This window comes from Paenibacillus sp. FSL R5-0378 (assembly GCF_038009285.1).
Taxonomy (GTDB): Bacteria; Bacillota; Bacilli; order Paenibacillales; family Paenibacillaceae; genus Paenibacillus_AQ; species Paenibacillus_AQ favisporus.
In genome coordinates this window covers 3,586,353-3,644,023 of the sequence record NZ_JBBPAY010000001.1, presented here as the reverse complement: position 1 = coordinate 3,644,023, position 57,671 = coordinate 3,586,353, and the positions used below count along the sequence as shown (strand labels likewise).

The window sequence follows — 57,671 nt, the reverse complement described above, 5'->3', positions numbered from 1 at the left end:
TCAGATTCTAGCCGACGGCAGCATCAAAAAGTACAACCCCGATGAGCTCGATGACATCCAGCCAGGTGTGCTTCTTTTCAACCTGTTTGAACAAACGGGAGACGAACGTTACAAACAAGCGCTGCACACGCTTGTACCATTGCTGAAGTCATGGAGAACCAACCCGTCGGGCGGATTCTGGCACAAGGGGCACTGCCCGAATCAAATGTGGCTGGACGGTTTATACATGGCCGGACCGATCGCCGTTCAGTTCGGCAGGACGTTCGGCGACAGCGAATATTTTGACATGATGGCTTATCAGGCGATCCTGATGTCGAAGCATACCAAGGACCCGGGCACCGGACTCATGTACCACGGTTGGGATGAAACCAAAGAAGCGTCCTGGGCCGATCCGGAAACGGGGCTCGCTCCGGAGTTCTGGGGACGCGCTATTGGCTGGTATCCTGTCGCCCTGCTGGAAATGTTCGAACACCTGCCAGAGGATCATAAAGACAAAGCCGCGCTAACCGTCATCCTGCAGGATCTGCTCGCGGCTTTGCCGAAATACCAGGATCCAGACTCAGGCTTATGGTACCAGGTTGTCGACAAGGGCGACCGCCCGGACAACTGGCTGGAAAGTTCCTGTACCGCCCTGTACGTACACGCCATTGCCAAAGCGGTGCGGTTCGGTTATTTGGACGAAAGTTATCTAGCGTACGCCTGGAAAGGATACCAGGGCGTCATCGACACGCTGAAATTTGACGAGAACGGACGTGTGATCATCGGCCAAATATGCATAGGCACAGGCATTGGGGACTACGCCCACTACATTGCCCGTCCTACGAGTGAGAACGACCTCCACGGCGCCGGCGCTTTTATTCTGATGTGCACGGAAATGAACTTGGCGAAGAAAGCAGGCTGAGGGCTGAACCGGAGCAAGCCGATCCCGCGCCCAAATCGTTTGAGTCCGTTTCCTAGGTACGGTCCTCAGCTCAGCTATGATTTTCCGGACTTCGAGTTTAAGAAAAAAAACCGTCTCCACACCGGATGTACCGGAACGGAGACGGTTTTCTTCATTTTACACCATCACACGCTTGAGCTTGTGAACGTAACGCGAGCGTACGATCAGGAAGTATACCATCTGGACGATAACAAAAGCGATCGAAGCGAGCAGAACGGACGAATTCACTTCCCCGACCCCGAAGTCCTTACGGACGGCATTCAGCACAACGAGCGTCTGTATGACCGACACCACGATCGGAACGAAGAACAGCGCGGCGATCTGCAGCGTTGCGGCGCGGCTCATTTCCTGGATTTTCAGGCCGATTTTGGACATCGACTGGTACATCCGCTGATCCTGTGTCAGCTCATGGTGCAGCTTGAAATACAGGAAGCTAGCGGAGGAAATGGACAGAACCGCCGTAATGAAAATTCCGGCAAAGCTCATCATCGCGAAGGACTGCCTCAACGAGTAGTAATCCCCGCCCCGGGCGCTGATGATGTTTTCGGATTGGCCGCTCAATTCCCTGTCGATCCCCTCCTGCTTCAGCTTCATGCCAATGCTGATTTCCGGATCTCCTTCCGCAGGAACGGTACCTGTCGACCATTCGGGAATCATATACACGACGCTGCCCTGGATCCGGTTAGATTTCGGCTCAGAGGACAGAAGCTTCTTGTGCACATGATATTCATCATCCGAAATAACCAGCATATCCGATACGGTAGGCGACACGTTCACGTCAGGCTTAATCGTATCGGTGATGTCCAGCTCGGCTTTCGTATCCCGCAGCGTAATCTTCCTGAGATCGTACCAATCCGGACGCTCCCTTGATACCTCCGTGGCAGGGATGACATGCACTGCCTGATGGTAATCCAGCTTGCCAACCTTCGGTGCACCGGCGGCTTCCGCAAGTTGATTGTACATGGACCGCGGCATAACCGAGACTGAAGAGGTTCTATCCTCCACCACGCTAAAATATTGCTCCGTACGAATCGTCTGATAGGTAATGCCTTGACGGCTCAGCGATTGGTCGATCAGGGCCAAGTCCCCCTTCACGCTTGTGTCGTCATACACCGAAAGCCGGATGGCATACGGATTCGCCCTGTAATTATCTTTATTCGTCTCGTTGATGGACATCACGAACGCGACGCTCATGCAGGAAATTGCTGTGACGACCGTCACCATGAACAGCACTCTCGCATTATCTTTCATTTTATAGGCCATTTCCGAAATCCAGATCAGGTTCGTCCCCTTCCACACCCACCTGCGGCTGCGCTTCAAGAGACGCATGACAAGCACGGTAATTTGCGTGAAAAAGAAATACGTCCCCGCAATCCCGGTCACGGCGGCGAGAACGAGATTCACCCGGAGTGACATATAGCCTGCGGCCAGAAGGGCGATCCCGAATAAGGAAATCAGGATGGACGCCTTCGGTTCGGTTTTCGGCCGATTCGACCCCTGCAGCAGATGCAGGACGTGATTGCGGCGGATCAGGATCAGCGTAAACGCCGAAATCGCGATGAACAGCAGGGAGAACGCGGCCACCGTCAGCAGCACCGCTTTAACAGGAAGGTACAGGCCCAGCTTCTCCATGCCCACTACCTTTGCGCTCAGCAGCAGAAACAGCTTGGACAGAATGAGGCCGCTGCCGATCCCGGTCACGATGGACGATGCGCCGATGATCATATTTTCGATGAAGACCAGGCGGCTGATCTGGCCCTGCTCCGCCCCCAGAATCGTCAGGATGCCGAATTCCTTGTTTCTTGCCTTCAGAAAAGCCCCGATCGAGTAGAGCACAAACAGAAATGAAAAAATGTAAATGATGTACTCCATAATCAGCATGACCAGCATCGTCGTGTGTCCAAGCTCGGTCTTGTTGATGTCCGGATGGAAAATAAACAAGGCATACGTAAAAAACACCATCACCATAAAGCTGCTGCTGAGGTAGTAAGCGAAATAAGCCCTGGCGTTGCGCTTGACGTTGTTAAACGCGAATTGAGGAAAGCTCATGTGCGTTACCTCCCAGGAAAGACAGCATCTCGATGATCTTTTGGAAAAAGGCCTGCCGGCTCTCTCCCCGGTGAATTTCTCCCGACAGCTCGCCGTCTTTGATGAAAACCACCCGGTGGCAGTAGCTTGCGGCCTGGGGGTCATGCGTTACCAGCATCATCGTCACGCGGTCGGCGACGTTCAGCTTCTCCATCGTCTCCATCACGTTGCGGGAGGATGCGGAATCCAGCGCCCCGGTCGGCTCATCGGCGAGCAGCAGGGACGGCGAAGGGATGATCGCCCGCGCGATGGCCGCACGCTGCCGCTGTCCGCCGGAAATCTCATAGGTGCGTTTGTTTAAAATATCGGTAATGCCCAGCTTGTCTGCAATCCGCGTTAGCCGCGCTTCAATATCCGGCAGCTTCATCCGGTCCAGCGTCAGCGGAAGCACGATATTTTCGGCTACGGTAAGGGTATCCAGCAGGTTGAAGTCCTGAAAAACAAAGCCGAGCTGGCGCCGGCGGAATCCCGCCAGTTCCTTCTTTTTCAGCTTGTGGGGATTCTGCCCGTTGATCAGCACCTCCCCGGAGCTTGGCGCATCGATCGTGGAGACCATGTTCAGCAGCGTCGTTTTGCCGCTTCCCGAGGGCCCCATAATGCCGACAAATTCGCCTTGCTTGATCGTCAGCTGAATATTCGTTAAGGCGCGGGTGGTTACTTTGCCCGGATAGACTTTGCTCAAGCCGGTTACTTTCAATATATCCGTCACAGGAATGCTCCTTTCTTGTCTGTCTTCTGTGATACCTCTACTGTAAAGCATAACCCGCAGCCGAAACTATGGATTCGTCTTACGCCAATCTTAAACCTTCGTAAGGATATGTTCGGGGTCCCTCACCGCAAAAAAAGGACGCCATGACATTTCATCAAAGCGCCCTCTCTCCCTCTGCGATTGTTAGACAGATGGCCGCAACGGCCGCGCAACAAAAACGAACCTTACCGTCGTCCCCTGTTCGGGAGCTGAATTGATTTCTACGCGGTGACCGAGCCGGCTGCACACCTCGCGGACCAGGTACAGACCCATTCCCGTCGATTCGTGGTAGTTCCGGCCCGTACTTCCCGTGTAATAAGGCTCAAATACCCGCCCTAAATCCTCGGGCCGGATGCCCACGCCTTGATCCGTGATTTCCAGCACCGTTTCGGCTTCGCGGCGGCTGGCTGCAAACACTACTCGCTCACCGCGGCCGGACGAATACGTGACAGCATTCGTGATCACTTGACCCAGCATGAAATGAAGCCACTTGGCGTCCGAGTAGACGGCCAGCTCCTCATCGATCCGGATGTCCGGTACAAGACGATTGCGGATGAACCAGCGCCGGTTGTCGGCCACAGCCTCCTGGACGGCAGACCGGAGCGGAATGGCATCGACCCGAAAGTCATGCTCAAACCGGTCCAGCCGGGATGTATACAGTGCCATCTCCAATCCCTTGCGCAGCTTGTCCAGCTCCTCCTGAATGCTGCCCTCCACCTCGTCGTCCAAATCCATATCCTCCAGCGTCAGCTGGATGACCGAGATCGGCGTCTTCATTTGGTGCACCCACCGGTTGATAAAAGCGGTGTGAAGCGCAAGCCGCTGCCTCGTATCATAGAGCTCATTCTGATACAGCTGAAATTGATTCTCCAGCAGCTCATGCAGCGCATCGGCCAGCGGGGTCTCCCCGATTTCGTTCTGGGACTGGTCCAGCGTCCCGGCCGGCTCCGACAACCGCTGGTATAAGCGGCGGTGGCTCAAATACCTGTAGGTTAAATAAACGAATAATAGAACCGTTATCAGGACGGCGCTGTACAGGGAGATGGAGACGGAATGCGTATCCGACCCCAGCCAAAACAGCGTTCCGACCAGGATGATCTGCACGAGGTATACGATCAGAAGCGGGATGTGCTCTTTCAAAAACAGCCTCACGGCGTCTCCTCTCCCATGGTACGGAGCACATAGCCGGCTCCACGTACCGTTTCGATCCGCTCCTCCATGTCCAGCTCCTTCAGCTTCTTGCGCAGCCGGGTCATATAGACGTTCAGCGTGTTGTCATCAACAAAGTGATGATCTTCCCACAGCAGATCCAGCAGGCGGTTGCGGCTGACGACTCGGCCGGCCCGGTTCATCAGCGCTTCAATCAGCATCGATTCCTTCTGTGTCAGCTCTACACTGGCGCCGGCTGATGACAGAATAAACCGTTCCGGATACAGCGTCAGTCCGCCCGGCTCCTCTACTTTGCGCTCCTCCTGCCTGCCGGAATAAGAGCCGTAGGCACGGCGAAGGCTGCTGCGGATTTTGGCCATCACCACTTCATAAGCAAATGGCTTCGTTATATAATCGTCCGCCCCGTTCTCCAGCGCCATCACCTGGTCCATTTCACTGTCGCGCGCCGAAATGAACAGCACCGGGCATGTGGACACATGCCGGATCTGCCGGCACCAATAAAAGCCGTCAAACTTCGGAAGATTGACGTCCAGCAGAACGAGATGCGGCTGGAAAGATTCAAACCGTTCCACCACCCGGTCGAAATCCTCCAGCACCGCCGCCTCATACCCGTATTTCTCCACATGCGCCTTCAGCATGGAGGAGATTTTGGCGTCATCTTCGATAATGAATATACGAAACAAAACAATACCTCATTTCCTTTCCGCCGACGGCGGAAGATTCAGGGCGGGCTCGGATGCCGGCGCAGGCAGTTCCCCTGCCTGCGCGTCTTCACCGATGCGCAGCTGCTGCATGGCAAACTCGCGGTACATGGCATGCGATTCGAACAGCTCCTGATGCGTCCCGCTTCCTGTAATGCGGCCCTTCTCGATGAACAGAATCTGATCCGCATCAACGACGGTCGACAGCCGGTGGGCGATAACCAGCGTCGTCCGGCCCTTCATCAAGTTGTCGAGCGCCTTTTGGACGAACACCTCCGACTTGCTGTCGAGACTCGAAGTCGCCTCGTCCATCATCAAAATTTGCGGGTTCCGCAGCAGCGCCCGGGCGATCGAAATCCGCTGGCGCTGGCCGCCGGACAGCTTCACTCCGCGTTCGCCGACTTCCGTGTCATATCCTTCCGGCAGCTCATGAATAAAAATATCGGCATACGCCATATGCGCCGCCCGTTCCACTTCCTCGTCCGTCACTATCCGGTCCAGCCCGTAACAAATATTGTCGCGGATCGTGCCGGAAATGATCGGGCTCTCCTGTGGTACATATCCGATCCGGCTGCGCCAAGAATGCAGCGAGAAGGATTCGATATCTTCCCCGCCGATACGGATGGTGCCTCCGGTCGGCTTGTAGAAGCGCTCGATCAGGGAGAAGAGCGTCGTTTTCCCGCCCCCGCTCGGTCCGACCACGGCCGTCACCTTGCCGGGCTCCAGCGTGAAGTTAAGTCCGTGCAGCACGCCCTCGCCATCGCCGCTGTAGGCAAACGTCAAATTTTCCGCTTCGATGGCCTGAGCCGCATCGGTCAGCGTGCGGCCCTGCAGCACGTCCTCCTGCTCGTCCTCCAAAATGGAGACGATGCGTTCGGTTGCCCCCACGGATTTTTGCAGCTGCGTGAAAAAAGCCGTAATCTGGTTCACCGGCATGACAATCTGGAACAGGTACAGAATGAATGCCACGAGCTCCCCGGCGGTCAGCGCCCCGCTGGATACGCGCATGCCGCCGTATCCGATAATGACGACCAGCAGGCCCATCATGACCAGCGAAATGACCGGGCCGATGAACGCCTGCACTTTGCCCTCGCGGATGCCGAGCGACAGCAGGCTCTCAATGGAACTCCGCCCGACCCGCTCTTCGCGGTCTTCGGCGTTCGAGGCTTTGACCAGCCTGATCTCGGACAGCACCTGGTTCAGCACTGCTGTGAACGAGGCGGTTTCATCCTGCATTTTCCGTGAAATGTTCAGCATGGTCCGGCCGAGCGGCACCAGCACCGCCGAAGCCACCGGGATGGCGGCGAGCATGATCAGCGTCATCTGCCAGTCCATCAGCAGCAGGATGATGATCGAGCCGATCATAGAGATGATGCCGTTAAAAAAACCGGTCACATGCTCGGATACGAGCGATTTCAGCACCGCGGTATCATTGGTCATCCGGCTCACGGTATCTCCGGTCCGGTTATTGTCATAGTAGGGGATGGTGAGCGTCAGCAGCTTCTTCCACAGCCTGTCGCGGAGCTTGGCCACCACCTCCTGCCCCAGCCGGTTCAGCAGGTAGATCGAGACGCCGCCGGCAATCGCCTGCAGGACGAACGTCACGACCAGCAGTACGATCTGCTCCGGACGGATCGACTCCACAGAGAAGCTGTCCACCAGATTTTTCGTAAAATACGGGACGATCAGGCTGACCAGCGTGGAAATGACGCTCAGCACCGAAGCCACGGCGAGCAGCCATTTCGACGGCCTCGTCTGCATGACGAGGCGGATGAACGCCTTCCAGTCTCCTTTGGGGGCGGCCGCTTCTTTCGAAGCCCCGCCGATTGCAGATTGATGATCCGTCATCGTAACACCGCTTCCTTTACATGATAGGGTCCAGCTCCATTTTCTATAGTTATACCGCCCGGATCGTTCTTGTCAAATTCAGGCGCGTCCACCCGTGTATACGTTACTCCCCCTTTGCGGGTTTCGTTCCTCCCGCCCGCGCTTCATCAGCGAGCCAGCTTCGGGCGCAATCGATCATCTTCCGCGTCGCCGGAGAGACGTTCCTCGTAGCGTTCAGGGCGATCCCCAGCGACCGGCAGCTTCCGTCCTCGAGCTCCAGCGCCACCACCTCGTTCCGCCTGCCCCGCAGGATCATTTCCGGTAAAATGCTGATGCCCAGTCCGTTCTCCACCATGGCCACGATCGCATAATCGTCGGCCGCCCGGAACTTGACCGGCGGTTTAACCCTGCCTTTGCGCAGTACCCGCCGAACATCGTAATCGCTGCCTTCCTTCGGCATAATGAAGGGCTCGTTGGCAATGTCGACGTACCGTATGCAGGGCTCTTTTTCCAGGCGATGGCCCGGGGGAAGGATGCACAGCATCCGGTCCAGCTTTAACGGGATGACCTCAAACGAATCGAGGGTGGGCATCGACACAAACCCGAAGTCAATTTCGCCGCTGAGCAGCCATTCCTCGATCTCATGGTAGTCCCCTTCATACAAGTTCACTTCGATCCGGGGATGGCTGGCCAGAAAATCGCGGATAATCCCCGGGAGCCACTGCACCGAAATGCTGGTAAAGGTTCCGATCCGGATCGTGCCGGTTTCCAGCCCGTTAATGGCCGCCACTTCCTGCTTCAGCCGCTCCTGCACCTGCAGCATCTCTCGTACGAATGCAAGCACGCGTTCCCCGTTATCGGTCAGACGGACGCCGGAACGGTTTCGCGTAAGGATCGAGAAGCCAAACTCCGTTTCCAGACTGTGAACGGCATGGCTGACGCCGGACTGGGTCAAACCCAGCGCCTCAGAAGCTCTTGTCAGGCTGCCAAGCTCTACCACTTTATGAAACACTTCATACTTAAACAGGCTCACCTTCGCCACCCTTTTTTCATTAATTTCATTCATACTTCGCATTCAAAACATTCAATTTTCTTATTTAAAAATACCACGTATACTGGATCAGGCGAAAGCTGTTGTTCAAGTTTGATCGTGTAAAGGCAGGGTCTCCCATTCCATGAAACCTTTTAAAGCAAATGTCGTGATTATGATCGTCACCCTTTTTTGGGGCTCTTCCTATCTTTTTATGAAAATGGGACTGGATTCGGTTCAGCCCTTCAATCTGATCGCCCTCCGGTTCGGGCTGGCATTCATCGCCGCTGGCGGCCTCTTCGCAGGCCGGCTTCGCCGCAATACAGACGTCTCCGTATTGAAACATGCCGCGCTTTTAGGCTTCATCCTGTTCGGCGTGTTTGCCTCCATTATGCTTGGGCTTCAAGGAACGTCCACATCCAATGCGGGCTTTTTGATGAGCCTGACGGTCATCTTCGTGCCGGTTCTCTCGGCCGTATTCGGCAAAAGCATGCCAAGCAAGCGGCTCGTCCTGGGCGTCGTGCTGGCGATGACCGGGATCGGTCTGCTCACGCTGCGGCCCCAGTCCGGCATCGGCTTCGGAGACCTGTGGTGCATCCTCGGGGCCCTGCTGTTCGCCGTCCACATGATGCTGACGGGCCGTGCAGCCAAAACATCGCCGGACCCGCTCTGCATCGGCATTTGGCAGCTCGGCTTTGCCGGCGCGTTCGGGCTCGCCTTCACGGTGCTGTGGGAGACCCCGCGCCTGCCCGGCAGCATCTCCGGCTGGGTGGCGGTGCTGGCGCTCAGCCTCGTGTGCAGCGCGCTTGGCTTTATCCTGCAGACCATGGCCCAGCAGTATACAACCGCCACCCAAGCAGGCCTCATCTTTGCCTTGGAGCCGGTCGTGGCTGCCGTCTTCGGCCTGTTGTTCATGAACGAAACGCTGTCCATCCAAGGATATGCAGGCGCCAGTCTCGTTCTGCTCGGCGTAGCCCTGTCCGAGCTTAACGTCAGCAGGCTACTGGGCCGGAAGAAGCAGCCGCGCCGCGAGGCTGCCGGATGAAATGGCCGTACATACAGCAGCAAAAAAAAGGCGCCCCTCTCATCAGAGGCGGCGCCTTTTCATTTCGACTTGGACCCGGTCCAAGTCCAGTCCGGTCAGCTTATATGTCAGTTTTACGTACGCATTAGCGCAAGCGTAGGCGTTCCGCTCGAAACGTCAACGAAGAGCACGTAGTTGTTACCGTCCGTGCCCTTGAGCACAAGGCCGGGCTGGCTGGCCATGACTCCCGCATAGAGATGGACCTGCTGCAGGGTGGGACTACCCATCGGCACGGTCGGCTGGGCTTGCGCGACCACTCGGAATGCCGCGCTCACCGTACTGCCGGCGCCGATATTAACGGATACCGTCTGGCTGCCGTTGACCTGCTGGGACCCGGCAATGGTTTGGTTGCCATTGATCTGGGAGGACCCGGTTATCGTCTGGTTCCCCATCACGTTGAAATTTTGCGTGATCGTCTCATTGCCGTTGACTTGCAGGTCCTGACCGATGGTAGCGTTCCCCGTCACCTGTATGCTATCAAATGTTGGCATATCTCTCATTCCTTTCCCTGAAGATAGAATAGTATATGCCAAGCTTGTCATTGAAGCCCCGTGCTATTGACTCAACAATTCTTCCACCCGTGACACAGTTGTTCAAGACTCTTCTTTTCCTAGCATGCGATGATTGACTCTATTTCAAACCGTATTTGCCCAACAAACTGCGGGCATCCTTGTTGATCCGGTCCACATCCGGCCCTTTTGCCGGTTCGTCGGTAATTCCATAAGCAGCCTTCAGCTTAAGAACGGCGTATACCCGGTCATTGAGCACCTCTTCGGAAATCGTCCCGTTTTTTACCGCGTCCGTCAGTGCCTGGATGGCCTCCTTCTCCTTGGCGTAATCATGCCCGATCAGAATGATGTTTCCGCCCGCAAGGATGGCCCCGACCGATGCCTTGCCGATGCTGTAATTTTTATCGATCGCCCCCATCGTCATGTCGTCCGAGATGACGACGCCTTTGAACCCAAGCTCATTGCGGAGCAGGTCCGTAATGACGGCTTTGGAGAAGGACGCCGGGTGGTCCGGATCCAGCTTCGGCATCAGCAGATGCGCGATCATGACGACATCCGCCTGATCTTTCACCGCCGCCTGGAACGGCACGAGCTCGAGCTTCCGCAATCTTGCCAGGTCATGGTTCACGACAGGCAGACCGATGTGGGAATCCACCGACGTATCGCCATGCCCCGGGAAATGCTTCACGACCGGCACCACATGCTCCTCACGGATTCCCTCCATCGTAGCTTTACCGAGCCGGGCAACCCGTTCGGCGTCATTGCCGAAGGAACGGTCCCCGATCACGGGATTGTCCGGATTGCTGTTGACGTCCAGCACCGGCGCAAAATCCATGTTCAGCCCGAATCCGGCCAGCTCCCGGCCGAGGATCTGCCCGATGCCATGGGATAACTTCGTGCTGTTCTTCCTTCCGATAGCGAGGTTTGTCGGCATGTCGACGAATTTATCCGGCATCCGGGACACCCGTCCCCCTTCCTCGTCCACGCTCATCCACAGCGGCACGGGATTGTCCCGGTTGTCTTTTTTGAGGCCGTTGAACAGACTCAGTGCCTGCTTCGTGCTGTCGATATTATTTTTGTAGAAAATAAATCCGCCGACATAATACTTCTGCACGAGCTCGCGGGTTTCTGCACTTGTGGCGGTCCCGTCCATACCCACGAGTACGAGCTGGCCGATCTTCTCTTCGGTCGTCAGTTGGTTCAGCTGCTTAAGGACCGGATCGTCCGCTGTTGTATTTGTGCCACCCGGATGCGATCCGTCTGGACCCGTATCCTGGCCGCTGCCTCCGTCTACATTTGACGTGCCCTCTGGAGGATTGGACGTATCTCCGCCTTGATTTGCAGAAGAATTCGGCTCACCGTTCCCTCCGGCGGTACCCTCTTGCCCCGTTGCATCATGTTGACCATTTGCACCCGTTTGTCCAGATGCGTTATTTCCTCCGTGATTTAAGGAACAGCCGGTTGCGAGCATGATCGACATCACGCATGCCAAGCTGATTCGAAGCAGTCTATGCAAAGCCTTCACACCCTTCTTATTCTCGGTATGCTCTTCCTGTTTGTTCATCTTTGACCTCGGGCACAGAAATATACATGCTTAGGATTCATCTTATATGCCTGCTGTAATAATGCCCCACCAAATTTTTACGGCGGTGGCTGCGATCAGGACGGCAAGGGCGATTCTTAACGATTTGACGTTGAGGTGGCGGCTGACCATCGTCCCCACCGGTGCGCCAAGGATGCTCCCGAGCACGGTAAACAAGGTGGGCCACAGCGGGATATGCCCGCCGGCTATTTTCCCGGATACGCCGCCGATGGCCGAGATAAACACAATTGCCAGCGAGGAAGCCACCGTCACCCGAACCGGAATCCGCAGCATGGTCAGCATGATCGGAATCAGAATAAAGGAACCTCCGGCACCGACAATCCCGGAGACAACGCCCACCATCAAGGCGGAAACCGCGGAGATCCAAGGGTTATACTGCACCGATGCCAGCTGCACTTCCTCCTGAGTGCCACGGCCGGGGATCATCATCAAGACGGCTGCAATCACGGCCAGCACCCCGTAAATAATATTGATGCTTGCGCTGGGCAGATAAGCCGAGCCCAGGCTGCCTGCCAAGCTGCCGATCAGAATACTCGCCCCCATATTCATGATCAGCCCTTTGTGCATCAGCGGCTTTTCTTTTTTGCTCTGTCTGAGAAAAGCCAGCATGCCTGCCAGGGAAGAGAAAAATACCTGGATCATGCTGATCGAGGAAACCTGCCGCGGGCTGAATGTCTCAACGCCAAAAAGTCCCGGCACATAGAGCAGCAGCGGGTAATTGATAATGGCTCCGCCGATGCCCAGCAGACCTGAAAAAAAGGAACCTGCCAGTCCGATGAAAAACATAACGATATGTCCTGCTAAATCCATCTACTACACACCTCTGGATGACTGAATATTTCGCAGCAAAAAACTCAAAATTAACACTATACGAATGGAACATTAGCGTTTATAATAAACCCAAGTAAATCAATGGGAATAGGATGGTGAATAAGCTTGTTTGCGAAATTAAAGAGCTTGTTTGTAGACCGCTGCCCTTCGTGCTCTGAGCCTTTGCTTTCGAGCAAAGATCACCTGCGCGTCATCAAGAGCTGTCCGAATGACCATTATACGGAAGAGATTTACACCCATCTCCATGTGAGAATCGTTTACCATAAATGAGGATTGCCTACATTTCAGGCTCTAATAATGACGGCTGGATATCTCCCCTTGTGGGGCGACCCGGCCGTTTTTTTATTTTGCGGCGGCTTGTCCGCAGCGCGTTTATCATAACACACTTGACCTTGCCGAAGAAACCGATTGGAGAGACAACCCCCCGCCCCGCTGGTATAATAGAACAATATTCCATTCAAGATATTATCATTGAATTAAGGCGGTGTTTTTATTGAGCGTACTAGTGAATAAAGCTTGGGTGCTTGCCCGGATGTACGAGCCCGACGTGACGATCGTCGACTGCCGGTTCATGTTGGGACAGCCCGATGCCGGAAGGATTTCCTATGAGGAGAACCATATCCCGGGAGCGGTTTTCCTTGACCTGGAGAAGGATTTGTCTTCCTCCGTCAGTGAGCATGGCGGGCGGCATCCCCTGCCTGATACCGGCCAGCTTGCCGCAAAGCTGGGGAAAATCGGCATCAACCGGGAAACCCGTGTCATCGCTTATGACGATCAAGGCGGACTGTACGCTTCACGTCTGTGGTGGCTGATGAGCTACATGGGTCATGAGACGGTGTTCGTCATGAACGAAGGCTTCAGTGCATGGAAGGATGCAGGTTACCCCGTCAGCAAGGACCAGCCGGTTCGGGTCCCTACCACCTTCACGGCTGATGTGCATCCTGAAATGCTCGTCAACCTGGAAGACGTCCGCCAGGCGATGAAGGATCCATCGATCGTCATCCTGGATTCGCGTGAATCCTCCCGTTACCTGGGTCTGAACGAGACGATCGACCATACCGCCGGCCATATTCCCGGCGCCAAGAACAAGTTCTGGAAGGGCGTCCTGCAGGACAACGGGGAATGGAAATCCCTCGATGAGCTCAAAGAGTACTATAAGGACGTGCCGAAGGACCATGAAATTATCGTCTACTGCGGTTCAGGCGTGTCGGCCTGCCCGAATGTCCTTGCCTTGACCGAGCTTGGATACCCGGATGTCCGGCTGTACGCCGGCAGCTGGAGCGACTGGATTTCTTACAGCGAAAATCCGATTGCGACAGGGGAAGAGTAATCTCCGGGAGACGCATCTAGCGCTGAATTGTGGGCTGTGACAAGTTGCTGGCGAGCGACCTGTTGCAGCCCTCTTTGGCGTTCTCCGGCAGCAGGCGTGATCCATAGGCCGGGATAAAATTTAAAAAGACTTTTTGCTACCCCGTATCTTATTATGGATTTTTATCGTTATTAGATTGAAAATCAGCTTAAAGGAGAGTGCTCATCTATGGAAAAAATCATCGCTTATGTATCCGCCATTTTTATTCCGGTGACCGACATTACACGTTCAGAGGAATGGTACGTTCGAATGTTCGATCTGGAGACGATTGAAAAGACAGATGATCGGGTCGGGCTCGCCTTCCCTAACGGCCAAACCTTGGTTTTATTATGGAAAGTGGTGAACCCGCAGCCTGTCCAATTTGATACCGGTAAAGATATGATGCCTTACTTCAATTTCACATCGTACGATATTAACCATTCGTATAACCAGCTTAAGGCGAAAGGAGCGGAATTAAGCGAAATCCACGAAGAGGATGGGTACAGGTTTTTCAAAGCATTCGATCTGGACGGAAATCCCGTGGATATTGTGGAAGAAACGGGGCAAACGCCGTATTTTACTCACAAGAATAACATAAGGAAGCAGAAATAGTGACGCAGGGAGATCACTTAACAGACGCAGGATATGAGACATTTGCGAAGATGACGCTTCCGCTGCAAAACGATCTGAAACGATATTGTCTGGCTAAGGCCGGTTCGGCGTGGGAAGCGGACGATTTGCTCCAAGAGTCGCTTATTAAAGCTTATCGTTGGCATACTCGGTTCCCGAATAGAGAAATAACGAAGCCATTTTTGTTTCGAATTGCTGCCAACGCTTGGGTGGATATATGCCGCAGCCGCAAATGGGAGCCGCAGGTCGGACCACTCGATGAGCATTTAATCGGTTCCTATGATGAATGGAGTAAGTGGGATGTCCGTGAGGCGCTCGAACTGCTGTCCGATCGGCTCGAACCCAAACAGGTCGTTCTGATTTTGCTGATCGACGTATTTCACTTTACCGCGAAAGAAACGGGAAGGCTGTTCGGACAATCCGAGGGTTCGGTGAAGGCGGCTCTAAGGCGGGCGAGGACGAGGCTGAAAAAGACCGTTGAAAACCATCCCGAATATTGGGATGATTCCGTACTCGTAGCTCCGCATGGCGGACTCAGTATCGAGGTGTTCGAAGCGCTGGTCGAAGGTTTTCGCCGTGCGGACCCCTATGCGATATTCCGCTCGTACCAGACTTTGATTGAAGATGGCGCGGTGGTGGACCGGATCGAGCTGCGCGGCAATACGCTCTATTTTACGATCATCGATCCCGACAGCAACGTATTGACGATCACGGAGAAATTGAAATGGCAAGACGATAAGTACCATTCGAAATCCTAGAGGTGATTGCGTTGATCGAAATGCTGCAGCAACAATACGATTGGATCCGATCCGTTAGACAAAACATGTTTGCGTTCTTGGAAGAGCTGCCTCCTCAAATCTTGCATCAACCCGTTCCCGAATTTGGGCGAGGAACGATCATTCGAACCCATCTTCATGTCGTTGACTGCTATCGGTGGTGGTTGGGATCTTTCGCGTTTATGATGAGAAACGAGCATAGGGATATTTCCATAGAAGAAATTGAACGCGCCGATGTGAAGTATGTCCGTGAACGATTTACGGAAGCGGATGAACTCGTGCAGCGGTTCATAAGTGAATATCGTGATCGCTGGAATGAACCGATCAAGCAGGACGAGAGCTGGCGGGATTACCCGAAGGCTCCTACTCCTTTGCTGCTGTTAACTCATACGGAGACTCACGAATTTCATCACAAAGGCCAAATCGTATCCATGGCAAGACAACTGGGCTGCCCGCCTCCAGCCGATGACCGCTTAGGCGGACTTTTCACCTGATTCGACAAATCGGATACAAAGCTGCGACCGTTTTTCGGTATTTGCCGGGGAACGGTCGTTTAGTTTCTTCGTTTTGTTTTGTTCGCGATCCAGATCATCAACCATTTCAGGCGGTTGAAACTGTTTTGTATACACCATTCCTTGCTGAAATTTGGTAAAATGACAGGAAGAGGTGAAATGCAATGAAAAGCAGAAGATTTATGCAGCCCCTGACTTCCCCGATTCACTTCCATACCGCGATGATTGAGCAAACGCCTGTTGCCGTTTTTTTGGGTCAGGAGATGATCGGCAGCGGGAAGATCGTTCAAATCACCGATTACATCGTGAAAATCGGTAACGAATTTTATGTGCGCGATGCCTGCACGTTTAAATATGCGGTCTAATCCATGCGAAGAACATTAAGGGCTAACATCTAATAAAACGTTTCTCACGTAACGTTGTCCAAGCATTGCCAATAAACCGTGAGCAATCATAGAATAGCTTGTTGAAAGGATGTATTGAGTTGATCAAACTTAAAAATCTTTCCGTATCTCTTGTCCTGAGCGCTGCACTGTCAGCTGTGGCGATCTGGCCTATCTCTCCTTCGGTACAAGCAGCGCCGGCCAAAGAATGGCTGCAAATTTCGGACACAACCACCTATTACGGTGAAATCAACGGTGGCAAGCCTAACGGCAGGGGAACGATGAAATGGGGCGACAGCAAACAATATTCCGGGGAGTTCGTGAACGGCCAGCGCGAAGGCAAAGGGAAGTACATCAACGAGTACGCCGCCGACGGCGAAAGCCACAAAGTCGTATATAACGGGGAGTGGAAGCTGGACCGGATGAACGGCACCGGCACGCTGACCCACAAAGTCATCCAGGAAGACGGTGCGGTCCGCTCGAATGAAATCCAAACGGGTGCTTTCGGCGGCGGCGTGCAGACGAGCGGATATGATGTCATTCATGCCCTGGCCGATCCGGATTTCTACTTCGCGTACAAATCGCCGCAGGAACAGCTCGTCATCATGGGAAGCGCTGACCATCTCAAAGCGTCGTTGAAAAGCGGCAGCCTGTTCAGCGCGGAATACCGCAGCGGCACGATCCACAAGACCTACTCGATCTTCCCTGCGGATACAGCGGCAGAACAGCGTATAAACGTGGCTAGCCTCAAATATTTGCAAAGTATTCAGCCAAAGCTGAACCCTCATCTGGAGCAATTCGAGCGGTTGGCCGGGCAGGTTCCCCTGAAATAAGGATGATCAAATAAACGTCATTACGGTTCAATTTGCATGACCAGGCATGGATCGATAAGGAGAGGTATATGAAATATATTAAAGATTGTCCCGAACCCGGTATGGGCACCTGGTATTTCGAGATTGACCAGCAGGGTGTTGCTTACCGCCAGCTCGTCATCGAGGATGACGGCAAGTGCATCGCTTCGAACCGGAAAGACGGAGACTATCATTTTATGTTGGCCGAGCAGCCGATCGATACATCTGAAGCTGGCTTGATCTTGATCACCCAGGAAGAATTCGAGGAGGTTTGGTCCGCTTCCCTTAAGTCCACGGGCGAGCTGTGGCAGCGCCAGAAGTCGCTGCACCCCGTTGGACAAAGGGTCGAGGGCGCCATCGAAGCCTTTTTCCCGCAGGGAACGCTCATTACGCTTGCGAACACAGAAGCAGTAGGATTAGCTGACACCGGGGAGCTGGAGTTGTCCGGAAAGCCGGAATGGATGTACCCGCGGCACGTCGTTCAAGCCGTTGTGAAGGGATATGACGAAGTTAACCAGTGGATTGTGCTTGGTCAAGCAGCCGTACTGGAACGGAGAACCGATCGAAATCCAGAAAAATCATCAAACTAAGAGGAGAGCCCGCAGCTCTCCTTTTTATAAGTTATAAACACTGTAAAAACAGCTATAAATAAGGACCAAAGAAGTGCTCGAGTTTCTCCCGGGAATACCCGTCTTCCCCGCGCCAGCAGGCAACGGCATTGAAATCGGTGCCCCGTCCCCGTTCTTTGCGGTAAAAATCTTTGGTTTCCAGAATGCCTGCGTAACCCCAGATCTCCATGACCTGATCCCGTTCATGCGAATTGGAGGGGAACACGTCCTTCCACCTTTTCTCGAGCTGCCGGGCGGCATCCTTGTCACCACACGCCTCAATCCCTTGGATCATCCCCTTCAGCATACCCACGTCTTCTTCCCGCACCAGGAACGGATCCTCCTCACGGCTAAGGCATAACAGATCCAGCCAGCAGTAAACGAGCCAATTGTGGCGGACGCCTCCCCATTTGATCCGTTCGAAATTAAGCACGTTCAGGTCCTCGCCGGCATATTCCTCTTGGGACATCAGCATGCCGTCATCGCAGAAAAAACACTCACTGTACCGGGGGATATCGGCGGCACGCATACGGAATGTATGAGAGGGTAAATGGCGGGTCAGCGTCCAGCTTGATAAAGCGCTGCGCAGATGAACTTTCCGGGTGGAAAGGCTGTGCAAAAACGCAGCAGCCACCCGCTCTTTCGTCACGTTATGCTCATGCAGATGAATGATCCGCCGGATCAGCTCATCATGCGACACGGTGAGCGGATCGAACATCAGCCCCTTGCTTTTGGCGTACTCAAAATCTTCAGCCGATAACATAAAACTTCCGCGTCTCCAGCCTCCCGATTGCCAGTACGTATTCGTTAATATTTTTTTGGCTTTCGCATCCATGCGGGCGGATCCCCCTCCTGTTCAGTAACAAATTCAGCCCGAATTCCTTGCAGCCTGCTGGGCCTCCGTTACAGGCACTGGTGCCTTGCTGCTCGATGGCGCAAAATAATATACATATCCGGTTTGCCCGAAGCGCCAGCGAAATCTCTTCAAGCCTGGGTCCCACCCCAAGAATCAAATGAGCTTCGCGCCTACTTTCTCTTTCAGCCTTTCGGCAAGCAAGCGCCATTTCCGGCCTTCTTCCGATGCTGCCGCATCGGCTTCACCCATGCCAAGCCAGTAATCGGCATCCAGCAGCTCATACATATCCAGCATTGTGATCTCGGCGCACTCCGGATTTTCCAGGGCAGCGATCATCGGATCGGGCCCATCGTCCCAGTTGTAGCCATCCACCACGGCATGAAGCAGAACCGGCGAGGACAACCCGCGGATCCGGCAGGTGACCTCATCCAGCGACTCCTCATACAAAATACCGTCGATGATCCTCTGCTCCTCATCGTTCATCGTGAGGCGGACCGCCCCGTCGGTATCAGCGAGCAAATCGGCCATGGCCTTGTCCATTCTTGCCGCCTGCCAGGCCGTCCCCAGGATGCCGTGCGGGGAATTCAGCTGAGCGCCATTCGCAATCAGCAGCTTGACCGTCTCCGGCTGCTTGAACTTCACCGCTTTTTTGAGCGCCGTATCGCCCAGCTTGTCTTCCGCTTCCAGATCGACGTTTTTCTCGAGCAGCAGCTTCATGCCGTCTACAGGCATCCGGTTGGTGATAAAAAGCATCAACGGCGTTCTTCCGCGGGCGTCCCGCTCGTTCGGGTCCAGCTGATCCACCGCCGCCCGGACCATTTCCAGCTCCTTGCTCTTGCTGGCCTCCGTCCATTCCAAATGATCGTCCCCCTTTCTCAGGTATTGACTGGACTCACGGATACCATGCCAGCAACCGCTCCAGCTTTTCTTTCATCGGAGAAGTCTCTTTTCTCGCGGACTGCGCCAGCTTGGTGTGTGTTCCGAAAATCCGGTACAGCACCGTTTCCCGCTCATAATCCTCTTTGGACTCCAGCTCACTCAGCAGAGCGTCCGCCAGATCCGGTGTATCGATAACGAAGGATTTCACCGGCTTGGCTGAATCGCTTCCTCCAAGCAGAATCTCCACAAGCACCGACATCCGATCGGGGGTCAGCCCGTGGGCTTCGATAAAAGCTTCGGCGTACCCGTCCTGAGCGGATTGGTGCTCCGTATCAACCGTTTCCATATACCTGCGCAGCAGCGGAAAATATTCCGTGCTCATGATGCCTAATCCCAGAACGGCATAGGTTCCCGGCATGACCGACTTCTCCCCGGGTTCCACATCCTTATACCAAGCAAATTCCTCCATGGCTGTCTCGGCGTACCCGGCAATCAGCGGATGAAGGCCAGGATACCGGAGCGCGCCGGCAAAAAAACGGTGCAGCTGCGATTTAGCCAGCTTATTCAGCGGCAGATAGTGTTTGTCCTTTGATGGGCTCTTCAGGTTTAGTTTGTACTCTTTGGGAAACCCCTCCGAGAGCAGCCCCGTTATATACGTCAGCGCTTCCCCGTATGCGGCCTCTTCCTCCGCATACAGACGGATGTCGATCGTTTCCGTAACATCGTTGGCCGCTGCCTGGATCGCCGTGCCTTCAAACCGGTGCAGGAAGCGCCCGCTGCCGTTTTTTATATAGCCGGCCGCCTTTTCCGAGCCCAGCTGGACGGCTAATTCCAGATAGCGCGCCCGGAGCTCGGGCTCCCGGCGGCCGACCTTAAGCGCGGCATAGACGAAAAAGTTGAGCTCGTCCGCTTTCACAATCACCCCGTCCGCTGCATCTTTGCGCTTCCAGTCTTGGCCGAAGCTCCCGGTGCGCTCAAAATAACGGACCAAAAAATGCTCCTCCGCCCATTCTCGAAAGGCTGAAGTATATTGAGAGACCCACCCGAGCAGCCGGTCCGGGTTCGAACGGTGCTTTTCCTCCAGCCGCCCAATCAGCGGCTCTAATTGTGCCTCTCGCTGTTCAAACAGATCGGAATTGAGCAGATGACGGGCAAAGAAGAACTCATCCAACTCCTTGGGGCGTACCGGCAGATCCCGCAAAACTTTGGACTGGATAAAGGCATCGAGCTCCCGCCTCTGACCCGCGAGCTTGTCCTCATCGATCAAAACCTCGGTGAAGGTCCTTAATCCCTCTTCCCTCTCCATTTCGAGCACGATCTCGAAGCGGTAATCGAAAAACCTGGGGCCGTAAGTCCCGGCCCTCATCTCTTCCGCAAGCCGTGTCCGCAATGCGGGGAGCCACTCGCCGGTGATGAGGTCGTCGGTGATATCGCATATGTAAGGCCCAGCATTCAGCCGATACGAGGAGTCGGTCCAATCAAAGGGCCGGTCCAGGTCGATGCTGATTACGCCGTATCCGTCGCCGGCTTTGCGGGTACTCCAGGCCACGCCAAGATAATCCTTGATGCCCGCCTGGAGCCTGCTGACTTCCTTGATCTCACGGATACGCTTGCTTTCTTTCTCATAAATCCCGCTGATCAGGGACCATACCTCATCCAAAAACTGCTGTACGCTCGCGTTCAATCGTTTCCCCTCCCGAGTTTCTTAAGCCATGCCATAAGAAAAACGTCTATCGACGTACTTTCAAAGAAGACAAGACCGCGTCTAAAGGTAATTTTTCTTGCAATATTAGGAAGCAATCGCTCTGGAGTTTATATATTTTCTAATATTATAAACAAGCCCCGCGCGGGCGGGGTCCTGCTTAACCGATGACTTTGACTACATTGCCCTCGCTGTCCTTGATCTGCGTCTTCACGATCTGGATAGCGGCCCCCTTCACCGAAGGCAGCGGAACGACGCTTTCCTTCGGTGCCAGCGAACGGCTCAGCTCAGATGCGGCTTGATCGTCCAGGGCAATTCGCACCTCGCCTCCTTCGGCTTTCAGTTCCGGCTTCTGCCCGGGCTCAAAGACGACGCGGGTGTCCGGTCCGACGAGCGTGAGCGAACGGCCCTTTAAAATCCGGCCTAGCAGCAGCTTGGCAATAATTCCGGCCTGCTTGGCTCCCATTTTCACGACGGAAGGCGACTTGCTGAACCAACCGCTCTTCCCCGGTTCCCAGGCCAGCTGATCTACAAACAAAAATCCGGTGCTGGATCCTTCCGCTTCCGCTCCCTGCCGGATTTTCTCCGCGACGGGTGGAATGCGCAGCAGGGAGCCGCGGGTTAAATCCGTTATGTAATAGGGTATATGCTCCTCGGCAGCCCCGAGAACGCCGAGCGTATTCCAGGTCTGCATCGCTTCGAGCTCATCTCCCGTAATGCCGGTCATCTCCAAAAACTCGACCTGGCCATTCGGCGTCTGGATCGCGGGCAGCTCCGGATCTTCAGCAAAAGCCAAGGCCGTCAGCTGCGTGTCGGCTCCGAGGCAGATCGGCCCGTTGGCATCCAGATAATCGCCCGAACGGAACACGTTTCCGCTGCCAAACACGTACCTGCCCATATTTTGCAGCAGGTTCAATGCCCACGCCGGCGGCTCTTCCTCGTCGGCATCACGCTGCAGCCGGAATGTCAGCTCAAAGCCGAATCCGCTGACCTCCTGGTCCTCCGACTCTTTTTCATACAATTCCGAGAAGCCGTACGTGACAAAATGCCAATGTGGGATCGGCGATTCCGCTTTGTAGGCGCTGATTCCGTCGAGCGGGTCCTGGCCGCCGAGCGCATACGAAATGAGCGTCCCGTAATGCTTTGGCTCCTGACTGCCGTATAATCTTTCAAGCTCCTGGTCGATGGCGTCCCAACCCGGTGCGCCGATTTCTTCGTTCATCATCCTGTCCCCTTCCCATGTGTGCCGAAGCTTATTTCCTTATGTTATTTATTCGAATACTGCGTCATTGAAACGCTGGATTCCCTTACGATGAGACGCGGCTCAAACTCGACCCGCTCATAATCCGGCGGATTGTGCGACTGGATCCGCTTCAGCAGCAGCTCTGCCGCCAGCCGGCCGACTTCGCTGCCCATGATGGACACCGAGCTGATTTGCGGAGTGGTTACGGTCGCCCACAAGTTGTTGTCGATGCCGACCACCGCCACATCCTGCGGTACCCGGATACCAAGCTCCTTGAAGCGGTTGACGATCCCGATCGCCACCATGTCGTTGACGGCGTAAATCGCGTCCGGCATATGTTTCAGGCTGTAAAAATAATCGGCCGCTTGGCGTCCGGTCTCAAACGAAAAATCTTCCCCGAAATAAACCAGCGAAGCATCGACATGCCTAAGCGACTGTTCGTATGCCAGGTACCGTTCTTCAATTTTGTCCTTGGGCGCGCCTGCGTAAGCAATCCGTGCCCGTCCGATCTGGAGCAGATGCTCCATGACCAGCCTTCCTTCCTGGCGGGCGAGCCCCACGATATCCGCCTTTAGATCCGGGCTGAGCTTCTTGCCGTAATTGATGACGGATACCGGGATGCTGGCCTGGTTAATCAGGCTTTCCAGCTGCTTGGGATACGCCAGCGGCATCAGGACGAGGCCGTCCACATGAAGCTTCTTGATTTCCCGCAGCGTCTCCAGCTCCAGACGGGCGTTGCCAAGCGTATTAATCTGCACCACCCGGTATCCGTGCTGCTTGGCGGCTTGCTCTACCGACCAGGCGATATCCGGAATGATCGCGTTGCGGATGTCCGGCACGGCAAGCGCGATCTGGTGGGTTTGGCGGATTTTGAGGCTTTGGGCCGACGTGTTGGGGACAAAGCCCATTTCATCGATGACCTGCATGATCCTCGCCTTCGTCTTTTCGCTGATTCCCCCGCTGTTATTGAGCGCCCTGGAGACGGTGGCGATGCCGACGCCCGCCTGCTTGGCGACGTCCTCAATGGTCACCTTTTTCTTGTTGGACATGCGAATTAATCCCTCTCACTTCGGAATCGTTTCCTATCCGGAAGACATTTTTTTCTTTTTCAGTATATATTATAGCATACCCCGCCATACCGATGCCTCAGCTTAGCCGCCAGACGCTGCAATCAACGCATGACCTCGGCTTATTTCTATTCATAGACATGTAAATCTTCCATTCGCACCATAGTTAAAAACACCCGCTATAGCCCTAAAAAATGATTTGACACGCAGAATAGAATGTGACATCATATGGATCGGAAACGTTTCCTATTTTTTCGATATATCGCTCACCATATTATTTACTGCCTGATAGGGAGATGACGGATTCATGCAAGCATTGAGATGGCATGGCGTGAAAGATTTGCGCGTGGAAACGATTGAGGAGCCTTCGGCCCTCCAAGGTAAGGTCAAAATCAAGGTGGAATGGTGCGGCATCTGCGGAAGCGACCTGCATGAATACGCCGCCGGGCCGATATTCATTCCGGAGGGTGCGCCTCATCCATTAACCGGTGAGAAAGCCCCGGTCGTGATGGGACATGAATTTTCCGGCCAGGTCGTGGAAGTCGGCGAAGGCGTGACCCGCTTCAAAGCCGGCGACCGGGTCGTCGTGGAGCCTGTGTTCGCCTGCGGACATTGTACCGCTTGCAAACAGGGAAAATATAACCTTTGCGAAAAAATGGGCTTCCTGGGACTCGCCGGCGGCGGGGGCGGTTTCTCCGAATACGTGGCGGCCGATGAGCATATGGTTCATCATATTCCGGACAGCGTCTCCTACGAGCAGGGCGCTTTGGTCGAGCCGTCGGCAGTTGCGCTGTACGCCGTCCGTTCCAGCCGCTTCAAGGTGGGCGACCGCGCGGTCGTATTCGGGGCGGGGCCGATCGGCCTGCTTGTCATCGAAGCGCTGAAAGCGTCGGGTGCTGCGGAAATCTACGCCGTGGAACTATCGCCTGAGCGGCGGAGTAAGGCGCAGGAGCTGGGGGCTATCGTGCTCAACCCCGCAGACGTGGACGTCGTTCAGGAAATCCATCGCCTTACCGAAGGCGGAGCGGATGTTGCCTATGAAGTTACAGGTGTCCCGGCTGTCCTGAACCAAGCGATTCAATCGACGAAAATCAGCGGTCAAATTATGATTGTCAGCATTTTCGAACGGGAAGCCCCGATCCATCCGAACCAGATCGTCATGCAGGAACGCAATATCGCCGGCATCATCGGTTACCGGGACGTGTTCCCGGCTGTAATCAGCCTGATGCAGCAGGGCTATTTCGCGGCCGAGAAGCTCGTTACGAAGCGCATTGCTTTAAGCGAGATCGTCGAACAGGGCTTTGAGGCGCTGCTGAAAGAGAAAAGCCAAGTCAAAATTTTGGTATCGCCACAACCGTCCAAATAACCGACTGTGAATATTACTGCACCTTAGGTGCTTTTCATAACGAATAAGAAAAGATCCCTTCGCCGAACATACGGCAGGGGATCTTTGTTATGTTAGCCTTATTGACGGAGCGCAGCCTGCGTCTCTTGGCTCTTCTCCCGCCGCTGATGCAGCATCATCAGAAGAACGGCGCCGGCAAACGCAGCCGCCACAAGCCAGACGGGAATCCGCGGATCGAGCTTGTACGCCCAGCCGCCGATAATGCCTGCCGGAGACGTAAGCAGCAGGATCAGCACGGACAGCATGGAGAACACTTTTGCCCGTTTGTCGTCATCGATCGCGTTCTGCACGGCTGCCTCCAAATAGGGCGAGCTGATCATCAGCCCTACGGCGGCTAAAATCGTGCTGAGCCCGATCCAGACCAGGTTCGACGTCGGCCACAGCACCAGCATGACGTTTGAAGCGACCGACAGAATGAAACCGGCCATCATCGAGCGGTTCGCCGCGTGCTCCGGAATTTTCGGCATCAGGAGCCACAGCGTCAGCAGCATAATGACGGAGGACACCGCCGGGAACAGGGAAATCAGCCCGCTTCCCACATGAAGGTAATCCGCCATGTACAGCGACAGATACGTCGTTTTCATCGTGGCCTGGAAGTTGAACAAAATGTATACGCTAAAGATCAGCATGAGCGACTTGCTCGTTATAATGTCGCGAATCGCCCCGCCATAATCGATCAGGCTTTCCTTCAGCCCGAGATCGCGGGTCTCCCGCATCTTTCTCTGGCCGATTTCGGTTTCGCGCGTCGTTAGATGCCGCCCCACGAACTGAAACGTCATCATCAGGAACGCAAGCACGTACATGATGCGCGTGCCGGACACAAGGCCGTAATGATCCACCAGCAGTCCGCCGAGCGGAGCGAACAGGCCCCCGATCACGCTAATAATCTGCAGCAGCGTAAAGACGTAAGTCCGGTCGGCGGGCTTCGTATCCTCGACGATCAAGCAGTAAAACGCGGTATGCGGCACGCGCTGAAACCCGTTGACAAGCGCCGCCGTGAGGAAGAACCACACATTGTGCGAAACCGCCCACAGGATGGTGGCCAGACTCCAGCTGAACAGGTCAAAATACAGGATGGCCGATTTGCGGCCCATCCGGTCGGTCAAATACCCGCTGATAAACGATGAAAACACCTGAACGATCAGGCCGATCGTAGTAATCCAGCCGATGCTGGTCTCGGCAATGCCAAGCTCGTACATATACAGCGTCGCGTAGGTGCTGACCATGCTGTACGGAATGAGAAAAAAAGGCTCAAAGGCGAGACAACCCCTGCTGTTTCCTTTTAAGCGCGGGAATAAAGGTCGTGACATACCATCCTCCGGGTCCTGATGAAATGTAAATGAGTGTGATCGATGCGATTAAGGCAGCTTGCGCCGTGGTTTCTTCGTCTGCCGGGGCTGCCAGGCGATCAAGGCACCCGCCTCTCCACAGATTTGATTCACCTGTTCAAGTTTCGCGGGGGCGACTTCCCACATCCATCGTTCTTCGCCCACCCGGTAAAGTATACCATGATCATGGCAGCTCTGTATCCAGTTTTCCAGATTCGTATCCGCGATTCCGATGCTGAGATGCTCGCCGTTCAGTACATTGGCAGGGTACACCATTCTCAGCTTGCTGCCGGTATAGCGGGCTTGTCCGCCGTATAAGCCGGGGGTCTCTTTATTGAAGGCAAATGCTTTTTCATAAGGGAACGCGGTTTTTCCGTTGTCCCCGGCGGCGTAGCTCATCGCATCCGTCATTTTTCTCGTCTCGTATAAGATTGCATAAGGAAAGGAGAATTGTTCTGTCATATGGCGCAGCCATTCTTTAAGAACGGAATATGTGTCTTCCGAAGGGCTGTCACAAAAGACGGCGATATGCGGGAAACTGCCGTATCCGCTCGTCTGATAAGTAAAAGCGGCGTCCCATGGCAAAGTTCCGTGCTGCTGGCTGTACATCCAGAAGGCTGCAGCCTCTCCAGTGCCGATTTTCGCCCGTAATTGCTCCGGGGAAGATTCCACCAGATCGTGATCGCCTTCATGATCTCCGTGCTCCAAAAGCTCATAGTAACTCGTCCCTGTTACAGCCGTGTCGATCTTCTCAAAAAAAGCCTCCCCGGCGGCAAAAGCCTGCATCACCCCAATCCGTTCCGTATGATACAGCGCAACACCTGCACATCCAGGCATACCGTTCCCTCCATGATAGAATGTTCGCATTTTTTACTCATTCTAAATCTTATCTTCTATTATGTATTCAAATATGTATTCAAAGCTAAAGCTCAAAAAAATATAATTTCAAGACCCGTCAATTTCCTCCGATGTGGGTACTGCTGCTTGAGAATTACATGACCAACTCCACCTTCCATATCTATTTCATCTTTCTATGAACAACAAATATAGCTCCTAAACTGCAATCCGCTAAAGTAATCTAGATCTTGCTTAGACTCTGTACATAAAACTCCTAAGCTTACATTGTCTGCCCCCTGCTTCAGCAGCTTCACAGTTGGAGTCCGTTCGGCTCGACCGGTCTGCTGAGCCAGTGCTCATCCGTTTGGACATGATTGTTCCGCACGAATTTGGCCAGGCTTTGCCTGAACTGCTCGTAAGGGAAAGACGATGCCAGCCTCACCACATACCCTTCCTGTTCCCCGCCGCAGCAGGACTTTTTCGTGTAGCACCGTTTGGCTGCTTCTTCGTCCCAAATGCCCCTGTACAGCAGCGGCACCGTAGGTATTCCAAGCCGATCCGCCCAAACTACCGTCTCATCCCAGGAAAGGCACAGGTTCTGCTCATTCCACACCGAGAACAGCATAAAGTATCCAGGCAGCGCATCGTAAGCGAGCGAATGCTTGGCGTACACATTTTCCCCGCAGAGACGATACCCTTCCGGAATCAAGTACCTGATTCCGCCGTGCAGCGTTTTGACGTAATGCCGGGAAGGATGATCCTTGCTGTCCAGCGATCTCGCATGAATGAAATCCGGGTACATCGTGGTGTTCTCGCCGTCCATTTTCTCGGTAATCACCACTTCTTTTCCCACGAAATGGTCCGTGCTGCGCAAAATTTTGTCATCATCGGTGTATCCTCGTGACCATGGAAGATGCATCGTTTTCGGATATTTGATTTTCATGAAACCACCTCTTTATTTGCCGTTCGTGTCCGCTTCCGCGAAAAAATACAACCGGGCCAGCAGATCCCCGCCAAGCAAATGATAAATGTTTGACGCTCCTGCGTCTCCCCCGTGAAGAATTTCCATATGAAAGCTGACCATATGCACAACCTTCAACACAAATGCCTCATCATATCCGAGCTCCTTCAGTACATGACAGGCAATGGCCGCAGAGACATGCTCGTGGCCGAAATAGGAGTAATAGCCGCGGGTTTCCTTCCATACCTTACAGAACGGTTTGCCCGCATCGTGAAACAGCGCCGCATACTGCATCGCCAGCAGGTCATCCCCTTCGTACTGCGCATTGATATAGGCAAGCACGGCGTAGGTGTGCTCTGACAAGGTTTTGGAGTGATAGGGATTCTCCTGGTCGTACCCAAGCATGACGGAAAAATGCGGGCAGGCGCTTAAATAGGCAAAAAGCTCATCGTGACCCGGACGTTCTGCGAGCAGTTTTTCCAATTGGATTCTGTCCAGCTTCACATCCTCTGAGCTGTGCACGATATGCAGCGCTTGGAACCCTTCGGCCATGACCGGAAACTCGAAGTTTTTGGCAAATTTCGTCAGCACTGCGTCATCGATCCGGCGTTTGCGCGTCCCCGCCCGCTGCCTGGCCGTCTCATACGGCGTATCGCACACATGGCCTTCGACAGGCACATCCTTGAATTTCTTCAGAAACTTTACACGGCGGTCGCGGCTCACGTTGGTTGCGTCAAATACGACACTGCGGCCCTCCCCAAGCAGACGGTCTATTTCGGCAAAAGCCTCGTCAAACACCAGATACGTGTTCTTTTGCCTGGACTCGCTGCCGAACAGCCTCTCCCGGATGGAGTCGGTCGAAACCGCCACGGCCCGCTCACGCTTGCACAAATTTTTGGCATAGAAGCTTTTGCCGCTGCCTGGAATGCCGACCAGCATGTGAATCGTACTCATCGTGATCACCTCCCTTCCATAAATGGTTCATTTCCTTCACCATCCTCTTGATAGTCACCTTCCATTCATCGCTGACACCCATTGATCCCGTATGAAGCGTTCTTGTTGACTTTTACCCGATGATGGACCGTGGATCATAAATGCAACAAAAAAAGCCCTTCCCCGAAAACCAGCCGGGTTCCTGATGAAGGAGGCGCTCCCTTCAATTATATGGGATCCTGCCTTCAAAGCACACGGGACCTTGGTCGCATCCGCAAAACAGGTCTTTCTGCCTGTCACTGGGTTTTCGATCTCGCGGGGATGCCGGCTGAGATTTGATCGCTCAGGGCCAACAAGAGGCCGAAACGTATATCTTGCATTAAAAAAAACATGACACTTCCATTTATTTGATATATAGTAGGAACATAAGTTCTTATTCCGAGGTTCATCCATTATTCTATTTGAGGGGGACAACCATCCATGGGAAATCATATGGCGGGTTTGCAAGTACAGATCAGGCCCTGGTCGGAAGACCATTTGCATTTGGAGCTGCTCTATCGTTTGAATGTTCCAGAGATGCTGGAACATCTGGGCGGACCGGAAAGTGACGAGCAGGTTGAGAAGCGCCATAAGCGATATGTTGAGGTTCAGTCCCTCGGGAGCGGCTGCATGTATAGCATATGGCTGGCAGATCATCCGGTGCCAATAGGCAATGCGGGATTTTGGGATAGTGGTTGGCAGGGATCTACCATTTATGAGATCGGCTGGGGCGTCCTGCCTTCCTTTCAACAGCGGGGCATTGCATCGGCCGCGACAGCAGCCGTGATCGAGCAGGCGAAACAGCAGAAGAAGCACCGATTTATGCACGCTTTTCCGTCCGTGGATAACCCGGGTTCCAATGCGATTTGCCGGAAGCTCGGCTTCGCTTTCATGGGTGAATGTGATTTTGAATACCCGAAAGGCAGCTTTATGCACTGCAATGACTGGCGCTTGGATCTGGAATCGGGCGTCTGATACGGACAGCATGAAAGAGGCCATCGCCCTTCCTTTGAAGGATGGAGGCCGCCTTCTCGCTAATGTCCGTGGTTTTAGTTCTGCGCTGCTTCGATGCCTATCAGCAGTTGGGCCAGTTCATTCTGGAGCGGCTGGGATATACGTGTCATCGGCAGCCGAAGGTGATCGGAAGCAATCAAACCCTGATTAGCCAGCACCCATTTTATCGGAGCGGGATTCGGTTCCTGGAACAGTTTGCGGATAAGCGGGACGACACGGTCAAAAGATCGTTTGCCTTCCATGACCCTCCCCTTTTGCACCAGGTCATGGACCTCAATAAAGATATCTGTGTACAAGTTGGCCGAAGCCAGAATCCCCCCGCTCGCCCCTTGGCTGAGCTTGGCATGGTAGTACAGGTCGTCACCGCATAACACCGCCCCCGCATCTTGACGCGTCAACTCGGTAACCAGATCCAGGCCGTCGGAGCTGTCTTTCATACCGATCACACCTTCCATCTCCATAATGGTTTTGGCCGTATGCATCGTTAAGCGGACCCCGGTACGGGCGGGAATCTCATAAGCAATAACCGGTACCCCGACTTCGGTCACCCGGCGAAAATGCTCAATGATCCCTTCCTGCGACGGTTTACTGTAATAGGGAACCACAACGAGGACGGCATCCGCCCCCAAGGCGGCGGCCTGCTCCGTCCGCTGCACGGTCGTCAACGTGTCGTTGGTTCCCGTTCCGATGATCACCGGGATGCTTCGCTGCTTTTCTTTCAAAATCTGCTGCGTGGCCCGGGTGAGCTGTACGACTTCGTCCCAGCGTACCGTCGGGGCCTCTCCAGTCGTCCCGTTTATGATCAAGCCGTTGATATGATGCTCAGCCAGCTTTTCCACGTAACGGGTGTATGATGCCAAATCAAGCTCTCCGCTTGGCAAAAATGGCGTGACCACAGGAACCAAAACGCCATGCAGTTCATCTCTTCCGATCATTTTTGATGACCTCCTCTATAGGTTGTGCCTCTAATTTAGCATAGGAATTATTATCAGTGTTATCTATAATAGTTGATGAGCATCATCGATAATATTGATATCATGGAGATGAATAGCATGGACCTGACGTACTTTCATACCTTTCGCGAGGTCGCGCACCGCAAAAGCTTTACCCGGGCGGCCGAAGAGCTGGGATATGCGCAGTCGAGTGTAACGGCGCAAATACAGAAGCTGGAGAAAGCATACGATACGCAGCTGTTCGAACGTTTCGGCAAGGGGGTTCGGCTGACCTCCTCCGGGGAAGAGCTGCTTAAACTTACGGTACAAATGCTTGATTTGTTCGATGAATCGAAGGAGAAGCTTCGGACCGAGGGAGGCGGCACGATCTCCGTGGGAACGATGGATTCCCTCGCCGCTTACTTTCTCCCCCCGCTGATCCAGCAGCTGCGCAAGCAGTACGAAGGATTGTCCATCCGATTATGGACGGACCGGGAGGACCTTCTCGTCCAGAGGGTCAAAGAGGGAGATTTGGACATCAGCCTGATTCTCGATAACGAACCGGAGGATCCGGCGCTTCACTGGCAGACGGTCCGGGAGGAACCGCTCGTTCTCATCGCAGGGCCGGGACATCCCCTGGCAAATCGTGAGATGATCCGTCTTCAGGATCTGTACGATGCCGAGTGGATTCTGCCGGAAGAAACCTGTAATTACCGGGTCATGCTGGAGAAGCTTCTGAAGCAGCACGGAATCCCATGCCGGCTTGGCTTGGAGCTGGGAAACCCCGAAGCGATCAAGCGCTGCGTCATGGCGGGATCAGGAATCTCCCTCTTGCCCCGCATGGCAGCAGACGATGAAATCCGCAGAGGGCTGCTCGCCCCACTTCCCTTCAACCATCCTGATCTGCGGCTCAGCCTGCAGCTGATGACCCATCCGAAGAAGTGGATCTCCCGGGCACTCGGCGATTTTATCGAGTTGGTCAGGAAGTCGCCGTGAGCCCATTTTAGCTGTTCACTGTTCACTATTCCCCAGAATCAGCTGTAAACCCGTTCACATGCGAGTAGATCTCTGTGTTCCCGGCACCCAATAATCCATGACCACCTGAGCGCCGTAAATTCCTTTAGCACTCGGAGATACAACAAAAAAACGCACTCAGGCAGCGTCCAATCGCTTCCTCCGTGCGTTTTTCAACATATCCAATCGATTTATGCCCGAATCGTCTTTAAAGCCGCGGACCAGGCAACCACTTGATCCAGCATGCCGTTGACATTTTTATGATGCAGCTCGGCCGGCTTGAAAGTTCTAAAGCTTTCGAAATCGGTAAAGAGCGACAGCGTAGGGTGAATGCGGACGTCCGCCACGTTCAGCTCCCCAAGAATGCCGCGCAGGTGCTCGGCCGCCCGGGCGCCTCCAGTGGACCCGTAGCTCACGATGCCTGCCGCTTTATTCCCCCACTCATCTCGAACCAGGTCGATCGCATTTTTCAGTACACCGGAAATGCTATGATTATACTCCGCAGTGACGAACACGAATCCGTCCATGCGGCCGATGGCCGCGGCCCAGTTTTGGATGGCGTCCTCTCCGCCAGAATGTCCGAGGAACGGCAGCGGATAATCCGCCAAATCGATCAGGTGGTACTCCGCATCTCCACGCCCATCGGCCAGCTCCTTGAGCCATGCTCCGACCTGCGGGCTGACCCGCCCTTCCCTAGTGCTGCCAAGGATGATTCCAATATTCAAGTGTGATTGTTCCATTTCTAGATCTCTCCCCATATTCATAAATTTCCGCAGGTCCTGTAACCTGCCTGTAAACCCGGATCGGTACCTTTATCTTATAGCGGCTTGAAGACGAAAGATAATATCAATTCCGGCATGGCTATATATATTTCGGTCTATGGGTGGTTGATGCCAAAAAAAACAAACGCCTGAGCAGAGCACTGGCGGCTCTGCCTAAGCGTTTATCGGGCAGTGTAATCGGATCTATTTGCGGATCTCATAAAATTGGCATTCTTTGCGCGAATGGTACGTAACATCACTCACACCGGACTGGGTAATTACCGTGGAGTCGGTGAACCGGATGATCCGCGTATCTGAATCGATCAAATGGTCATCTTTAAACACGCGTATGGGAAGCTTCCTGCGCTCGGCCTCCTGCAGATCTGCTTCCGTCAGAAGCTCTCGAATCGTTGCCATGAATGACGGGTTCTCCTTTGGATATGAATTAGATACGATCACGGGTGCTCGCTCTTCCTTTATTGTAGCCGTTCATGGCATAAATGGAAATGGTTGAAGCGGGTAGGAACGATGAAAGCAGGAACCTGCAGGCTCAGACAACGTAACCGGACCAGCTCTTCACGCTTACGCACAGGTTTTTTCCGGAACCGCTGCGGAATCAGCTGGAGCCGGGGTCTTTTTCAAATATGGAATCAGCGACAGCAGGCCAAGCACGGCAAGAACCGCACCAACCCACAACGGTGATGCCAGGCCGTAGCCATGATCGATCGTGAGCCCGCCAATGGTGGAACCGACGACAATGCCGAAATTGACGACCGAGACGTGGAACGTATTGACGAGCGAGCCACCGTTCGAAGCTCTGGCCACACGGGTCACCATGGGAGGATTCATGGAGACCCCGACCAGGCCGATCACGATGACGGCGATAACCGCAACGACCTGGTGTTCGGCAAATAGGCCGAACATGATCAGCGCGCCCGTAAGCACGACTAGGCCGATGGTCATAATCGGCATCATGTACCGGTCGGCCAGTCTGCCGGTGATAGTGTTGCCGATGACCGTTGCCACCCCGTAAACCCCGAGCAGGAGCGGCACCATGGATGCGCTGAAACCCGCTACATCGGTAAGTATCGGTGAAAAGTAACTGAATGCCGCAAACGTCGCCCCAATGATCAGCATGCTGGTCGCGAAGGCTGCCCACAAATGCCGGTTCTTGAATTCCGCGAGTTCCCCGCGGAGGCTGATCGTTTGAGATTCCTCTTTAGGCGATTTCGGAATCAGCAGGAGCCCCATCGTTCCCGAGACCAGCACAAGGACAACGACAGCCCAGAAGCTCGCCCGCCAGCCGAGATACTGGTCGAACAGCATGGCGGCGGGCAGCCCGACGGCGGTTGCGACCATCAATCCGCCAAGGACGATCGAGGCGGCACGGCCGCTTGCTTCCGGACGAACCAAGGTGAGTGCAATCGCGATGGACACGCCGAAGCAGGCCGACGAGGCAACCCCGATAATAATCCGGGCAGCCATCATAAGTTCATAGTTCGGCGCGAGCGCTCCCAGCGTCTGCCCAATCAGAAACACGGTGGACAATGCCAGAAAGGCTTTTTTGCGCGGCACTTTTAACAATCCGACTGTCAACAGAGGCCCGCCGATAATCATCCCCGCAGCATAAGCGGATATCAGATATCCGATGGCGGCGACAGATACGCCAAACTCCTCTGATAGCGACGGCATGATCCCCGCCACCATAAATTCAGAAGTCGTCATGGAAAAAATCATCAGTCCCAGTACATAAATCGCAAGCGGCAATGTAAACAGCTCCTTTATTTATTATTTTGTAACACTCAGTACAAAATTAGACGCAGGGATCTCTCCAGGCATGTCACCTAGGAATCCCCCTCTATATTTTCTTTATATTTTTCTCTGCATCTCCTCTACAACTCTTAGGAATCTACTCGAAAGCTCCTCGGAATCTCATCTTTATCCTCACTGTATTTCCTCTGTGTGTTCTCTGTATCTCCAACTTGCTCCCGTCTTTACTTGTGCCTCACCTCCATTTTTCAATGGTTATAACTTTGCGGCTCATTTTACGTCCCACTTTTGTAACAACTAGTACAAAATTATTCAAAAAGCACAGCCGCGTCCATCGCGTGAACATCGTACAGCGCAAAGCGGCAGCTCGAATACGAACACAACAGCAAACAATGATTTAGATAGACTAGATGATAGATTAAATATATCTCTGACTCCCAGGGATTCTGCTAAAATATGGCCGCAAGCGTGCCGTCAATAATCTGCCGGGCCAACGCACGGTTCATGGTCCCCGGATAAATCACACGCAGGCCATAACAACAGCTGAGGAACAGAGCCGTCATCTCCGATGTATCCCGTTCACGAGAAATTTCGCCGACGGACTGCCCTTCGCGAATCGTTTCCTGAAGAGCCTGCTCCAGCAGCGCCACATGCTGTTTGAAGATCCGCTCAACAGTCGGGTCAGACTTTCCCCGCTCTACCGACGCGTTAATAAGCAAACATCCACGGTCCTTGGCTGTCGAGCCCTCCCGGATTTCCCATTCCAGCAGCTCCCGCAGCCGCTCCTTCACCGGAGCGTCTTTGCGCAGAATGTCCAATTGGGTCTCGATCCCCACCTGATGGTATCGGATCAGCGCCTGTTCGTACAGCTCATGCTTGCTCCCGAAGGCATTGTACAAGCTTCCTCTGCCGAGACCGGTTTCCTTGCATAAATCTTCTGTTGAGCAGGACCCGTATCCCTGTGACCAAAACACCTCCACAGCGGCATCGATGACGGCTGTGTCTTTGAACTCACGGGGTCTACCGCTTTTACTCATGTTTAGGCATCCCTTTCGTAGGTTTGATTGGATTGATTCTTAGCTTACTTAATTTTGTACTCATCTGTCAAATATTATTTTTCTAATAAAATCCATTTCGTCACAAAAACGACACCAAACATGCGTTGCAAGCAAAGCCGTTTTCCTATAGCATAAATTTCCGAACGAAGTTCTGCCACCACGGTGCTGCCGCGGTTCGAACATTATCTCCAAATGGAGCGGAGTATTTTGCCATGTCAAAAAGCAAGACCTATTATGCCCTGATGCTGCTGGTCATCACCGCCTTTATTTTATACGTCGCCTATGTACAGATCATTCAGGATCCACAAGCTTCGGCTTTCCTCGGTTTCAAAACCGACCTGAACCATCCCCTGAACCCTAAGCTGTGGCTGATCGTCATGAGGATTCATGCCATATTGGCCTGCTTGGCTATGATCTGCGGAGCCGTCAACTTCGCAGCACGGATCCGGGTCAGACACGTAAAATTCCACCGGTTCAACGGATATTTATATGTCATCTGTGTCATGCTGGTTGGCCTCACCTCAGGTTATATGGCACCGGTCGCCACGGGAGGAAGGTCGGTCAGCATTGCGTTTAACCTGTTAACGATGCTGTGGCCGGCATTCACGGTGATCGCTGTAATTCAGATCCGGAAAAAGCAAATGGCCAGCCACCGGAAATGGATGGTTCGCAGCTATGCTTTCTGTTTTACAAACCTGGTTGTCCACGTCCTCACGTGGACGATCCGCACGCTTGCCGGAAGTCCTTACCCGGTCAGCTACCGGATCAGCGTGTTTATTACGATTCCTTTGCTGCTTCTCATCGCAGAGCTTGTTATTCGCACTGCGTGGCCTGGGTCAGCTGGTTCCCGGCGTTCTGCCGGCAGCAATAAACCGTAAGCGAAAAAAACCGCTAGATGGCGGTTTTTCTCTTCTTATTCATGCAAATTCCCGTGGCAAACAACGGTAATTTCAGCTTGAAGCTATTCGTTTTCGATCGAATTCAGCGCTGCAAACGCGAGCGGTCCAAAGCCTTCAGAAGCTTCCCTCTGCGGCTGTGTGACTTGAAAAACAAATCCGCTGCCGTCAAGCTTCTTCACGATATATTCATGGGTTCCCGAGGAATCGAATGCCGTCAAAAAAATAAGCGCGTCCTTCATCGGACCGGTAAGGTCTGCCGCCCCAAGCTTCTTGATTTCGCCATACGGCTTAAGCTCTTTCTTCCCCTGCGACTCCAGCTGGTCCAAATTGAAATCTGCAGGCAGCTTCTCAATACGGACCGAGTACTCGTGATCAACATTCATATACAGCAGATGCTTGCCCGCATCAAATGAAAACTGTTCGGGAATATACAGCGAGTACCCTTCAGCCTGAACAAGCTTGGCGGGCCGCACTTCGTCGTTCCCTTCCAAGGTGACTTCCAGCTTGCCCTCGGCAGGGCGCTTACTGACACTGCCGCTGCTTGCGGATGATTTAGAGTCTCCTGAATCAGATTGACCGCCGGCCGAAGCACTGGAAGATGAATCCTTGCCGGATGTGCCGTCTTCGCCGCTTTCGCCTGCTCCTTGCACGCTGTCCGATTTTTTAATTTCGGTCAGTACGAGCTGCTTTAATGTATCCTCGCCTTCAATAGCCTTTTCTTCGTATTTGAATTGCACTGGGTCCTGCTCCTGTAAATCGGCTACCGCTTGATCCAGCCCGTCACCCAGCTGAAAAGCAGTAGGCTTGCCGTCAACCACAATTTCCACCGTATGCGGATCAGCCTGGCCGGTATACGTTCCGGTTCCTTCCTTCACGGACGGTACCTGTTCAGCATTCCCGGGCTGGGTTGACGGATTGTTCTGCTCATCCACGCGGTCTGGCGTACCCGGCGCCGTTTCCTGTTTGTCACTGCATGCGGTTACCGCAACAGCTATAGCCAGCGCCAGCAGAATCGAACTGATTTTAATCGTATTCTTCATGCTGCACCTCCATTACCATCTTAGACGGACGGAGGCAGCTTCAGGTTTCAATAAATTCGATAGTCTTGATAAAAATATCAAATGGGATGGGTCATACGAGACAATCCAAACCGCTTCATAAGCGCATCATTCGTTTTCTTTCGTTTACTTACTTCTTCCTCCAGTCCTGGAAAACCGGATCATGGACCAGATAATCAGCACGATAAGTACGGCAATGCATACGCCGATACTAAGCCGGTTCTGCGCATCGAATAAAAACATGGCCGCGATTACCGCCAAGCAGGCCACGACGGCAGAAGTAACATACGGGTACCCCCAAACCTTAAAGGATGGCTCCACCGGATACGACTTCCGCAGCTTGATTTGTGCCAGGGAGATGCAGATCCAGACCAGCAGGACGCAAAATCCCGGAACGGCCATTAACACGCGGAACAACTGATCCTGCGCAAACATGCCCAGCATGGATCCCAATATCAAGATCACGGCACACAATAACAGCGTATTTACCGGGATACCCCTCCGGTTCGTGCGGGCAAGAGCCGGCGATGCTTCGCCGGCTGCGGCCATGGAGTGGAGCATGCGTGAAGCTCCGTAAATTCCCGAGTTGGCTGCGGACAGCACTGCCGTAACCAGAATAAAATTCATGAGATCCGCCGCCCCGGACAAGCCGGTCGCGGTCAGTACCTGGACAAACGGACTCGACTCGGGGCCGAGCTGGTTCCAGGGAATCAGCCCGCATATCACGAGGATCGGCAGCGTGAAAAATAATATGATCCGCAAAATAAAATTGCGTACCACTTTGGGCAGCACCTTTTCACTGTTTTCCGTTTCCGTCAATGTCAAACCGATCAGTTCCGAGCCCCCGTAGGAAAACATGACCACAAGCAAAGCGGAAAAGATGGACGTCCATCCGTTGGGCAGAAATCCTCCGGCCGCCGAGTAGTTATGCAGATACGGCGTGTTGCTGCTTGGAATGATCCCGAAGATCAAGCATGTCCCTAAAACGATAAAAACGATAATCATGGCGATTTTGATCCCCGCCAGCCAAAATTCGAACTCGCCGAAGCTTCCCACGCTCATCAGATTAATCAGAATAATGAAGGCCGCGCTGGCTAGACTAAGCAACCATAACGGTACCCCGGGAAACCAATACTGCAAAAAGCTGCCGGCCGCTATAATCTCAATGACGCACACGGAAAGCCACAGGAAGCAGTACATCCACCCCATAATAAAGGACACTCTCTCGCCAAAGGCCTCACGAACGAAGTCCTTCATGTTTTTACCCGGGTAAACCGTAGCCATTTCTGCCATGGCTCCCATGACGACGAGCAGCAGCAGCCCGGCGAAGACGTAAGAGATAATGACGCCCGGTCCGGCGAGACCGATCGTTTCGGCACTGCCTTTGAAGATGCCGGTGCCGATGACTCCACCCATGGCCATCAAGCTGATATGCCTTGGTTTTAATTTTTTCTGCAATGAAACCCCATCTGGTTGTGACATCAAATATCCTCCTGCTAAATCTTGTTGTATTAGAACAAAAACCATAAGTTCAAGTATAACATTTTGCTTAAGCATCCTGATAGAAATTTAGCCGAATTTTCTGTATTTGCTTCACGATTCTTTATGATTTTTAAACAAAATTTAACCAGAAACCGATCATACTTATGCTATGATGTACATTCAGCCGATGGCAAGGCCGAAAGAAAACATAAAGAAATTAAGGCGGTGCAGTTTAGTCGTGTTTCATTCGTATGTATTTCCAATCTCTTATGCATTTCTGTCTTTTCCCTTTGCGGCACTATTTTTTACCATTCCCTTCATGGTCGTCCAGTACCGCAGACACGGTTATATCCATAAAATCAGGGCGTTTGTGCTGTACCTGTTCCTGTTGTACCTGCTCAACGCACTGTTTCTGGTCATCCTTCCGCTGCCATCTTCACGGCACAATCCCGCCATGGCCGGAGGGGCGCTTCAGCTGGTGCCGCTGAATTTCATTCACGACATCCTGAAAGAAACGTCCGTCGTGTCTTCACAGCCCTCGACGTACCTTCGGCTGCTTACGGAACGCGCCTTCCTTCAAGTGGTGTTCAACGTGTTTCTTACCGTTCCGTTCGGTATGATCCTCCGTTATTATTTCCGGACGGGATGGAAACTTTCCATTCTGCTGTCGTTTTTGCTGTCGCTGCTGTTTGAGACGACCCAGCTCACCGGAATATTCGGGATCTACGATCACCCGTACCGGGTATTCGACGTCGATGACCTGATCACTAACACGCTCGGCGGTTTGCTTGGATTCTTGGCAGCCGAATGGTTATCCGGCCTTCTTCCCCGCATTGAGCATTTGGATGCCAACATCGACCGGGCCGCCAAAAGGGTGACCTATACGCGGCGGGGAATCGCCTTTATGGCGGATGGGATCGTCTGGGCGATGCTGCTTGGCATTCTGCATATTCTGCATATATCGGCTTCCTTCTGGGTTGCGACAGGACTGTATTTCATGCTGGTACCTTGGCTGACGGGCGGACTGACTCCCGGCAAATGGCTTGTCCGCATCCGTCTGGCCGATGGAGGGGAGCGAATCTCCCTTAAATCGCTTGTGGTTCGATATGGAATCCTCTACTGGCTGTTTTTTGGAGTCAACCGGGTTCTGGCCGGCTCCCTTGACACCGTTCCGCCGATCCTTCGCATGATCCTGGGACTCATCGTGTTTGCCTTGAATACCGTCTTCTTTATCCATGTCGTCATCTGCGTATTCAAGAAGGAGCCGCAGCTGTTCTATGAAAAATGGAGCAAAACCCGGCATGTTATCCTTTGGCAGCCGGCCGCAGCAACCGAACCGGAGAAAAAGGAGTAGTTCCCCTTGGCAAAACATACTTCACTAGGACATATCACGCTTGTCCTTCAAGACTTGGGGAGCTTGGTTTCCGCTGTCCGGATGACGGAATCGATCTGCTTCTCCCATTGGTAAATTTGATTGAGGGAAGCGCTGATTTTACCAAGCTCCTTATACATCACGGTCAGCTCAGCCGTGGCTGTGATCGCGTTCCCGAGCTTGACTGCCGCTTTATACCGTTTGTCCGACGCGCTCCGGGTGCTGTTCGCTGCCGTAATCTTCTTATTCTCGGCAGTCACCTGCTTCTTTAATGTTTGGACTTGGGCCAACGTATCCTTCACCGCCTTGGCTTTGGCCGAGGCTTCCTTCTTGGCGGCAGCGAGCGCATCCTTACGGCTCTTGATTTCCGCACGAGCCGCACTGGCCGAGGCCTTGATCTGGTTGCGCTTCAGATCGTACTGAAGCGCGGCCTTCTGGTCCTTGCGTTTTCTCGCATCCGCCGCCTTCTTCCCAAGGTCTGTATATTCATTGAGCAGCGGCTGATATTTCTTCTGAGCCTGATCGGCTTCGGATTTCAGCTTATCGATCTTGGCCTTGTCGATCCCCTGCACCTTCGCATTGACAGACTTTAACCGGTCATCATTCTGTTTCCGGAGCACTTGAATCTGTTGCTTCTTCAGCTTGTTGGCCTCATCCAGAGCCTTATAGCTGTCATGAAGCACGCCTATACTCTGCAAAGCGGCGTCCCAGGCACTGTCCGATGCGGCGTCCGCCTTGGCCGGACCCAGCAAGAACAACGCGACCGAACAGCATAAAACCGTCAACAAGCTGTTTTTCCATAAAACTTTTACATACGACATCTTCATCTCTCCCCCAAATCATCAAAATTCATCATAAATGGACAAAAAAAGCACCCCGCAAGTAAGGCATGACGCCTTTCCTGCAGGGTGCTTCTCCCGCTTCCATTAACTATGTTGAACCCACTATATCGCTATTTCTCACAGTTGTCAATAAATTCCTGGAACATTTGTTCCTCTTTTTCTTGGCCGAATCCGGTTGTCGTGATTACTGACCGACCATTCCGCCGTCTACCGTGTACAGGGAACCTGTAACGAATGAAGCTTCATCGGAGAGGAGGAAGTTCATTACCGCCGCTACTTCCTGCGGCTCGCCGTAACGGCCCATCGGTGTGGCCGCTTCATTGGCGGCTTTGTACGCTTCCGCATTGCCGGAGTTCGCCTCAATCTGCCGCATCATCCGGGTGTTGATCGTTCCCGGCAGAACCGCATTAACCCGGATGCCCAGCGAAGCCAGCTCGTTGGCAGCAACGCGCGTCAAGCCGATCACGGCATGCTTGGACATAATGTATGGGGCCACTCCTGGCGCGCCCATCAGGCCTGCAAGCGAAGACGTATTCAATATTGCGCCGGAATTCTGCTTTTTCATAACTGGAATAACGTAATGCAGCCCCAGGAACACCCCACGGACGTTGACGTTATATACCAGATCAAGCGCTTCCACGGATTGCTCTTCGATCAGCCCGGTAGGGCCCTCAATCCCTGCATTGTTCGCAAAGTAATCGATGGTGCCGAATTTTTCAACCGCACGGTTCACATAGTTCTGCACATCCTGCTCTTTGGATACGTCGGCAGCGATCGCCAGTGAATTGGTATCGTTCAGGCCAAGCTCCTCGACGACGCTCTTGACCGCATCTTCCTTCAAATCGACCAGGACGAGGTTCAGCTTGCGCTCGGCCAAACGCCGTGCCAGCTCTTTCCCGATTCCGCCGGCGGCGCCGGTAATGACTGCAGTTTTCGTTTGTGTTTGACTCATGACTGAATCGCTTCCTTTTCAACAAAGTTTATAAAATGATTTATAGGCTTTATAGCTCATGTCTGCTACATGTATAGGTTACACCTTTATTAATTGTTTACACAATAATCATATTTCGAAATAATGTCATCTATCCAACAGATTGCCGCCGTATGTCACCGAACCATGACAATCTTGAACATTTACCTTCTCTTTGTTGATGATTTTCTGCGTTTTGGCGGCATCCCAACTTACGTTATAATAGGAGAAACGACAAGCTGGAGGCAGATGCATTTGACAGATGAACACGTTCTTGACCGCAGAGCCAGAAGAACCCGGCAGGCGCTCAAATCCGCTCTCGTTTCCTTAATTCTCGATAAAGGCTTCGATTCGGTGACTATTATGGACATCGCGGCCCGTGCAGACTATAACCGGGGTACCTTTTACAAGCATTTCGTCAGCAAGGAAGACCTGCTCAAGGAAATCCACGACGAGTTTCTGCAGGGCATCGCCGAACTGCTCGTCAAGCCGTATGAGGGCCTTGAGCGAATTGAAGCCTCGATGACCTACCCCTCAGGGCTGCGCTTGTTTGAACATATCGAACAGCATAAAGATGTGTTCCTGGCCTTATCGCGAGTCGAACGCGGAAAGCTGGCGATGGACATGTACGATAGGCTCAGGGAGTCGATGCGGAAGGACATGCATATCGAAATGGAACCGACCGAGCCGCCGATCGACTACGAAATCATGCTGAGCTACCGGATGTCGGCCACGGTGGGGGTCATTATGCACTGGGCAGAGGTTGATTTTAAATACACGGCGTCTTATATGGCGCAGCAGCTGATGGTGCTGGTTGAGACAAAAATGGATTACATCGTGTTTAAAAGAAACGGCGGCACATAAGCATCATTCTCAAAACTCCCCATTGTGCCCATAAGCACAATAAGGTATCATTCTACATAGATGGACTGTGTGCGACTGGCGGAAACATGGGATGAACCATGAGGGAGCACATGGATATAAACAGCCGTACGCCTGGGCAGAGGTAAGGGGAATTTCCCCTTGCCTCTTTATGTTTTTCTGGACCTTACCATGATTTAAAGGAGATGCAGACAATGACAGAACAAACGCTGATTTTGGACGGAGCGCGCGTGGCGCAGGACATTAAGGACGGCTTGGTTAGCAGGGTGAAACGGCTGTCCGAGCAAGGGATTACCCCCTGCCTGGCGACCATTTTGGTAGGCGACGACCCGGCATCGGCCACATACGTGCGCATGAAAGGCAATGCCTGCAGACGGCTCGGGATGGAATCGTTAAAAATCACACTGGATGCGGGGACGACGACCGAGGAGCTTATCCGGGAAATTCAGAAGCTTAACACCGACCCGAACGTTCACGGAATTCTGCTGCAGCATCCGGTCCCCCATCAAATTGATGAAAGAGCCGCATTCGACGCGATCGCCATTGAAAAAGACGTCGACGGTGTCACCACGCTGGGATTTGCGCAGAATGCTTTCGGCTTTGCCGCCTATCCTTCCTGTACCCCGGCGGCCATCATCACCATCCTGGATTACTACCGGATTCCTGTAGAAGGCAAGCACGCTGTTGTTGTCGGCCGCAGCCCGATTCTCGGCAAGCCCGTCTCGCTGATGCTGCTGAACCGCAATGCCACGGTCACGATCTGCCATTCGAGAACGAAAGGCCTTGGTGATATCGTGTCCCAGGCAGAGATCGTTGTTGCCGCAGTAGGCAAACCGAAATTCATTCAGGGAGACTGGATTCAGGACGGCGCCGTCATTCTGGACGCAGGCTACAATGAAGGCAATGTCGGGGACGTTGATTATGAGGCATGTCTTGAAAAAGCGAGCGCCATTACACCCGTCCCTGCGGGCGTCGGACCAGTAACCATCGCCATGCTGCTGAAGCACACGGTGGATGCGGCGGAAAAACAGCTGGGATAAACCAGCCATCGGTATGGCCCGGTTTTCCAAGGGACACTTAAAGAGCCGTGTTTCGGCAGCACAAATACGCCGGTAACGGCTTCAAAAAATGGCAAGAGGGCATTCCGCCGAACATCATTCGGTGAAATGCCCTTTTTTCTACCCAAGATGTAATGTTCTTGAGTCGGTTGATATCCGGTTCAAATAAATCCGTCGGTCACAAATAGCGGCCTATTCGTACCGCAGCGCCTCGATCGGATCCAGCTTCGCGGCCTGTCTGGCCGGGAATACGCCGAACACGATGCCGATGCAGGCTGAGAACCCGACGGCAAGCAGCACGGAGTTCATGGACACCGCGGTGGTCACGTCCATCAGCTTGCCGACGAACTTGGAGCCGCCGAAGCCAAGGATGACGCCGATCACACCGCCCAGGATAGCCAAGGTGACCGATTCAAACAGAAACTGCGATAGAATCGTCCCTTCCTTGGCCCCGATCGCCTTCCGGATACCGATCTCCCGCGTCCGTTCGGTAACGGACACCAGCATGATGTTCATGATGCCGATTCCGCCGACGAGCAGGGATATCGCCGCCACGCCGCCTAGAAAGAGGGTCAGCGTTTTGGTGACACTTTCGGCGGAGGACATGACATCCTCCTGGCTTTGAACCCTGAAATCATCGTCGGCCCCGCCAAGTTTATGGCTTTGGCGCATCGTATACTGGATCAGCGCCATGGTGCTGTTGATCACGTCGGTAGATTTGGCTTCGACTAAAATTTGCCGGACACTGCTCCGGGAGCTCCCGGTCTGAAACCGGGACTGAATCGTCGTGATCGGCGCGATGACGGTGTCGTCCTGGTCAACCGTACCCGAAGAACCCTTAGCTTTGAGCACACCGATGACCCGAAACGGGATGTTGTTGATTTTGATCATGCTGCCGACCGCATCGAAACCCGCTTCACCAAACAGCGTTTCCGCCGTCGTTGCGCCAAGGACCACGACCTTTGCCCGGTCATTGACTTCATCCTCGGTAAAGAAACGTCCGATGTCCGTCTCCCACGATTTGATGTCGGCATAGCCCGGCGTCGAGCCGATGATCGTGGCGGAGGCCGTGTTCGATCCGTTCAGCAGCTGCGCGCTCACCTGCGAGACCGGCGCGACGTACTTCACGGTATCGATTTTGGAGATCGGGTCAGCGTCCGAAATGTTCAGCGTGCCCGTGCTTCCGCCTTGGCTGCCTCCTGCCGCTGTGCCTGTTGACGACCCCGAGCCTGCGGTAACCGTGATCAGATTGGAACCCAGGCTTTGGATTTGGCTCGTCACCTGCTTGCTCGTTCCCTGACCGATGGAAATCATGGCAATGACGGTCGCCACGCCGATGATGATTCCAAGCATCGTCAGGAAGGAGCGCAGCATGTTGGACCGTAAGCTTCGGATTGAAATGCGCAGCAGTTCCCCCACATTCATACCCGCTCACGCTCCGTATTCAGCCGGTCCGTCTCGATCAGGCCATCGCGAAACCAAATGACCCGTTTCGTATGGGCGGCGATGTCCGGTTCGTGGGTGACGATGACGATCGTATGCCCCTTTTCGTTCAGTCTCCGGAATATGCCCATGATTTCCTCGGATGATGCCGTATCCAGGTTGCCCGTCGGCTCGTCCGCCAAAATAATGGCGGGGTCGTTGCTCAAGGCGCGGGCAATAGCCACCCGCTGCTGCTGTCCCCCGGAGAGCTCATTCGGCTTGTGATGCATCCGGGTTTTCAGGCCGACCAGCTCAAGGCAGTACTCGGCCTTCTCCCGCCGCTCCTTTTTGTTTTTGCCCGCATACAGCATCGGAAGCTCGACGTTTTCAATGGCGGAGGTTCGCTTGAGCAGGTTAAAGTTTTGAAAGACAAAACCGATCTTGCGGTTGCGCACCTCCGACAGCTGCTTGGCCGATGCCGAGCCGATGTCGATGCCGTCCAGCATGTACTTGCCGGAAGTCGGTTTATCCAAACAGCCGATCACGTTCATCATGGTCGATTTTCCTGAACCAGACGGTCCCATAATGGAGACAAACTCGCGCTCATCGATTTGAAGGGTAACGCCCTTCAGCGCCTGGACCTCGTTCTCGCCCGATGCATAAATTTTCTTCACTTGATCAAAGGTGATCACTGTCCGCCACCTCCCATGCCGCCGCTGCGTGCTCCGCCTCCGCCAGTTCCTCCGGTTCCACCCGTACCGCCGCCGCGGTTGAACTGCCGCATCTCGCCGCCTCCGTTCATGCCTCCGAAGCCGCCCATACCGCCCATGCCGCCAAAGCCGCCCATAGTTCCCTGGCTCGTTCCGGTGCTTGTCTTTGTCGTCGTCATCGTAATGGTTACTTTGTCGCCCTCGGACAATCCGGTCAGCACTTCGGAATTAGCCCCGTCATCAAGGCCGGTCGTAATTTCCACCTGCTCCTCTTTGCCGCCTTTGTCGACCATGACGATTTTCCGTCCGCCAAACGACTTGATCGCCGCATCAGGAACTTTCAATACATCCTTCTTACCGTCGGTAATAATGGCAATCGTCGCGCTGATACCCGGAATCAGCTTGTCTGCGTTATCTTGACCCGCTGTGATTTCAATGCCGACCGGGAACGTTACGACGCCGCTGGTCTGCGCTTCCCCGAGCACCGCCTTGGACACGACTTTGCCTTTCAGCGTTACGCCCGTGAGCGCGTCAAATGTTATATTTACGTCCTGGCCGACCTTCACATCGGTGATATCGGTATCGTCGATGGAGGCCGAAATCCGGAAGCTTCCGCCGGTTGAGTACATGGAGATGGCCGAAGCAGCGTCGCCGGCAACCGTCTCCCCAACCTTGGCGTTCACGGCGGAAATGATGCCGTCATACGGCGCATAAATTTTTGCCCCGGCTGCGTTGGCCTTGGCGTCGTTCAAGGCAGCGAGTGCCATGGCCACGTCGGCTTTGGCACTGGCCACGTCGCTTTCAGCCGGCCCTTCCTGCAGCTTGGCCAGCTGCGAAACCGCCTGATCATAGGCGCGGGACGCGCTATCCACCTGTGATTGGGCATTGGTAACCGCTTCTTTCAGCTGATCCAGATTGCTTTGCTGCGATACCGCTTGTTTATAAGCATTCTGGGCATTATCCGCCGCGACTTGAGCGAATAAAATCTGGGACGGGTCCGTCCCCTTCTTCGCTTCGTCCAGCTTGGCCTGCGTGCTGATGACGGCAGCCTTGGCCTTGTCCACCTGTGCCTGCAGGTACGATGCATTGGCCGCCTTTTTTGCGTTCGTAAGCGCCGTCTTGGCATTCTCCAGGTCGGACTGCGCCTTGGACACCTGGGCTTTTTGTTCGCTTAAGGTAGCCGAGTCCGTTCCAGCCTGGATGCTGTCCAGCTTCGCCACGGCACTGTCATACTTCGCCTGGGCTGACAGCAGCTCGTTTTGCAGCACCGTTGCATCCATCGCTGCAAGCAGCTGCCCCTTTTTCACCGCTTCCCCGACGCTTACGTTGACCTTGGTCACTTTGGAGTTTCCGCTGAAGCTCAGGTTCACCGATTCGGGTGCTTCCACATTGCCGGAGGACGTTACCGTTTTGGACAAGTCGCCCCTCTCGACGGCATATGTAATGGTCGCCGTTTCCGTTTTCGTCGCGCTGGCGTTTTTTTGATAAAAATAGGTCCCCCCCGCGCCGATCACAATGACGCATCCGCAAATGATCAGCACGTTTTTTACCGCTTTGTTCATGTCCATTCTCCCTTCCTTCATATGACAAACACGATATCAGCCGAAACTTAAAAAAACCTAAACTCCGGCAGGCATGCAAAAAAGTTTTTCGAAAAAGACGGGAAGCCCCAATAAGCTTGCATCATGGAAATGGATAGAGATACACTGGTAGACAGACATTCTTTTCTCGGCAGGAATGCCATTTCACATACGATGGAGGAACTTGAATCATGGATCATTTTGAACAAATGCTGGAGAAATACGCCGAACTGGTCATCAATGTCGGGGTGAACATCCAGCCCGGCCAGGTGCTGCTTGTGCAATCCCCGCTGGAAACCGTAGATTTCACACGGCAGATCGTGTCCAAAGCCTATGAGGCTGGCGCCAAATATGTTCAGGTCGATTGGGACGACGAGAAGGTGACCCGCATCCGGTATGAACAAGCGCCTGACGATTCGTTCGCTTATTATCCGAAGTGGCAGGCCGACATGATGGAGCAGCTCGCCGAAGGCGGCGGCGCGGTCCTGCACATCAAGGTGCCCGACCCTGAGCTGTTCCGCGGCATCGATTCCGCCAAAGTATCGACGGCCGTGAAAGCGGCGGCGGTGGCCCGCGAGAAGTATCAGGCCTACGTACGCAGCAACAAGGTCAGCTGGTCGCTGATCAAGGCGCCGACCCGCGCCTGGGCGAACAAGGTTTACGCCGATTTGCCGGAGGAAGAACGCGTCCCGGCTATGTGGGAAGCCGTATTCCTCATGAACCGCGTCGACAGCGGGGATCCCGTCGCGGCTTGGCGGGATCATATCGCCGAGCTGAAAAAACGGCAGCAGTACATGAACGACAAGCGGTACAAGAGCCTGCACTACCGTGCTCCAGGAACCGACCTGCGGGTCGAGATGCCGGAAGGGCATTTGTGGCTCGGCGGCGGGGATTTGAAGGAGGACGGCGTGTATTTTGTGGCGAACATGCCGACGGAGGAAATCTACACGATGCCGCTGCGGACCGGGGTCAACGGAACGGTATCCAGCACGCTTCCGCTCAACCTGAACGGCCGGCTGGTGGAAGGCATCAAGCTAACCTTCAAAGACGGAAAAGTGACGGAGTACGATGCCGTATCGGGCCGCGAGCACCTGACATCGCTGCTGGAAACGGATGAAGGCGCGTCCTACCTCGGCGAGATGGCGCTGGTGCCTCATGACTCCCCGATTTCGCTCATGAACCGTGTCTTCTACAATACAGGCGTGGACGAAAATGCTTCCTGCCATTTCGCGCTTGGAAGCTGCTATCCGGTCAATATCGAGGGCGGAACCAAGCTGAGCAAAGAGGAGCTGCTCGCCAAAGGCGGCAACGTCAGCCTGACGCATGTCGATTTCATGATCGGTTCGGACCAATTGGACATTGACGGTGAACTGCCGGACGGCACCGTCGAGCCGGTGTTCCGCGCAGGCAAGTGGGTTTAAAATAACAAAAGCGGTCAGTCCCTAAAGAGGACTGGCCGCTTTCTTTTTTAGATATAAACGTAGTTTTTCTGCTCCATGCGAGTGGAAGACCCGTTCCTTTATTCCGCCGCCGCAACCTTTCGACGTGCGGACAGCTGATTCAAGCCGAGCAGCGCCAGCATCGCAACCAGTACCCCCACGGCCCCGATCCAAGTAACCGCCGACAGCGAGACGCCCGAGACGACTACGCCGCCGATGCCGGCGCCGGCCGCCATGGACAGCTGCATCATCGATTGGTTGAGCCCCAGCATGACACCGGAGGATTCCGGCTTGATCGTCACCAGATTGTACTGCTGTGCCGGTCCTGTCGACCATGCGGCGAATGACCACAAGATCAGGATGGCGAACACGGCGAACGCCGAGTGGCCGGCCAGACTGAGCAGAATAAGAGCGATCACGTGAAGAGTCATCCCGCTCAATAGGGTGAAGGTCACCCCTTTCTTATCCGCACTGAAGCCTCCCACTTTTGAGCCGACCAGGCTGGCGATACCAAAAGCTAACAAGGCCGTGCTCAGCAGGCTCTCCTGCAATCCGGATATTTGAAGCAAATAAGGGGACAAATACGTGTAAGCCACCGAGTAGCCGCCCAGCCAAAAGAAACTGATAGAAAGGCCCAGCGCAACTCTCGGATTTTTCAGAAGGGAAAACTGCTGCCGAAGGGGCACATGCGCGTCTCCCTGAATCCGCGGGATGGTCACCGAAATGATGAGCATCGCGACAATGCCGAGCAGAGCAATCCCGATAAATACCGCTTTCCAGCCAAAAGCAGCCGCGACCATTCTTCCGAGCGGCACACCGATGATGAGCGAAGCTGTAAAGCCCATGATGACGGTGGCCAAAGAGCCAGCCTGTTTACCTTCAGGCGCAATTTTGGCGGCGATGCTGAGCGCCGTGACGACGACCATCCCCGCACCAAGCGCCATCAGTATACGTGACGCCAGCAGCAGTTCATAGCCGGGCAGCACGAACGACAAGATGTTGGCGACAACGAAAATGCCAAGGGCCGTGATCATCAGCCTGCGACGGTCCCACCTTGCCGTCAGGGCCATGAGAACAGGCGTAGCGATCGCGTATGTCAGTGAGAACACGGTAATCAGCTGGCCCGCGGCAACGACTGTAATGCCCATCGAATCCGCAATTTTATCCAAAATACCGGAAACGATGTATTCCGAGGTACCTACCAAAAAGCTGATAATGGCCAAAATGTAAATCTTCCAGGTGCTGGTCATAAATGCAATCAAACTCCTTTGAATAATATTTTCGTATTTCTACAATCATAGAAATAAAGGACAAAAAAAATTAGTTCAACAGAAATGGCGCATATTTCTGCGCTACCTCACGGTTCAGGCAGTAGAAAATGAAGGTGCCTTCCTTACGCGAATCCAGCAGACCGCTCTCTGCCAGCTGCTTCAGATGATGGGACAGCGTGGAGTCCGCTACAGTTTCCAGCTTGGTCCCAAGCGTGGAACAGCAGGCTTCACCTTCCCGGGAAAGGATCATCGCCACTTTCAAACGAGTCGGTTCGCCCAGTGCCTTGTATATTTTTACGGCTTGCTTGGACTCCACATCTTCGTTCATATCTGCTCCTCCTTCCTGATTTCGTATTTCTAAATTTATAGAAATAAAGTAGCATACAGTTTACCGGATTGTCAACACCCTATCTTTGTGGGTGGTATTAAAAAGTGGGATCATGCCCCTCACTCACCGCTGCAATGTCTGATCATGTTGATTGCCGCAGTGAGCCAAGGGATGACGGATGACAAGGACTGGATCCACCGTTTACAGCTTCGTTTCGTCCATCAGCAGCTTCACCGGACAATGATCGCTCCCCAGGATCAGATGATCGATCTGGGCGTCAATCAGGGACGGGGCAAGCCGTTCCGATACGAGAAAATAGTCGATCCGCCAGCCCACGTTCCGCTCACGGATTTTGGGCATGTAGGACCACCAGGTATACGCGCCTTCCTGCTCCGGGTAAAAATGTCTGAACGTATCGATCAGCCCCGTATTCAGCAGTTCAGTCATTTTGCCGCGTTCCTGAGGAGTAAAACCCGAGTTTTCACGGTTCGACTTCGGATTCTTCAGGTCGATTTCCTGATGGGCGACGTTTAGATCCCCGCAAATGATGACAGGCTTTCGCGCATCCAGCTGCTGAATGTAGCTTCTGAACCGGTCCTCCCATTCCAGCCGGAGATCCAGTCTCGACAGATCGCGGCGCGCGTTGGGCGTATACACGTTGACCAAGTAAAATCCTTCGTACTCGAGCGTAAGGATTCTCCCTTCCGGCTCCCCGTCCTCTTCCAGCCCGGAGTACACGGACAACGGCTTCTGCTTGGTAAAGACGGCGGTACCGGAATAGCCTTTCTTTTCGGCGTAGTTCCAGTATTGGTAATACTCGTCCATGCCGTCCAGGCAGATCTGCCCTTCCTGGAGCTTCGTCTCCTGCACGCAGAAGATGTCCGCGTCCACTTGCTTTACATATTCTATAAAACCTTTATTGACACAGGCCCTAAGCCCGTTCACGTTCCAAGATACCAATTTAATCATCATTTCCCCCGCTGTTGTTGAAGTCTGTAACTCTAGTCTACCATACTACGTCCGCCCCTTCCGTGACAAATCGGTGATTTAGAAAATGATAGATTCATGATACAATGTCCTAACGCAATTCAACCTATTTCCAAAATGACGTGAGGGATCTATTGTACCCATGAGAACTTCCGCTCCTGTTAAAGCGTTTAATTTTCTGTTTTTCGCCCTGCTGGCCATTTTCATTCCGTTTCTCCCCGTATATTTTGATGAGCAGGGACTATCGCCTTCCCAGATCGGCTTCATCGTCGGTACAGGAGGATTTATCACGATTGTGGCCCAGCCGCTGTGGGGGATGATCAGCGACCGGACCAAAACGATCCGGAAAGTGCTGCTGCTCCTTCTTGTTTGCGCTATCATGACCGGCTTTGTCCTGTACCATACCGGAACGTACAGCCTGATCATCCTGTTTGCCATGCTCACCTACTTTTTTCTAATGCCGGTCGATCCGCTGACGGAGAGCCTGAACTTCCGCGTCGCCGAATCGGCGGGGATCAGCTACGGCTCGCTCCGCACCTATGGGGCGCTTGGCTATGCAGTGATGTCATTGTTCGCAGGCTATATCATGACATCGTTCGGCGCGCACAGCCTGGCGTATTTGTTTGCGGCCATTGGCCTGGTCAGCTTTGTCATTACGCTGTTCATGCCGGACGCTCCGGTGTCGGGCAAACCGGTCACCCTTTCCAGCCTGAAGCATTTTCTCAGCAGCAGAGAAACTTTGCTCTTTCTCATCCTGGTCTTTATCAGCTCGATCCCCGCGCGGATGAACGATACTTATTTAGGAGTTTACATCAAGGAGCTGGGCGGGAAGGCCAGCCTGGTGGGACAAGCCTGGTTTCTGGCAGCCGGAAGCGAGATCGTCGTGTTCGCCTTGAGCTTCTGGTGGCTTCGCAAAGGCAGCGAGCTGATGCTGATCGCCTTTTCAGGATTCTTTTACTTTATACGCTTTTTCGCATCGGCCTGGATTGAGGACCCGCATCTCCTCGCCTATTTGCAGTTACTGCAGCTGCTCACCTTTCCGGTGTTTTATTCCGCCGCCATTCAGTACCTGTACCGCATCGTTCCGGTCGAATGGCGGGCAACCGGGCAGACGGTGCTGGCGCTGCTGTTCTTCGGGGTTTCCGGCATTATCGCTTCCTTTGCAGGTGGTGCGCTGTATGAGGCATTCGGCGGGAGGACGCTGTTTCTGACGATTTCCGGCATGTCGCTGGCGGGAACGGTGTTCGGGATTGTACTGTACCGGATTTACGGGCGCAGAGACCGAGCAGCATCTGCAGAGCCGGCCGGAGAAGACGCCCCGGAATAATCGTGAAGGCCACAAAAAAACCGCCGTTAGTGGCGTTTTTTTCTTGTTTCCGATGTTAATTGGTGCTGGAAGAAGCCTTGCCCGGCTTCACAGCCTGCACTTCATACATTTTGACGGTTGTGCTGATCATATAGGCTGGCGGCTCCTGGCCCTTCTTGTCGCGATGACCTTGAAGATGCGCGTCGCTTTTCTCCCAATTTTTCCAATCTTCCTGAGACTCCCAGCGGATCATGACGACGACTTCGTCCTGCTCTCTTCCTCTGGTATTGACCATGACCGTTCTGTCGATCAATCCGTTCATCTCGTCCATCGGGCCGTCCTTGGTGAATCTGGCCGCAACCTGTTCGCTGTACCCTTTTTGCACAGCCATGGTTCTCAATTGAATAAACATAGGTGGTTCCTCCCGTCTATCGATATGATGGCTGTATTCCTGCGGAATCATCGCCTCATGTCGGCTCCGTGATTTCCGGACTGTATCCATCTTACTTGATAATGATTCTCATTGTCAAATGGATGGTCATCCCGAAATCTCTCCGCTTCTACCATTCACCGCTTAAACCCTTGTATTTCGGTTTTTAGATATAATATCATTAAAGGAGTTTCCTCATGGCTGATGTATGGGATACATAAACCTGACTCCAAACAAACGATACTTTACTTTAAAAAGAGAGGATAATCATTCACATGATCATCAAACCAAGAACCCGGGGCTTTATCTGCACGACGGCACATCCTGTAGGATGCGCTGCGCAGGTCCAGGCCCAAATCGATTACGTCAAATCCAAGCCGGCCGTCCAAGGGCCGAAAAACGTGCTCGTGATCGGCGCGTCGACCGGCTATGGCTTGGCGGCACGCATCACAGCTGCATTCGGAGCCGGAGCGAATACCGTAGGCGTATACCGCCCAAGCAGCGGTTCCGAGAAACGGACAGCCTCCGCCGGATGGTACAATTCCGCCGCGTTTGAACAAGCAGCTGAAGCGGCCGGGCTTAAATCTTTCAGCGTGACAGGGGACGCCTTCTCGACTGAAACGAAGGAGAAAACGGTGGAATTGATCCGTTCCGAACTCGGTCAGGTCGACCTGGTGGTGTACAGTGTGGCATCCGCCCGGAGAACCGATCCGGTCACCGGCGAAGTGTACAATTCCACCCTTAAACCGCTGGGCAAGCCCTATACGAATAAAACCGTCAACTTCCACACCGGCGAAATCAGCGAAGTGACCATTGAACCCGCTACGGAAGAAGAAGTCCGCGGTACGGTTGCTGTTATGGGCGGGGACGACTGGCAGCTGTGGATCGATGCGCTGGAGCAGGGCGGCGTGCTGGCCGACGGAGCCGCCACCATTTCCTTCTCCTACATCGGATCGGACATCACCCAGGCCGTGTACCGGGAAGGCTCCATCGGCAAAGCCAAGGATCACCTGGAAGCCACTGCGCTGAAGCTGAACGACCAGCTGGCGGCCAAAAACGGACGCGCTTATGTCGTTGTCAGCAAAGGGCTGGTGACCCAATCCAGTTCGGCGATCCCGGTCGTGCCGCTGTACATCTCCGCATTGTACAAGGTCATGAAAGAAAAAGGCATCCACGAAGGATGCATCGAGCAGACCTACCGCCTGTTTACCGACCGTCTGTATACCGGCGGCGAAACGCCTGTGGATGAAGTCGGCAGAATCCGCATCGACGACTGGGAGCTCCGCGAAGATGTGCAGGCTGAAGTCGCCGACATCTGGAACAGCATCACATCGGACAACATCTATGATCTGACCGATCTTCATGGGTACCGCCGCGAATTCTTCCAGCTGTTCGGCTTTGAGACGGATGGCGTCGATTATGAAGCCGACGTAAATCCTGACGTGAAGGTTCCGCATTCCGTTTAACCGATTTATATGCTTATATTATAGAGAAGCCCGGGTATGCTTGTTCGCCTACCCGGGCTTTTTGGCTTGTTCACCAATTCTTCGATGTGACGAATCATAAACACTCATCCTCCGGGTATGTTAATGAAGACGATCCTTTGTCATCGGTTGGTCGGCATTGTCAATGACTTCTCTGAACATGTTCCTCTCCTCCGGAGACTCGGGCCTGCCAGCGCTACAACCACCGACGGCCAGACTATGAACATGATACGCCTCCTCTTTTTTATGCCAAGCTGTGCGAAGTGTAAAAGCTCCTTCTATGTAAGCCTTGCCACCAATACAAGGGTCAAACGTATGTATGTAAAAGTAAGTCATTCACCGTCCCCCAGGTCCGTATCGTCCGTTTTCAGTGGACAAATGAATGATCTTTACACCCCTCGTTGACAATAAACTAGCAAATTTCAAGACAACCAGCGTATAATGGTAGCGAGTCCGACAAATCACAGCGTTTACATGCGGCTCTTTGACTTATCCAGTACAGATACCCGGAGGATTGATTTTCATGAGATTGGAAAAAGATTTTCTAGGCACCAAAGAAGTTCCTAACCATGCATACTACGGCATTCAAACCCTACGCGCAAAGGAGAACTTTCCGATTACCGGACAGCGTCTGCATCCTGAACTGATCCGGTCGATGGCCATGGTCAAAAAGGCTGCAGCATTGGCTAATATGGAAATTAAACGGCTGCTTCCAGCCAAAGGTGAGGCCATTGTACAAGCCGCAGATGAGATCATTGGCGGTGAGTGGCTCGACCAATTTATCGTGGATCCGATCCAAGGCGGCGCCGGTACATCGATAAATATGAATACGAACGAAGTGATTGCGAACCGAGCATTGGAATTGATGGGCAAGGAAAAAGGCAGCTACGCCGACATCAGCCCGAACAACCATGTCAACATGGCCCAATCGACCAACGATTCGTTTCCGACCGCCGTCCATCTGGCGACACTGACCATGATTGACAAGCTCGTGGCCACCATGACCGATCTGCATCAGGCCTTCGTCGATAAAGCCAACGAGTTTGACGCGGTGATCAAGATGGGCCGAACCCATCTGCAGGACGCCGTTCCGATCCGTCTCGGGCAGGAATTCCAGGCATACGCCCGCGTGCTGGGCCGTGACATTGAGCGGGTCAAAGCCACCAAGAACAACCTGCTGCATATCAACATGGGCGCCACAGCGGTCGGCACAGGCCTCAATGCCGATTTGACCTACATCAAGCGCGTGGCTGAAATTCTGGCAGAGCTCAGCGGTTTTCCGGTGCAGGCAGCGGATCATCTTGTCGATGCCACACAGAATACCGACGCCTACACCGAGGTGTCCGCCGCCTTAAAAATTTGCATGATGAACATGTCCAAAGTCGCCAACGATATCCGGCTGATGGCTTCCGGCCCACGGGCAGGACTTGGGGAACTTTCTCTCCCTTCACGCCAGCCGGGTTCCTCCATTATGCCGGGGAAGGTCAATCCGGTCATGTGCGAGGTTATCAACCAAATCGCGTTCCAGGTGATCGGTAACGACCATACGATCTGCCTGGCATCCGAAGCCGGCCAGCTCGAGCTGAACGTCATGGAGCCGGTTCTCGTCTACAACCTGCTGCAATCGCTGGAAATTATGAACCAGGGCTTCCGGGTGTTCCGCGAGCACTGCGTCGAGGGCATTCAGGCTAATGTGGAGCGGTGCAGGGAATATGTCGAGAACAGCGTCGGCATCATTACAGCACTGAATCCGCACCTCGGCTACGAAGTCGTCTCCCGCATTGCGCGCGAAGCGATCACGACCGGCAAATCGGTTCGGGAGCTCTGCCTGCTGTACAACGTGCTGACGGAAGAAGAGCTGAACATCATCCTCGATCCTTACCAAATGACCAATCCGGGCATTGCAGGCGAAGCGCTGCTGCGGAAGGAATAAATTATAGGAACAGGCCGTGCCTGGCAATGGCACGGTCGTTTTTTTATCATATAAACGCAACGTTGTTCCCCCTCTTCCATCTGGATCTTTTGAAAATTTCTACGTACATAGAATGAACTAAAGAATCTCATAGGCCTTTGCTGGGCCGATCTAACAGGAAGTTTCATGCAAATCTTTAGTTCTATCTATGTAAATACATAAAATCCCCCTTTCCTTACCATACTACCCTTTATCAAAGCCTAAACCGGAATAGAGTGATTAACGCGATGGGTTCTGTCAATCGAATGAGTTTCTCCCAAATCTGTATGATCCTCATGTTAATGAACGGGCTGACCAGTCATGTCATTGTGAATCCCATGATTCTGGACTCGTCCGGCAGAGATGCCTGGGTTTCCGTCATCATGGCGGCGGTCTTTTACGTGCCCTGGTCGCTGCTGCTCGTCTTGTTCATGAAGAGATCCGGAAATCGGAAGCTGCAGCCATGGCTTGCTGATCGGACCAAACCATGGATTTCCTGGGTCCTCATGGCCCCGATATGCCTGTATTTGTATTTAATAGGTGGCCTTACGCTTCTTCATACCTCCACTTGGACGATCACCAATTACCTGCCGGCCACGCCGAAGCTGGTGCTCGTTACCGTACTGGCGCTTGTTTGCCTGTACATGGCAAAAACCGGGCTGCGCTCCATGGCCATTGGAGCTGGTGTCCTGCTGCCTCTTGTCGTCATCCTGGGGATTTTCGTCTCGGTTGCTAATACGGCACACAAAAATTACAAATTGC

55 protein-coding genes and 1 riboswitch (2 of these 56 cut by a window edge) are annotated in these 57,671 nt (G+C 53.7%); of the genes, 21 read left to right on the top strand and 34 right to left on the bottom strand.

Annotation, left to right across the window (positions count from 1 at the left end):
* Positions 1 to 901: the 3' portion of a glycoside hydrolase family 88/105 protein gene (locus tag MKY74_RS17085; protein ID WP_084203741.1), read on the top strand. It extends 227 nt beyond the left edge of the window; 901 of the gene's 1,128 nt are visible here — the last part of the coding sequence; its start codon lies off the left edge, out of view; it ends in the stop codon at positions 899 to 901.
* 156 nt (positions 902 to 1,057) lie between these two features.
* Here the strand turns inward: MKY74_RS17085 and MKY74_RS17080 are convergent, their stop codons facing one another.
* From MKY74_RS17080 to MKY74_RS17055, 6 genes are all read right to left on the bottom strand, one after another.
* Positions 1,058 to 2,989 (bottom strand): FtsX-like permease family protein, encoded by a 1,932-nt coding sequence (locus MKY74_RS17080; RefSeq protein WP_076167427.1) that lies wholly within the window; start codon positions 2,987 to 2,989, stop codon positions 1,058 to 1,060.
* Positions 2,964 to 3,737: an ABC transporter ATP-binding protein gene (locus MKY74_RS17075; protein WP_432206593.1), complete on the bottom strand. Its 774-nt coding sequence runs from the start codon at positions 3,735 to 3,737 to the stop codon at positions 2,964 to 2,966. Before MKY74_RS17075 ends, MKY74_RS17080 begins: the two co-directional genes overlap by 26 nt.
* Before the next feature lie 183 nt (positions 3,738 to 3,920).
* Positions 3,921 to 4,928, bottom strand: coding sequence for a sensor histidine kinase (locus MKY74_RS17070; RefSeq protein ID WP_076167432.1), 1,008 nt, complete (start codon positions 4,926 to 4,928; stop codon positions 3,921 to 3,923).
* Positions 4,925 to 5,629: a response regulator transcription factor gene (locus tag MKY74_RS17065; protein ID WP_076167434.1), complete on the bottom strand. Its 705-nt coding sequence runs from the start codon at positions 5,627 to 5,629 to the stop codon at positions 4,925 to 4,927. Before MKY74_RS17065 ends, MKY74_RS17070 begins: the two co-directional genes overlap by 4 nt.
* 9 nt (positions 5,630 to 5,638) lie before the next feature.
* A complete protein-coding gene (locus MKY74_RS17060) occupies positions 5,639 to 7,495 on the bottom strand; it encodes an ABC transporter ATP-binding protein (protein WP_076167437.1) in 1,857 nt (618 codons plus the stop codon).
* A 103-nt stretch (positions 7,496 to 7,598) separates the two neighbouring features.
* Positions 7,599 to 8,507 (bottom strand): LysR family transcriptional regulator, encoded by a 909-nt coding sequence (locus MKY74_RS17055; RefSeq protein ID WP_076169467.1) that lies wholly within the window; start codon positions 8,505 to 8,507, stop codon positions 7,599 to 7,601.
* Between the two features lie 142 nt (positions 8,508 to 8,649).
* Here MKY74_RS17055 and MKY74_RS17050 point away from each other — a divergent pair, with 142 nt between their 5' ends.
* A complete protein-coding gene (locus tag MKY74_RS17050; RefSeq protein WP_076167439.1) occupies positions 8,650 to 9,549 on the top strand; it encodes a DMT family transporter in 900 nt (299 codons plus the stop codon).
* A 113-nt stretch (positions 9,550 to 9,662) separates the two neighbouring features.
* On the opposite strand, the gene MKY74_RS17045 is transcribed toward MKY74_RS17050, so the two are convergent.
* The 3 genes from MKY74_RS17045 to MKY74_RS17035 form a co-directional block, all read right to left on the bottom strand.
* The gene (locus tag MKY74_RS17045) at positions 9,663 to 10,079 is read right to left on the bottom strand and encodes a hypothetical protein (protein WP_076167442.1); all 417 of its coding nucleotides are present in this window, start codon (positions 10,077 to 10,079) and stop codon (positions 9,663 to 9,665) included.
* A 139-nt stretch (positions 10,080 to 10,218) separates the two neighbouring features.
* A complete protein-coding gene (gene nagZ, locus MKY74_RS17040) occupies positions 10,219 to 11,661 on the bottom strand; it encodes a beta-N-acetylhexosaminidase (RefSeq protein ID WP_244169186.1) in 1,443 nt (480 codons plus the stop codon).
* Positions 11,662 to 11,703: 42 nt separating this feature from the next.
* Complete coding sequence (locus MKY74_RS17035) at positions 11,704 to 12,510, bottom strand: sulfite exporter TauE/SafE family protein (protein ID WP_076167444.1); 807 nt, start codon at positions 12,508 to 12,510, stop codon at positions 11,704 to 11,706.
* 514 nt (positions 12,511 to 13,024) lie between these two features.
* Here MKY74_RS17035 and MKY74_RS17030 point away from each other — a divergent pair.
* From MKY74_RS17030 to MKY74_RS17000, 7 genes are all read left to right on the top strand, one after another.
* Positions 13,025 to 13,861: a sulfurtransferase gene (locus MKY74_RS17030; protein WP_076167447.1), complete on the top strand. Its 837-nt coding sequence runs from the start codon at positions 13,025 to 13,027 to the stop codon at positions 13,859 to 13,861.
* 207 nt (positions 13,862 to 14,068) lie between these two features.
* Complete coding sequence (locus MKY74_RS17025; RefSeq protein ID WP_076167449.1) at positions 14,069 to 14,491, top strand: VOC family protein; 423 nt, start codon at positions 14,069 to 14,071, stop codon at positions 14,489 to 14,491.
* Entirely contained in the window at positions 14,491 to 15,267 is a 777-nt protein-coding gene (locus MKY74_RS17020) for an RNA polymerase sigma factor (protein ID WP_084203742.1), read from the top strand. Before MKY74_RS17025 ends, MKY74_RS17020 begins: the two co-directional genes overlap by 1 nt.
* An 11-nt stretch (positions 15,268 to 15,278) precedes the next feature.
* On the top strand, positions 15,279 to 15,779 hold the full coding sequence (locus MKY74_RS17015) for a DinB family protein (RefSeq protein WP_076167452.1): 501 nt from the start codon (positions 15,279 to 15,281) through the stop codon (positions 15,777 to 15,779).
* 182 nt (positions 15,780 to 15,961) lie between these two features.
* Positions 15,962 to 16,162, top strand: coding sequence for a hypothetical protein (locus MKY74_RS17010; RefSeq protein ID WP_234489624.1), 201 nt, complete (start codon positions 15,962 to 15,964; stop codon positions 16,160 to 16,162).
* A gap of 119 nt (positions 16,163 to 16,281) precedes the next feature.
* Positions 16,282 to 17,013 (top strand): hypothetical protein, encoded by a 732-nt coding sequence (locus MKY74_RS17005; protein WP_076167454.1) that lies wholly within the window; start codon positions 16,282 to 16,284, stop codon positions 17,011 to 17,013.
* A 68-nt stretch (positions 17,014 to 17,081) separates the two neighbouring features.
* Positions 17,082 to 17,621 (top strand): hypothetical protein, encoded by a 540-nt coding sequence (locus MKY74_RS17000; protein WP_076167456.1) that lies wholly within the window; start codon positions 17,082 to 17,084, stop codon positions 17,619 to 17,621.
* Between the two features lie 52 nt (positions 17,622 to 17,673).
* Here MKY74_RS17000 and MKY74_RS16995 read toward each other — a convergent pair whose 3' ends face one another.
* The 5 genes from MKY74_RS16995 to MKY74_RS16975 form a co-directional block, all read right to left on the bottom strand.
* Positions 17,674 to 18,474, bottom strand: coding sequence for a hypothetical protein (locus tag MKY74_RS16995; protein WP_076167458.1), 801 nt, complete (start codon positions 18,472 to 18,474; stop codon positions 17,674 to 17,676).
* 174 nt (positions 18,475 to 18,648) lie between these two features.
* On the bottom strand, positions 18,649 to 19,353 hold the full coding sequence (locus MKY74_RS16990) for a DUF4274 domain-containing protein (protein WP_076167461.1): 705 nt from the start codon (positions 19,351 to 19,353) through the stop codon (positions 18,649 to 18,651).
* A 34-nt stretch (positions 19,354 to 19,387) separates the two neighbouring features.
* Positions 19,388 to 21,058, bottom strand: coding sequence for a DUF6138 family protein (locus MKY74_RS16985; RefSeq protein ID WP_076167463.1), 1,671 nt, complete (start codon positions 21,056 to 21,058; stop codon positions 19,388 to 19,390).
* A 178-nt stretch (positions 21,059 to 21,236) separates the two neighbouring features.
* Positions 21,237 to 22,298: a suppressor of fused domain protein gene (locus tag MKY74_RS16980; protein ID WP_076167466.1), complete on the bottom strand. Its 1,062-nt coding sequence runs from the start codon at positions 22,296 to 22,298 to the stop codon at positions 21,237 to 21,239.
* A gap of 44 nt (positions 22,299 to 22,342) precedes the next feature.
* Entirely contained in the window at positions 22,343 to 23,368 is a 1,026-nt protein-coding gene (locus tag MKY74_RS16975; RefSeq protein ID WP_076167468.1) for a LacI family DNA-binding transcriptional regulator, read from the bottom strand.
* Between the two features lie 325 nt (positions 23,369 to 23,693).
* Between MKY74_RS16975 and MKY74_RS16970 the strand changes: the two genes are divergently transcribed.
* Positions 23,694 to 24,752: a 2,3-butanediol dehydrogenase gene (locus tag MKY74_RS16970; RefSeq protein WP_076167470.1), complete on the top strand. Its 1,059-nt coding sequence runs from the start codon at positions 23,694 to 23,696 to the stop codon at positions 24,750 to 24,752.
* Positions 24,753 to 24,850: 98 nt separating this feature from the next.
* Here MKY74_RS16970 and MKY74_RS16965 read toward each other — a convergent pair whose 3' ends face one another.
* The 4 genes from MKY74_RS16965 to MKY74_RS16950 all read right to left on the bottom strand — a co-directional run bounded on the left by MKY74_RS16965 (position 24,851) and on the right by MKY74_RS16950 (position 28,871).
* Positions 24,851 to 26,101 (bottom strand): MFS transporter, encoded by a 1,251-nt coding sequence (locus tag MKY74_RS16965; RefSeq protein ID WP_076167472.1) that lies wholly within the window; start codon positions 26,099 to 26,101, stop codon positions 24,851 to 24,853.
* Between the two features lie 48 nt (positions 26,102 to 26,149).
* Positions 26,150 to 26,956 carry a hypothetical protein gene (locus MKY74_RS16960; protein ID WP_076167474.1) on the bottom strand — a complete coding sequence of 269 codons (807 nt, stop codon included), beginning with the start codon at positions 26,954 to 26,956 and terminating at the stop codon, positions 26,150 to 26,152.
* Between the two features lie 310 nt (positions 26,957 to 27,266).
* Positions 27,267 to 27,899, bottom strand: a complete 633-nt coding sequence (locus tag MKY74_RS16955; protein ID WP_076167476.1) for an RNA ligase family protein — start codon at positions 27,897 to 27,899, stop codon at positions 27,267 to 27,269.
* A 12-nt stretch (positions 27,900 to 27,911) separates the two neighbouring features.
* Positions 27,912 to 28,871: an AAA family ATPase gene (locus tag MKY74_RS16950; protein ID WP_076167478.1), complete on the bottom strand. Its 960-nt coding sequence runs from the start codon at positions 28,869 to 28,871 to the stop codon at positions 27,912 to 27,914.
* A gap of 459 nt (positions 28,872 to 29,330) precedes the next feature.
* On the opposite strand from MKY74_RS16950, the gene MKY74_RS16945 reads away from it, so the two are divergent.
* Positions 29,331 to 29,864: a GNAT family N-acetyltransferase gene (locus MKY74_RS16945; RefSeq protein ID WP_076167481.1), complete on the top strand. Its 534-nt coding sequence runs from the start codon at positions 29,331 to 29,333 to the stop codon at positions 29,862 to 29,864.
* A gap of 74 nt (positions 29,865 to 29,938) precedes the next feature.
* On the opposite strand, the gene dapA is transcribed toward MKY74_RS16945, so the two are convergent.
* The gene (gene dapA, locus MKY74_RS16940; RefSeq protein ID WP_076167484.1) at positions 29,939 to 30,838 is read right to left on the bottom strand and encodes a 4-hydroxy-tetrahydrodipicolinate synthase; all 900 of its coding nucleotides are present in this window, start codon (positions 30,836 to 30,838) and stop codon (positions 29,939 to 29,941) included.
* A 117-nt stretch (positions 30,839 to 30,955) separates the two neighbouring features.
* Between dapA and MKY74_RS16935 the strand changes: the two genes are divergently transcribed.
* On the top strand, positions 30,956 to 31,831 hold the full coding sequence (locus MKY74_RS16935) for a LysR family transcriptional regulator (protein WP_076169472.1): 876 nt from the start codon (positions 30,956 to 30,958) through the stop codon (positions 31,829 to 31,831).
* 209 nt (positions 31,832 to 32,040) lie between these two features.
* On the opposite strand, the gene MKY74_RS16930 is transcribed toward MKY74_RS16935, so the two are convergent.
* From MKY74_RS16930 to MKY74_RS16915, 4 genes are all read right to left on the bottom strand, one after another.
* On the bottom strand, positions 32,041 to 32,589 hold the full coding sequence (locus MKY74_RS16930) for an NADPH-dependent FMN reductase (RefSeq protein WP_076167487.1): 549 nt from the start codon (positions 32,587 to 32,589) through the stop codon (positions 32,041 to 32,043).
* 225 nt (positions 32,590 to 32,814) lie between these two features.
* Positions 32,815 to 33,027: a hypothetical protein gene (locus tag MKY74_RS16925; RefSeq protein ID WP_076167490.1), complete on the bottom strand. Its 213-nt coding sequence runs from the start codon at positions 33,025 to 33,027 to the stop codon at positions 32,815 to 32,817.
* Positions 33,028 to 33,192: 165 nt separating this feature from the next.
* Positions 33,193 to 34,377 (bottom strand): MFS transporter, encoded by a 1,185-nt coding sequence (locus MKY74_RS16920; protein WP_076167493.1) that lies wholly within the window; start codon positions 34,375 to 34,377, stop codon positions 33,193 to 33,195.
* Between the two features lie 452 nt (positions 34,378 to 34,829).
* Entirely contained in the window at positions 34,830 to 35,417 is a 588-nt protein-coding gene (locus MKY74_RS16915; RefSeq protein WP_076167496.1) for a TetR/AcrR family transcriptional regulator, read from the bottom strand.
* Between the two features lie 233 nt (positions 35,418 to 35,650).
* On the opposite strand from MKY74_RS16915, the gene MKY74_RS16910 reads away from it, so the two are divergent.
* Positions 35,651 to 36,316, top strand: a complete 666-nt coding sequence (locus tag MKY74_RS16910; protein WP_208629245.1) for a DUF2306 domain-containing protein — start codon at positions 35,651 to 35,653, stop codon at positions 36,314 to 36,316.
* An 83-nt stretch (positions 36,317 to 36,399) separates the two neighbouring features.
* Here MKY74_RS16910 and MKY74_RS16905 read toward each other — a convergent pair whose 3' ends face one another.
* Both MKY74_RS16905 and MKY74_RS16900 read right to left on the bottom strand, forming a co-directional pair.
* Positions 36,400 to 37,377, bottom strand: a complete 978-nt coding sequence (locus MKY74_RS16905) for a hypothetical protein (RefSeq protein ID WP_076167498.1) — start codon at positions 37,375 to 37,377, stop codon at positions 36,400 to 36,402.
* A 144-nt stretch (positions 37,378 to 37,521) separates the two neighbouring features.
* Positions 37,522 to 38,877 carry an amino acid permease gene (locus MKY74_RS16900; RefSeq protein WP_076167500.1) on the bottom strand — a complete coding sequence of 452 codons (1,356 nt, stop codon included), beginning with the start codon at positions 38,875 to 38,877 and terminating at the stop codon, positions 37,522 to 37,524.
* A gap of 238 nt (positions 38,878 to 39,115) precedes the next feature.
* On the opposite strand from MKY74_RS16900, the gene MKY74_RS16895 reads away from it, so the two are divergent.
* Complete coding sequence (locus tag MKY74_RS16895; protein WP_076167502.1) at positions 39,116 to 40,231, top strand: VanZ family protein; 1,116 nt, start codon at positions 39,116 to 39,118, stop codon at positions 40,229 to 40,231.
* 47 nt (positions 40,232 to 40,278) lie between these two features.
* On the opposite strand, the gene MKY74_RS16890 is transcribed toward MKY74_RS16895, so the two are convergent.
* Together MKY74_RS16890 and MKY74_RS16885 are read right to left on the bottom strand one after the other, a co-directional pair.
* Complete coding sequence (locus MKY74_RS16890; protein WP_084203743.1) at positions 40,279 to 41,070, bottom strand: hypothetical protein; 792 nt, start codon at positions 41,068 to 41,070, stop codon at positions 40,279 to 40,281.
* 205 nt (positions 41,071 to 41,275) lie between these two features.
* The gene (locus MKY74_RS16885; RefSeq protein WP_076167506.1) at positions 41,276 to 42,043 is read right to left on the bottom strand and encodes an SDR family NAD(P)-dependent oxidoreductase; all 768 of its coding nucleotides are present in this window, start codon (positions 42,041 to 42,043) and stop codon (positions 41,276 to 41,278) included.
* Between the two features lie 273 nt (positions 42,044 to 42,316).
* Between MKY74_RS16885 and MKY74_RS16880 the strand changes: the two genes are divergently transcribed.
* Together MKY74_RS16880 and MKY74_RS16875 are read left to right on the top strand one after the other, a co-directional pair.
* Positions 42,317 to 42,925 (top strand): TetR/AcrR family transcriptional regulator, encoded by a 609-nt coding sequence (locus MKY74_RS16880; protein WP_076167508.1) that lies wholly within the window; start codon positions 42,317 to 42,319, stop codon positions 42,923 to 42,925.
* 61 nt (positions 42,926 to 42,986) lie between these two features.
* Positions 42,987 to 43,070: riboswitch (ZMP/ZTP riboswitch) on the top strand.
* 67 nt (positions 43,071 to 43,137) lie between these two features.
* Positions 43,138 to 43,983, top strand: a complete 846-nt coding sequence (locus tag MKY74_RS16875; protein WP_076167510.1) for a bifunctional 5,10-methylenetetrahydrofolate dehydrogenase/5,10-methenyltetrahydrofolate cyclohydrolase — start codon at positions 43,138 to 43,140, stop codon at positions 43,981 to 43,983.
* Between the two features lie 210 nt (positions 43,984 to 44,193).
* Here MKY74_RS16875 and MKY74_RS16870 read toward each other — a convergent pair whose 3' ends face one another.
* From MKY74_RS16870 to MKY74_RS16860, 3 genes are read right to left on the bottom strand one after another with little or no spacing between them, the layout of a single operon-like run.
* Complete coding sequence (locus MKY74_RS16870) at positions 44,194 to 45,426, bottom strand: ABC transporter permease (protein WP_076167513.1); 1,233 nt, start codon at positions 45,424 to 45,426, stop codon at positions 44,194 to 44,196.
* A complete protein-coding gene (locus tag MKY74_RS16865) occupies positions 45,423 to 46,115 on the bottom strand; it encodes an ABC transporter ATP-binding protein (RefSeq protein WP_076167516.1) in 693 nt (230 codons plus the stop codon). The genes MKY74_RS16870 and MKY74_RS16865 overlap by 4 nt, the downstream gene beginning before the upstream one ends.
* The gene (locus MKY74_RS16860) at positions 46,112 to 47,695 is read right to left on the bottom strand and encodes an efflux RND transporter periplasmic adaptor subunit (protein ID WP_167372838.1); all 1,584 of its coding nucleotides are present in this window, start codon (positions 47,693 to 47,695) and stop codon (positions 46,112 to 46,114) included. The genes MKY74_RS16865 and MKY74_RS16860 overlap by 4 nt, the downstream gene beginning before the upstream one ends.
* Before the next feature lie 209 nt (positions 47,696 to 47,904).
* Between MKY74_RS16860 and MKY74_RS16855 the strand changes: the two genes are divergently transcribed.
* Positions 47,905 to 49,134 carry an aminopeptidase gene (locus MKY74_RS16855; RefSeq protein WP_076167520.1) on the top strand — a complete coding sequence of 410 codons (1,230 nt, stop codon included), beginning with the start codon at positions 47,905 to 47,907 and terminating at the stop codon, positions 49,132 to 49,134.
* A gap of 98 nt (positions 49,135 to 49,232) precedes the next feature.
* Here the strand turns inward: MKY74_RS16855 and MKY74_RS16850 are convergent, their stop codons facing one another.
* The 3 genes from MKY74_RS16850 to MKY74_RS16840 all read right to left on the bottom strand — a co-directional run bounded on the left by MKY74_RS16850 (position 49,233) and on the right by MKY74_RS16840 (position 51,717).
* Positions 49,233 to 50,402 (bottom strand): MFS transporter, encoded by a 1,170-nt coding sequence (locus MKY74_RS16850; protein ID WP_076167523.1) that lies wholly within the window; start codon positions 50,400 to 50,402, stop codon positions 49,233 to 49,235.
* A 70-nt stretch (positions 50,403 to 50,472) separates the two neighbouring features.
* Positions 50,473 to 50,751, bottom strand: coding sequence for an ArsR/SmtB family transcription factor (locus MKY74_RS16845; RefSeq protein WP_076167525.1), 279 nt, complete (start codon positions 50,749 to 50,751; stop codon positions 50,473 to 50,475).
* Between the two features lie 201 nt (positions 50,752 to 50,952).
* A complete protein-coding gene (locus MKY74_RS16840) occupies positions 50,953 to 51,717 on the bottom strand; it encodes an exodeoxyribonuclease III (RefSeq protein WP_076169474.1) in 765 nt (254 codons plus the stop codon).
* Positions 51,718 to 51,880: 163 nt separating this feature from the next.
* On the opposite strand from MKY74_RS16840, the gene MKY74_RS16835 reads away from it, so the two are divergent.
* Positions 51,881 to 53,065, top strand: coding sequence for an MFS transporter (locus MKY74_RS16835; protein ID WP_076167527.1), 1,185 nt, complete (start codon positions 51,881 to 51,883; stop codon positions 53,063 to 53,065).
* Positions 53,066 to 53,120: 55 nt separating this feature from the next.
* Here MKY74_RS16835 and MKY74_RS16830 read toward each other — a convergent pair whose 3' ends face one another.
* Positions 53,121 to 53,456 carry an antibiotic biosynthesis monooxygenase gene (locus tag MKY74_RS16830; RefSeq protein WP_076167530.1) on the bottom strand — a complete coding sequence of 112 codons (336 nt, stop codon included), beginning with the start codon at positions 53,454 to 53,456 and terminating at the stop codon, positions 53,121 to 53,123.
* Between the two features lie 293 nt (positions 53,457 to 53,749).
* Between MKY74_RS16830 and fabV the strand changes: the two genes are divergently transcribed.
* From fabV to MKY74_RS16815, 3 genes are all read left to right on the top strand, one after another.
* The gene (gene fabV / locus MKY74_RS16825; RefSeq protein WP_076167533.1) at positions 53,750 to 54,940 is read left to right on the top strand and encodes an enoyl-ACP reductase FabV; all 1,191 of its coding nucleotides are present in this window, start codon (positions 53,750 to 53,752) and stop codon (positions 54,938 to 54,940) included.
* 541 nt (positions 54,941 to 55,481) lie between these two features.
* Positions 55,482 to 56,891, top strand: coding sequence for an aspartate ammonia-lyase (gene aspA / locus MKY74_RS16820; RefSeq protein ID WP_076167538.1), 1,410 nt, complete (start codon positions 55,482 to 55,484; stop codon positions 56,889 to 56,891).
* 266 nt (positions 56,892 to 57,157) lie between these two features.
* Positions 57,158 to 57,671, top strand: the 5' end (the start) of a protein-coding gene (locus MKY74_RS16815) for an endospore germination permease (RefSeq protein ID WP_076167540.1). The gene runs 578 nt beyond the window's last position; 514 of the gene's 1,092 nt are visible here — the first part of the coding sequence; the start codon lies at positions 57,158 to 57,160; its stop codon lies off the right edge, out of view.

Bases quoted from the DNA above. Each gene is read 5' to 3' on its own strand.
- MKY74_RS17080 (WP_076167427.1), bottom strand. From the start codon at position 2,989: ATGAGCTTTCCTCAATTCGCGTTTAACAACGTCAAGCGCAACGCCAGG.
- MKY74_RS17060 (WP_076167437.1), bottom strand. From the start codon at position 7,495: ATGACGGATCATCAATCTGCAATCGGCGGGGCTTCGAAAGAAGCGGCC.
- MKY74_RS17050 (WP_076167439.1), top strand. From the start codon at position 8,650: ATGAAACCTTTTAAAGCAAATGTCGTGATTATGATCGTCACCCTTTTT.
- MKY74_RS17045 (WP_076167442.1), bottom strand. From the start codon at position 10,079: ATGCCAACATTTGATAGCATACAGGTGACGGGGAACGCTACCATCGGT.
- nagZ (WP_244169186.1), bottom strand. From the start codon at position 11,661: ATGAACAAACAGGAAGAGCATACCGAGAATAAGAAGGGTGTGAAGGCT.
- MKY74_RS17035 (WP_076167444.1), bottom strand. From the start codon at position 12,510: ATGGATTTAGCAGGACATATCGTTATGTTTTTCATCGGACTGGCAGGT.
- MKY74_RS17025 (WP_076167449.1), top strand. From the start codon at position 14,069: ATGGAAAAAATCATCGCTTATGTATCCGCCATTTTTATTCCGGTGACC.
- MKY74_RS17010 (WP_234489624.1), top strand. From the start codon at position 15,962: ATGAAAAGCAGAAGATTTATGCAGCCCCTGACTTCCCCGATTCACTTC.
- MKY74_RS17000 (WP_076167456.1), top strand. From the start codon at position 17,082: ATGAAATATATTAAAGATTGTCCCGAACCCGGTATGGGCACCTGGTAT.
- MKY74_RS16995 (WP_076167458.1), bottom strand. From the start codon at position 18,474: ATGGATGCGAAAGCCAAAAAAATATTAACGAATACGTACTGGCAATCG.
- MKY74_RS16980 (WP_076167466.1), bottom strand. From the start codon at position 22,298: ATGAACGAAGAAATCGGCGCACCGGGTTGGGACGCCATCGACCAGGAG.
- MKY74_RS16975 (WP_076167468.1), bottom strand. From the start codon at position 23,368: ATGTCCAACAAGAAAAAGGTGACCATTGAGGACGTCGCCAAGCAGGCG.
- MKY74_RS16970 (WP_076167470.1), top strand. From the start codon at position 23,694: ATGCAAGCATTGAGATGGCATGGCGTGAAAGATTTGCGCGTGGAAACG.
- MKY74_RS16965 (WP_076167472.1), bottom strand. From the start codon at position 26,101: ATGTCACGACCTTTATTCCCGCGCTTAAAAGGAAACAGCAGGGGTTGT.
- MKY74_RS16960 (WP_076167474.1), bottom strand. From the start codon at position 26,956: ATGCCTGGATGTGCAGGTGTTGCGCTGTATCATACGGAACGGATTGGG.
- MKY74_RS16955 (WP_076167476.1), bottom strand. From the start codon at position 27,899: ATGAAAATCAAATATCCGAAAACGATGCATCTTCCATGGTCACGAGGA.
- MKY74_RS16950 (WP_076167478.1), bottom strand. From the start codon at position 28,871: ATGAGTACGATTCACATGCTGGTCGGCATTCCAGGCAGCGGCAAAAGC.
- MKY74_RS16945 (WP_076167481.1), top strand. From the start codon at position 29,331: ATGGGAAATCATATGGCGGGTTTGCAAGTACAGATCAGGCCCTGGTCG.
- dapA (WP_076167484.1), bottom strand. From the start codon at position 30,838: ATGATCGGAAGAGATGAACTGCATGGCGTTTTGGTTCCTGTGGTCACG.
- MKY74_RS16935 (WP_076169472.1), top strand. From the start codon at position 30,956: ATGGACCTGACGTACTTTCATACCTTTCGCGAGGTCGCGCACCGCAAA.
- MKY74_RS16930 (WP_076167487.1), bottom strand. From the start codon at position 32,589: ATGGAACAATCACACTTGAATATTGGAATCATCCTTGGCAGCACTAGG.
- MKY74_RS16925 (WP_076167490.1), bottom strand. From the start codon at position 33,027: ATGGCAACGATTCGAGAGCTTCTGACGGAAGCAGATCTGCAGGAGGCC.
- MKY74_RS16915 (WP_076167496.1), bottom strand. From the start codon at position 35,417: ATGAGTAAAAGCGGTAGACCCCGTGAGTTCAAAGACACAGCCGTCATC.
- MKY74_RS16910 (WP_208629245.1), top strand. From the start codon at position 35,651: ATGTCAAAAAGCAAGACCTATTATGCCCTGATGCTGCTGGTCATCACC.
- MKY74_RS16905 (WP_076167498.1), bottom strand. From the start codon at position 37,377: ATGAAGAATACGATTAAAATCAGTTCGATTCTGCTGGCGCTGGCTATA.
- MKY74_RS16900 (WP_076167500.1), bottom strand. From the start codon at position 38,877: ATGTCACAACCAGATGGGGTTTCATTGCAGAAAAAATTAAAACCAAGG.
- MKY74_RS16890 (WP_084203743.1), bottom strand. From the start codon at position 41,070: ATGTCGTATGTAAAAGTTTTATGGAAAAACAGCTTGTTGACGGTTTTA.
- MKY74_RS16885 (WP_076167506.1), bottom strand. From the start codon at position 42,043: ATGAGTCAAACACAAACGAAAACTGCAGTCATTACCGGCGCCGCCGGC.
- MKY74_RS16875 (WP_076167510.1), top strand. From the start codon at position 43,138: ATGACAGAACAAACGCTGATTTTGGACGGAGCGCGCGTGGCGCAGGAC.
- MKY74_RS16870 (WP_076167513.1), bottom strand. From the start codon at position 45,426: ATGAATGTGGGGGAACTGCTGCGCATTTCAATCCGAAGCTTACGGTCC.
- MKY74_RS16860 (WP_167372838.1), bottom strand. From the start codon at position 47,695: ATGAACAAAGCGGTAAAAAACGTGCTGATCATTTGCGGATGCGTCATT.
- MKY74_RS16855 (WP_076167520.1), top strand. From the start codon at position 47,905: ATGGATCATTTTGAACAAATGCTGGAGAAATACGCCGAACTGGTCATC.
- MKY74_RS16850 (WP_076167523.1), bottom strand. From the start codon at position 50,402: ATGACCAGCACCTGGAAGATTTACATTTTGGCCATTATCAGCTTTTTG.
- MKY74_RS16845 (WP_076167525.1), bottom strand. From the start codon at position 50,751: ATGAACGAAGATGTGGAGTCCAAGCAAGCCGTAAAAATATACAAGGCA.
- MKY74_RS16835 (WP_076167527.1), top strand. From the start codon at position 51,881: ATGAGAACTTCCGCTCCTGTTAAAGCGTTTAATTTTCTGTTTTTCGCC.
- MKY74_RS16830 (WP_076167530.1), bottom strand. From the start codon at position 53,456: ATGTTTATTCAATTGAGAACCATGGCTGTGCAAAAAGGGTACAGCGAA.
- fabV (WP_076167533.1), top strand. From the start codon at position 53,750: ATGATCATCAAACCAAGAACCCGGGGCTTTATCTGCACGACGGCACAT.
- aspA (WP_076167538.1), top strand. From the start codon at position 55,482: ATGAGATTGGAAAAAGATTTTCTAGGCACCAAAGAAGTTCCTAACCAT.